The following is a 57,671-nucleotide window of genomic DNA, read 5'->3' as shown; positions in this document are numbered from 1 at the left end:
CAGGGTGCCGCCCTCGATATTGAACTCGCGATTTTCGCTCGCCTTCGCGACGCTGTGCTTAAACAGACAAGCGCTCTCCAAACTCTCGCCGACGCCCTGGCCGAGCTAGACGTCTCCTCCGCTCTCGCGGAAGTGTCCGCCACGCGCTTTTATTGCCGCCCGCAGGTCGATGAGGGCCTTGCTTTCGCCATCGTCGGCGGGCGCCATCCGGTCGTGGAACAAATGGTGCGGGTAGAAGGCCAGGATTTTGTGGCCAATGACGCCGATCTCTCGGGCAGCGAAGAGGTCGGTGGTGGCAAACTCTGGCTCGTCACGGGCCCCAATATGGGCGGTAAGTCGACCTTCCTTCGCCAGAACGCGCTGATTGCCATCCTCGCCCAGATCGGCGCCTTCGTCCCTGCCGAAAGCGCGCATATCGGCGTCGTCGATCGCCTCTTTTCCCGCGTCGGCGCCTCTGACGATATCGCCCATGGCCGCTCGACCTTCATGGTCGAAATGGTCGAAACCGCTGCCATCCTCAATCGCGCGACAAGACGCTCCCTCGTTGTCCTCGATGAAATCGGCCGCGGCACCGCCACCTTCGATGGCCTTTCCATCGCCTGGGCTTCGGTCGAGGCGCTGCATGAAACCACCGGCTGCCGCGCGCTCTTTGCGACCCATTTCCATGAATTGACCAGCCTTGCCAAAACCCTCACCCGCGTCGCCAATGTCACGATGAAGGTGCGCGAATGGGAAGGCGATGTGGTCTTTCTCCACGAAGTCGGCCCCGGCGCGGCCGACCGCTCCTATGGTATTCAGGTGGCCCGGCTTGCCGGCCTGCCTGACCCTGTCATCGCGCGCGCCAAGCAGGTCCTCGATATTCTCGAGCAACGCTCGGTCGGCACGGCGTCTTCCAAGGACAAAGCCAGCGTGCTAGACGATTTGCCGCTCTTTGCCCATCAGCCAGCCCCGGCACCAAAGATCAATGACCCCATTCACGAAGCCCTCGATGCCGTCCGCCCCGACGATATGACGCCCAAGCAAGCCATCGAAGCGCTCTACGAATTAAAGAAATTACGCGATGACGCTCGTCGACGCTGAAGCCAAACCGCGAAAATCCCACTTCGTGCTGAAGACGGCCGAGACCATTCTCGCCGAACTCGATGGCGTCGTGGGCGATCAACCGGCCAAGACCCCGGCCGCCCGCATGGCTGTCCTGGCCCATATCCGCCAGACCCTTGCCGAAGCCCGCAGCCAGGCCGAGGCCGAACTGCTCGCCACCAATAAGGGAACGCGCTGCGCGCAAAATCTGTGCTCCGCGCAGGACGAGATCATCACCGCGGTCTATCTTTTCGCTTCCACCCGGGTTTATCCCGTCGACAATCCGTCCGGCGCTGAGGCGATCGCCCTGTCCGCCGTCGGCGGCTATGGCCGCGGCACGCTGGCGCCGGGCTCCGATATCGATCTCCTCTTTATCCTCCCCTATAAGCAAACCCCCTGGGGCGAGCAGGTCACCGAATATATCCTCTATATGCTCTGGGACTTGGGCCAGAAAGTCGGCCACGCCGTCCGCTCGGTCGATGAATGCATCCGCATGGCCCGCGCCGATATGACCGTGCGCACCGCAACCCTCGAAGCCCGCTTTCTCACTGGCGATCGGACCCTTTTCAATAATCTCGTCAAACGCTTCGAAACCGAGATCATGCCCAAGACGGGCCCGGAATTCATCGCCGCCAAGATGGCGGAGCGCGATGAACGCCACCGGCTCATGGGCAATACCCGCTATGTCGTCGAGCCCAATATCAAGGACGGCAAGGGCGGGCTCCGCGATCTCAATACGCTCTTCTGGATCGGCAAATATTTTTACCAGGTCAAGACCAGCCACGAGCTCGTTGAAAAGGGCGTGCTCACCGCCGCCGAATATCGCCTCTTCTCCCGCGCCGAAGACTTTTTATGGGCGGTGCGATGTCACCTCCATTATGTCACCGGCCGCGCTGAGGAAAAGCTGACCTTCGACGTCCAGCCCGATCTCGCCCGCCGCATGGGTTATGCCGGCCGCATCGGCATGCTCAGCGTCGAGCGCTTCATGAAGCGCTATTTTCTCGTCGCCAAGGATGTCGGTGATCTCACCCGCATCATCTGCGCCAGCCTCGAATTCCATCACGCCAAGGATATGGATCTCGTCGGCCGCGTTCTCGCGCCCTTCCGCTCGGGCAAGTCCAAGATCAAGGGCGAGACAGACTTCGTCGTCGACACCGGTCGCCTCAATATTACGGCGGCCGATGTCTTCGAAAAGGACCCGGTCAATCTCATTCGCATGTTCATGGTGGCTGGCCGCGAAGAGCTGCTCTTCCATCCCGACGCCATCAAGCACATCCGCGATAGCCTGAGGCTCATCGACAACAAGCTGCGACACGACCCCAAGGCCAATGCCCACTTCCTGACCATCTTGACGAGCCCACTCTATGTCGAGCGCATCCTCCGTCAGATGAACGAAAGCGGCGTCCTCGGAAAATTCGTGCCCGATTTCGGCAAGATCGTCGCCCTGATGCAGTTCAACATGTACCACCACTATACGGTGGATGAGCATCTGATCCGCTCTGTCGGTGTCATGGCCGATATCGCCAATGGCGGCCTCCGCCAGGAATTGCCGCTGACCCACGAGCTGCTGCCCCAGCTCAACGACACGCGCCTTCTCTATGTGGCGCTGTTCCTTCACGATATCGCCAAGGGCCGGCCCGAAGACCATTCCATTGCTGGCGCTCGCATCGCCAAAAAGCTTTGCCCCCGCTTTGGCCTTAACCCGGCCGAAACCGACACCGTCGCCTGGCTCATCGAATATCATCTCCTGATGAGCGAGATCGCCCAGGCCCGCGATATTCAGGATCCGGAAACGGCGAAAGCCTTTGCCGATGTCGTCCAGTCGCCCCAGCGCCTTGCGCTCCTGATGATCCTCACCGCCTGCGATATTCGCGCCGTCGGCCCTGGTACCTGGACCGGTTGGAAAGGCTCCCTGCTCCGCTCGCTCTACTACGCCACCGAACCACTTCTTTCAGGCGGCCATAGCCAGGTCAGCCATTCCGATCGCGTCGAAGACGCGCGCCGCGTTCTCGGTGAAGCACTTGTCAAATGGCCACCGGCCGAGATCGAAACCTATACCGCCCGCCATTACGATCATTATTGGCTGCGCGCCGAGCCCGAGCTGCAGATCGAGCACGCACGCATGATCCGCCAGGCCGATGAGGCCAATCAGCCCTTTGCCGGCTCCATTCGCGTCAAAGCCTTCGAGGGCATCACCGAGGTCAGCTTCTATACGCCCGACCATCCGCGCCTCCTTTCCCTCATCGCCGGCGCCTGCACCATGCAGGACGCGTCGATCATCGGCGCGCAGATTTTCTCGACCCGCGATGGCCGCGCCATCGACACCTTTAGGCTCCGCCGTTCCTTTACCTCGGACGAAGACGAAAAGGTCCGCGCCACCCGCATCATCGATACGGTCAAGCAATTGCTGCAGGGCAAGCGCACCGTCCTCATTGATCTGGGCAAAGAGTCGCGCCACAACCGCCGCCTCAAACCCTTCGCGCTTCCAGCGCAGGTCTCGGTCTCCAACGCCATCTCGGAAAAGTTCACCGTCATCGAGGTATCCGGCCTCGATCGCATCGGTCTCCTCTATGCGCTGACCCGCGAAATCTCCGATCTCAACCTCACCATCGGCTCTGCCCATATCGGCACCTATGGCGAAAAGGCCGTGGACGTGTTTTATGTCACCGATCTGACGGGGCAGAAGATTCACGTGAAACAGCGGCAGCGTAAAATCCACGGCGCGCTGATGGACGTGTTCGAGCGTCCCGAGGACAAAAAAACAGCGAATGCCTAAAAGACCCCATCCTGAGCCTGTCGAAGGACGAGGTCGCGGCAGGCGCTCAACCGTGGATCGCCTCGGCTAGATGAGCCTCTTCCGCAATTTCTTTTCCGTCGGCGCCTGGACTCTGGTCAGCCGAGTCTTTGGCCTCGCGCGCGATGCGTTGATGGCGGCCGTCCTTGGCGTCGGGCCTGCTGCCGACGCCTTCAACGCAGCCTTCCGCTTCCCCAATCTCTTCCGCCGGCTCTTTGCCGAAGGCGCCTTCAACACCGCCTTCGTGCCGATGTTCTCGGGCGCTCTCGAGGAGCAAGGCGAAGACGGCGCCAAGCAGCTTGCCTCGCGGATCATGAGCTGGCTCCTGGCCATGCTCGTCGTTGTCACGATCCTTGCCGAAATTTTCATGCCGCAGATCATGCTCGCCTTCGTGCCGGGCTTCGTCGATGACAAGGAAAAATTCGACCTAACCGTGATGCTCACCCGCATCATGTTCCCCTATCTCGCCTGCATGTCGCTGATGGCGGCCTATGGAGCGATCCTCAATTCGCTCGGGCGGTTCTTTGCCGCCGCCTTTGCCCCCGTCCTCCTCAACATCGTCAACATCGCCGCCCTCATTCCGCTCGCGACTTTTTGGGTGCAGGACCCGCAGAACGCCACTTTCTGGGTCGCCATTGCGACCATGCTCGGCGGGCTCGCCCAGCTCTGGCTCGTCTGGGCCGCCATCGAGCGCGCCGATTTTCGCCCCGCCTTCCGCCTGCCGCGCTTCGATGCCGAAGTCCGCCGCTTCTGGTTCCTGGCCATTCCCGCCATCCTCACGGGCGGCATCACCCAGATCAATATCTTTGTCGGCACCATCATCGCCTCAGGCGCCGACAACACCATCTCGATCCTCGCTTATGCCGATCGGCTCTATCAGCTTCCCTTGGGCATCATCGGCATCGCCATCGGCACGGTGCTGCTTCCCGAATTGAGCCGTCATTTGAAGGGCGGCCGCAATGCCGAAGCCCTCGCGAGTCAGGAACAGTCGCTCTTTATCTCGATGCTCCTCACCATGCCCGCGGCTGCGGCGCTGATCAGCATTTCCGAGCCGATCGTTCGCCTGCTCTTCGAGCGCGGCCTCTTCGATGCCATGGCAACCAAACAAACTGCCGAAGCGCTGATCGCCTTTTCCTGCGGTCTCCCCGCCTATGTGCTGATCCGCGTCCTCCAGCCCGGCTTCTTCGCTCGGCAGGATACGATCACCCCCACGATCTTTGCCGGCATCAGCGTCGCCGCCAATATCGGCCTCTCGCTCCTTCTGTTCCCCACCATGTTCCATGTCGGCATCGCCATTGCGACCGCCGCCTCATCCTGGCTCAATGTCGTCATGTTGGGCACGACCCTCGCCATCCGCGGCCATTTCACCCTCTCGCGCAGCCAGATCTGGAATCACGCCATGATCATCCTGATCAGCGCCATGATGGGTCTGATCCTCATGGTTTTGGCCGATCAAGGCGCGGCGCATCTCGCCTCCGGCGCCCCGCTCTGGCGCCAGGCCCTGGTCCTCTCCGCGCTCATCGCCTATGGCGTGGTCTTTTATTTCACCATGGTCCACATCACCGGCACCCAGCGCCTTGGCACCCTGATGAGCCGCCTCCGCCGCCGTCGCTGACAGTTTCCATTCTTGCTTTCTCCGTATAGAACGGGCCGTCTGGAATCCTCGTTACGGCGTTCTTCTCATGTCCTTCACTCCCCGCGTTTTCTCGGGCATCAAGCCATCCGGCGATCTGCACCTCGGCAACTATCTCGGCGCCATTCGCCGTTTCGTGCCGCTTCAGGATACGCACGAGACCATCTATTGCGTGGTTGATATGCACGCGATCACCGTCTGGCAGGATCCGGACGATCTCAAGCGCTGGACCTATGAGATTGCCGCCGCCTATATCGCCGCCGGGCTCGATCCGAAGAAGTCGATCATCTTCAATCAGTCCCAGGTCGTCGAACATGCCGAACTGAGCTGGATCTTCAATTGCGTCGCCCGCATGGGCTGGATGGCGCGCATGACCCAGTTCAAGGACAAGGCCGGCGAGAATTCCGAGAATGTTTCCCTCGGCCTCTTCGCCTATCCCTCGCTTATGGCGGCAGATATCCTGCTCTACAAGGCGACGGCCGTTCCGGTGGGCGAAGATCAGCGCCAGCACCTCGAGCTGACGCGCGATATCGCGAAAAAATTCAACCACGATTTCGCCAAGCAGATCGCGGCCGCAGGCTTTGAGGACGAGTTTTTCCCGATCACGGAAACCCTCGCCACCGGCCCCGCCATGCGCGTCAAATCGCTGAAGGATGGCGCCAAGAAAATGAGCAAGTCCGAGGCTTCGGACCTTGCGACGATCTATATGATGGACGATGCGGACCTGATCGCCAAGAAGATCAAGCGCGCCACTTCGGATGCCGAAGCCCTGCCGACAGAAGCCGCTGGTCTTGCCGGTCGCAACGAGGCCGAAAACCTCGTCGGCGTATATGCCGCGCTCGCCAATCAGTCGGTCGATCAGGTTCTGGCCGAATATGGTGGCAAGGGCTGGGGCGTGTTCAAGCCAGCGCTGGCCGATCTGGCGGTCTCGGTGCTCGCGCCGATCGCCGATGAAATGAAGCGGCTGGTGTCCGATCGCGGCGAAATGGATCGCATTCTTGGCGACGGCGCCGAACGCGCCCGCGCCATTGCCCAGCCGATCATGGCCGATGTTCGCAAACTCGTCGGTTTCGTCCGCTAAACGGAGGCGCCTTTGTACGATACTGAATACAAGCGCAAATTCCTCGTCGTCATCGACGAGACCGAAGAATGCGACCGCGCCCTGACCTTTGCCGCCTTCCGCACCAAGCGGACGGGCGGCACCGTTGTCCTCGTCACCATCGTGCCCAAGCCCGAATTCATCGGCATGGGTGTCGAAGAAGTCCTGCGCGCTGAAGCCGTCGAAGATGCAGAGCGCAATCTCGATATGCGCCTTGCCCGCATCAAGGAAATCGGCGACGTCCGGGCTGAAACGGTCATCCGCGAAGGCAATGGCCCCGAGCAGATCGAAGAGCTGATCGACCAGGATCACGGCATCGCCATTCTTGTGCTGGCGGCCTCAAAATCCCCCGACGGCCCGGGGCCTCTCGTCAATCACTTCGCCAATCGCGCCAATGCGCTGCCTATTCCGCTCACCATCGTCCCCGGCCGCATGAGCGACGAAGAAATCATCGCTATCTGCTAGCGTGCCGCAGGCAAAATCGCGCCAGTGGCGCGATTTTAGCGAAGCAGGCCATGAGAGCTGCGCTCGAATGGCGATGCACCGCGGCCAAGGCAATCCAAAGCCGCAGCCGAACCGCGGCCCATGTAGCGCAGAATCTCCACCACCGCCCTTGCATCCTGACTGTAATTGTCTATTTTAGAAGTGTTCTAAGTCCAAGGCGATCCCATGTTTATCCAGACCGAAGCCACGCCCAATCCGGCAACGCTGAAATTCCTGCCCGGTCGCGACGTTCTCGTCGGCGAACCGCGCGATTTTCGCACGCCCGATGCCGCAGAAGCCTCGCCGCTGGCAGCGAGCCTCTTTGGCATTTCCGGCGTAACCGGCGTCTTTTTGGGTTCCGATTTCATCTCGGTCACCAAGGACGACACCAATTGGGCCCATATCAAGCCGGCTATTCTGGGCGTGATCATGGACCATTTCCTCGCTGGCAAGCCGGTTCTCCTCGATGAAAACGCCGTCCATGTCGACGAATTCGCCGGCGAAGAATTCTACGAAGAAGAAGACAAGGAAATGGTCGAGGTCATCAAGGAGCTGCTGGCGACGCGCGTGCGCCCGGCCGTGGCCATGGATGGCGGCGACATCATCTTCCGCGGTTTCAAGGAAGGCACCGTCTTCCTTCACATGCAGGGCGCCTGCTCCGGCTGCCCCTCCTCGACCGCAACCCTCAAGAGCGGCATCGAAAACCTCCTCCGCCACTTCGTCCCAGGCGTCGAGTCGGTTCAACAGGTCTGATTCAAAGCCCTACAGTTAAGCAGCAAGCCAAAGGCCCCGATGATCGTTCATCGGGGCCTTTGTCTATTTTCTTTAAGAGGGTTTCACTGGACTGTCACCCCGGCCTTGAGCCGGGGCCCATCTTGAGATCTCTGCATGGACCCCGGGTCTTCGTCCGGCATGGCGCTCCGTGTCTGAACTAGCCACGGAAACAATCACCGTGCGAAAAACCCTACTCCGCCGCTTCCTTCTGCTCTTCCGGCCGCTGGTCGGTAATCGCCAGCACCTCGGGTGCCTCGCGCTTGCGGCGAATGCGCAGCCGTTTAATCTTGCGGCCGTCGGCGGCGAGGATTTCGAACTCGAAACCATCGAGCCCCGTCACCTTCTCGCCCCGGCGCGGCACGTGGCCTGCAAGGTCGAAAACTAGCCCACCAATGGTTTCGACGTCATCGGCATGATCGCCGGGGTCGAAATCATCGCCGACGACAGCGCGAACCTCGTCGAGTTCGGCGCGGGCATTGGCGATATAGGTGTCTTCGCCCACCTTGCGCACCATGGCGCTGACGGCTTCGTCGTGCTCGTCCTCAATCTTGCCGACAATCGCTTCGAGCAAGTCTTCGATGGTCACGAGACCATCGGTGCCGCCATATTCGTCGACGACGATGGCCATGTGGACGCGGCTCGCGCGCATCGATTGGAGGAGATCGCCGGCCGGCATGAAGGTCGGCACGAACATGGCCGTGCGGGTAATGCCGAGCCTGTTGATCTTCTGCTTCAGCGTCGACGAGAGAAGCCGCACCGGCACATCCTTTTCAGGATCGGTCACCGGTTCGGTAATCTTGGCCATGGCATCCTTGATGTGGATGAAGCCGATGATCTTGTCGAGCTCGTCCTCATAGACCGGCAGGCGTGAATGGCCCACCTGTCTGAATTTTGCGAGCAATGTGCCGAGATTGATATCGGCCTCGACGGCCTGGATATCGGAGCGCTCGACCATGATGTCATCGATCGAGACGGCAGAGAGTTTCAGCACGTTTTGCAAAATCGTGCGTTCGCTCTCGGTGAAATTGGCAGTTTCCGCACTGCCCCGTTCCTCGAGCGCGACCTGCAAGTCGTCGCGAAGCGAGACTGTGCGCAGCGCCAGAATGGATTTGAGCCGATTGAACAGGCTCGGCCCCCGGCTCGCCTGAGCGGGGGCGGGACTAGAGGACGGCTCGGGATTATCGGGCACCCGCTGACCCTTGCGTTCGCTATCGTTCATTGTGTCGGACCGCTCGAGGGCGGCGCAATATCCTCATCTTGGACAATAATGCAGCCGGTAAACCAGGTGTTCACAGGCTTAATCGGCGTAAGGATCGGCAATGCCAAGTCCTGCCAATATCTGGGTTTCGAGCCCCTCCATTTTCAGGGCCTCGTCCTCTTCGAGATGATCATAGCCTAAAATGTGCAAAAAGCCATGCACAACGAGATGGGTGAAATGATCCTCGAGCGAGGTCCCCTGTTCTTCGGCCTCGCGGATCAGGGTTTCCCGCGCCAGCGTAATGTCACCAAGGATGCCGAAAACCGGCCCGAATGGCTCGATCTGCGGAAAGCTCAGCACATTGGTCGAGGAGTCTTTGCCCCGATATTGCGCGTTGAGTTCGCGCTGCTCCTCATCATCGGTCAGCAACACCGAAATCTCGGCCGCCCCCTTGATCTTGGGCTTGGCCCCCTCGAGCGCGGCAAGAATGGCGCGCTCGGCAAGGGCATCGAAGTGCTCGGGCCAATCATCCACATTGCGGATGACGGCAATTTCTAGCGGTGGAACTGGCGGCAATTGGGCTCAATCATCGTTGGAAAAGGCACCCTCGCTTAGCGCGAGAGGGTGCCCAGGGTCCGCGCAAGTCCGGTCGTGTCGCCGTCTTTTTCGGCCAACCGCCGCGCGGTATCGGCTTCATAGGCCCGCACGATGCGGCCCACAAGCGCGTGGCGCACCACGTCCTTGTCGTTGAACCGGCTGATATGAACGCTCTCGACGCCATCGAGCAGATTGACCGCCTCGACGAGCCCCGATTTCTCGCCACGCGGCAGATCGACCTGGGTCGGATCGCCGGTGACGATCATCTTGGAATTCTCGCCAAGACGGGTCAGGAACATCTTCATCTGCATCGATGTGGTGTTCTGGGCTTCATCGAGAATGACGACGGCATTGGCGAGCGTGCGGCCGCGCATGAAGGCGAGAGGCGCAACCTCGATGATCCCCGATGTGATGCAGCGTTCGACATTTTCGGGCTTCATCATGTCGTAAAGCGCGTCATAGAGCGGCCGCAGATAGGGATCGACCTTTTCCTTCATGTCGCCCGGCAAAAAGCCGAGGCGTTCACCCGCTTCGACGGCCGGACGGGAAAGAATGATGCGATTGATATCGCCGCGTTCGAGAAGCGATGCGGCATGGGCAACCGCCAGATAGGTCTTGCCGGTACCGGCCGGACCGACGCCGAACACGAGCTCGGAACGTTCCATGGCCCGCATATAGGCGTCCTGCGCCGGAGTGCGGGCCGCGATCGTCGCCTTTCGCGTGGCGATCTGCGCCATACGGACCTTGCCCTTGCGCTCGAGAGTCGGCAGGGTCAGTTGGCTATCCTCGGTCTCGACCATGCGGATCACCGCATCGACATCGCCGATATCGGCGGTGCGGCCTTCTTCAAGGCTGGCATAAAGCGATTCAAGCACCCGGCGCGCCTGATCGACCTTGGACGCCGCGCCTTTCAACAGCACATGGTTGCCGCGTGGCGTGGCCGACACGGCAAGGCGCTGTTCGATAAGGGCGAGGTTCTGGTCGAAATCGCCATAGAGCTGAGCTGCAAGGCGATTGTCTTCAAAGGCGAGTTCGAGTTGCGATGCGAGGGCGTTATCTGCTGAAGGTGGCAAGTGCCTGCTCAAACTTTCTCGGCTCCCGAAGGGAGGCGCAATATGCGCGCTCCAACACAAAACGAGGCTAGGACGATTTGGGTCCCTTGTCTCTCGATATTTTGTGACGATTTGACCTCGGTTCAAGCGGCCTTATGGCGTCATAACATCCCGAGCACGGCGGCCCTGAGCCGCGCCAGATCCTCAGGCCGGCTCAACCGGTGATCGCCATCCGGAATCAGCGTCAGCGTCACCGGATCATGAAGGATATGGGTAAGGAGGCGCTGTGCATGCGCAGGCGGCACATCCCGATCCTGCCCGCCCTGCAGAATATGCACCGGACATCTCGTCTCGATCACCTTGCCAAAGAGCAGATGCTGGTCGCCATCCGCGATCAGTTTTTTGGTGTAGCGATAGGGACCATCGCCATAAGCGCTTTGTCGCTCGACGAAGCCGTCCCGGTCGAGCCGTGAAAAATCCTCGGCCGAAAATCGCTTCGGGATCAGTTCTCGCGTCGCGTCCACAGCCGGGGCAATCAGCACTAACCCTTTGAGCCTGTTCTCCCCCCGAGCCTGCAGCGCTCGCGCCAAGAGCAGGGCCAGCCACCCGCCCATAGACGAGCCGATCACCACCTGCGGCCCCTCGGTCTTAGCAAAGACCGCCAGCGTCTCATCGAGCCAACGGCTGATGGTGCAGTCGTCAAAATCCCCGCCCGACTCACCATGGCCCGAATAATCGAATCGCGTCACGCCAAGGCCATGTTCCTGGCCTAAAGCATCGATCGCGCTGGCTTTTAGTCCCGTCATCACCGAGCGGAAACCATTGAGCCAGAAAAGTCCGGGCGCCTTTCCCGGTCGTTGGAGATAGGCGATTTTCCGCAGATTATCGGCCTCACCCACGCTAAGGCACTGTGTTTGTAGGGAAGTCACACGGAACTCTTCGGGCTTTTGCTGGATTTGATGGCAAACATCTGGCGTTTTCTCGGCGCAACAGCCGGAAATCAGTACATCCAGCAGTTGACTTCTCACCCCGCTAACACGATTTTATGGCCGAATTCACCCCCCGGCAGAAACAGCACAAGGAACGCTTGCCATTCGTCGTCCAATGAGACCCACGGCGCCCCAGAAAGATGGGCCGCTTGCCAATGAGGACATCACCAGCCCCGACATCCAGCTTATCGATGCCGAAGGCGAAAACCGCGGCGTAGTTCGAACGCGCGATGCGCTCACCGAAGCGCAGGAGGCTGGGCTCGACCTGGTCATCATCGCAGCGAACTCCAATCCGCCGGTTGCCAAGATGCTCGATCTCGGCCGCTTCAAATATGCCGCTCAGAAAAAGGCGGCCGAAGCGCGCAAGAAGCAGAAGGTTATTGAAGTCAAGGAAGTTCAGCTCCGGCCGAACATCGATACCCATGACTACGAGACCAAGATGAAGGCTGTGCAACGGTTCCTCGGCGAAGGCGATCGGGTCAAGGTCACGATGCGTTTCCGCGGCCGCGAAATGGCCCACCAGGATATCGGCATGCAGCTTCTGCTCAAGGTTCGCGAGCAGATGGAGACGCTGGCCAAGGTCGAAAGCCAGCCGCGCTCCGAAGGCCGCCAGATGGTCATGGTCCTGGCGCCCAAGTAAGGCGCCAAAAATCGATTTTACGAAGGCGGGCCCGGTGCCCGCCTTTTTCGTTGCGCCGCGCAATCGTGAAACGGACGCTCATGATCCCGCTCGCCCGGCGCAAACTGACATGTTAGCGTCACGCTCATGCAGCAAGCCGCCCTCTATTCCACCCAGCCCAAGGCCCAGACCCCCGATCGCTTGGACGCTGGTATCCGCGTCGCCGCCCGTCTCAAGGGCGTGGTCAAGGGCGCCATCCATACCGATCCCTTGATGACCTATGCCTGGAGCGGCGATGCCAGCTCCTATCGCCTGATCCCGGCCGTGGTGGTCTTCGTCAATTCCGAGGACGATGTCCGCGCCGTGTTCCAGGCCGCGCGCGCCGAGGGTCTACCCGTCACCTTCCGTGCCGCCGGCACCTCGCTTTCGGGTCAGGCCGTCACCGATGGCGTGCTCGCTGTTCTCGGCGATGGCTGGCGCAAACTCGACATTCATCCCGGCGCCGAAAAGATCACCCTCGGCCCCGCGATCATCGTCGCCGAAGCCAATAAGGCGCTAAAGCCTTACGACAAGAAGATCGGCCCCGATCCGGCCTCGCAGGCCACCTGCAAAATCGGCGGCGTCGTCAACAACAACTCGTCGGGCATGTGTTGCGGTGTTGCGCAAAACACCTACCACACCATGGCCCGCCTCCGGATCGTCCTCACCGACGGCACCATGCTCGATTCTGGCGATGCCACGAGCCGCGACGCGTTTCGAGTGTCGCATGCCGGCATGCTGCGCGCGCTCCATGATCTTCACCACGAGATCATGGCCGATAATGAGCTCGTCGCGCTGATCCGCCACAAATACCGGATCAAGAACACCGTCGGCTATTCGCTCAACGCCTTGGTCGATTATCACGACCCGCTCGATATTCTCATCCACCTCATGGTCGGGTCCGAAGGCACACTCGGATTCGTCGCGGAGGTCACCTACAACACCGTCCCCGAGCATCCCTTCAAAGCCACGGGTCTCGTCCCCTTTCCCGATCCGCAATCGGCCGGCCGCGCCATCATCGAAATGGCCAATGGCGGCGTCCAGGTCACGACCGGCGTCACCGCCGCCGAATATATCGAGCGCCGTGCCCTGACGACGGTCGAGCACCTGCCTCCCATGCAGCCGCTCCTGCCCTGGCTGAAATCCGATTCCCCCGCCGTCCTCATCGACGTCACCGCCCCCGATGCCGCAACGCTCGCCATCGAGGTCGCAAAGACGCAAGAGCTGCTCGCCCGTCACGGCGCGACCCATATCGATCTATCGACCGACGAACATCGCAGTCACGCCCTCTGGGATATCCGAAAGGGCTTTTTCACCTCGGCCGGTGCCGCCCGCCCCAAGGGCTCGATCATGCTCACCGAGGATGTTGCTGCGCCCATCGAGCGCCTCGCCGAATTCGTCGTCGATCTGCGCACCATGTTAGACAATCACGGCTATACCGACGCCGTCATTTTTGGCCACGCACTCGCCGGCAATCTCCACTTCCAGATGGGCGACGATTTTTCCAAGCCCGGCGCCGCCGAAAAGTTCGACCTGTTCAATCAGGCCCTCAGCACCCTCGTCTCCGGCCGCTATGGCGGCTCGCTCAAGGCCGAGCACGGCACCGGCCGCGCCATCGCGCCCTTCGTCGAAGCCGAGTGGGGCCCCAAGGCCTACGCGATCATGCATCGCATCAAGGCCCTGTTCGATCCCGAGCGCCTCCTCAATCCCGGCGTGCTTCTCAACGACGACCCAAAGATCCACGTCAAAAACCTGAAACTCATGCCGCTCGCGGATGAGGTCGTCGATCTCTGCATCGAATGCGGCTTTTGCGAACCCGCCTGCCCTAGCCACCATATGACGCTGACCCCGCGCCAGCGCATCGCCGTCACCCGTGAACGCGCCCGCCTTCGCGCCTCTGGCGAAGACCCGGCGCGCCTTCAAAAACTCGATGCCGATTTCCAATATGCCGGCATGGACACCTGCGCCGCGTGCAATCTGTGTTCCCTCCGCTGCCCCGTCGGCATCGAAACCGGCACCATGATTCTCGGCGAACGCGCGCGCCGACGTAGCGCCACGGCCCATTCCGTCGCCCGCTTTGCTGCCGATCATCGCGGCTCGGTTGAACGGTTTATGCGCGGTGGCGTCGCAATCGCCGATGCCGCCCGCACCATCATTCCGGCGCCTGCAATCGAAGCGGTCACCGAAACCGCCCGCCGCGCGACCAATAAGCGGGTCCCCCGCGTCTCCCGAGCCCTCCACCACGGCCCCGGCGCGCCAAAACCGACGGAAACCCGCCAGAATCCAAAGAAGACCGGCTTTCCCGTTCCGATCACCCAGACCGGCCGACCTTCGGTCGTCTATTTCCCAGCCTGCCCCAGCCGCATGTTCGGCGCCCCCAAAACCGAACACGGCCTCCTCGACACGCCTGCTGCCATGGTCGCCCTCCTCGAGCGCGCCGGCTTCGACGTCATCGTGCCCGAGCACCTGATTGGCCAATGCTGCGGCCAACCCTTTCAATCCAAGGGTTTTCCTGAGCAAGCCGCCGAAGTCGGCAAGGCCCTCAAATCCGAACTGTCGTCGCTTTCAGACGCGGGCCGCCTCAAGATCGTGACCGACGCCTCGACCTGCGCGAAACATCTGCGCGAGTTTCCAGGCGACGCGGCCGTTTCAGATTCCCCGCAATTCCTCCTCGCCGAAATTCTGCCGCACCTGACGATCACCCAAAAACTCGACAGCGTTGCCGTCCACCACAACTGCTCCGCCCAGCGCCTCGCCGAGCAACCGGCGACCGAAGCCCTCGCCCGCGCCTGCGCCGACGAGATCGCCGTGCTCTCCTCCATCAATTGCTGCGGCTATGCCGGCGACAAGGGCCTTTTCGTCCCCGAACTCAACGCCCACGCCACCCGTCGCGTCCACAATGACATCCCGGCCAATTGCAGCCTCGGCATCTCTACCGTCTCCACCTGCGCCTCCGGCCTCACCGAACACGCCGGCGTTCCCTTCGTGAGCCTCGCTAGCCTTCTGGAATGGGCCAGCCGGCCCTAGCAGCGCGTTCGCTAATCACCCCCTCCCAACCTCACCCATCAAGGGGGAGGTGCGGCCCTGCGTCTGTGACAAGATCTCCAAGCACCCACCGGCAGATACCTCCCCCTTGATGGGCTCCGACCCGTCCCGCAGGGAAATTCGCTCCAGTGGAGCGAATTTAGGAGAGGAGGCCGGGAGGGGGTGACTCTGGCAATCATCGCGCTAGCGACTCCACCTTACAAAACTTTCACAAGATATATCTTGAAAGCCCCCGCCCCCGCCCCAATCTACTCCTCACGGGCTTTGAAAACATATCGGAGACACATCATGTCGAACTGGCGTAATGGAGAACCCAACTGGCGGCGTTTCGAGCAGATGGCGCGTCGCGGCTGGGGCAAGGTGCAACAGAATCTCGGTGACGAAGATCTCGGCCAGTGGGGCGGCAATATTCGCGTCGGCCGCATGCTGGCTTCGGGCGATGTCCGCCTCGTCGCCCTCTATCTCATCGAACAGCAGCCGCGTCATGGCTATGACTTGATCAAGGCCATCGAAGAGCGCTCAAACGGTGTCTATTCGCCGAGCCCCGGCATCGTCTATCCGGCCCTGACCTATCTCGAAGAAGCCGGTTACGTCACCTCGTCTGCCGAGGGCAACAAGAAGCTCTATACGATCACTGATGAAGGTCGGACACATCTCGGAGAAAACCGCGACGCTGTCGCCTCGACGCTCGATTTCCTCGCGCGCACCGGCGAACAGTTCAACCGTTTCCGCGAGTTCGTTCGCGCCGACTGGCCTTTTGGCGGACGCCCGGGCGAAGGCCACGAGCCACCGCATCCGCGCCATCATCACCACGAGGATCGGCCACTTCATGATGCTGTGCCCGAACTCGACGAGGCCCGTAAAGCCTTAAAGGGCGCCATCAAGAAGGCTCGTCAGGCCTCCGAAGACCACCAGCGCCGCGCCGCCGAAATTTTGCGTCGCGCCGCTGCCGAAGTCGAAGGCCTCTCCGAGGACGATGTCGATCTCTGATCGCGACTAAAACGGCCACTCCCCGCGCAAAAGCGGGGAGTGGCCGTTTTCTATTCTATGTCGAAATCGGCAGCGATCTTCGCCAGCGCAAAGCGGCTCAGGCGAATTTCGAGCGTAAGCGTCCATGTGCCTGGGATTGGAATGGTAACGTCTCCAACCACCCAGCCCTCAGGCGTCAGCTCCGCCTCGCCGCGGATCGGCGCGATCCCGAGCGTCTCGGAAGAAAGAATGGCGACAACCGACTGGGCTTCTATGGCGCCATAGTTTGCGTCTGTCAGTGCGATATCGAGCCTCGCTGTCCCCGGTGCACCCGAAATCGTGACATTGGCCATGACCTCGGCATTCATCGCATGGACGAAAACAGGCTCGGTCTTTTGCACCTCGGCCAGCGCCCGCGGCGGCGGCGTAAACCGCCACCCGGCCGCGAGGCCAAGGATCAGCAACACCACCAGCGTTTCAACGACTATCGACCGGCGCAGACTTTTCCGCGCGCTGGTCGTGCCCGCCAATGCGGGGCGCGTCAGCCGCACCCGGTTCCAGAGCGCCAGCGCAAAGAGAACCACCAAGAGTCCGAGCTTGGCCGCTAGTATGGCGGCATAAGATGACAACCAGGCCGCACTTGGCGGCCCCATCTGGATCACGGCGAGCGTCACACCGGAAATAAGTAAAACCCCGACAGCAAACGGGACGACGCGCGAAAAGCGCGCCAGAGCGCGATCGTCCCTGCCAGTCAGCAACACCGCGAGTGGGAGAAGAGCACCAACCCAAAAGAGAATCCCGCCGACGTGAAAAAACACGGCCGGCCGCGTCAACCACTGCGGCTCTGCGGCACCAGCATGTCCACTCAGACTAAGCGACAAAGCGCCGAGTAGAGCGGCCAGAACACCGAGCCCCGATGTGACCGGGCTTCTCGAAAAACCCACCGCGATCGAACCCAAGGCAAATGCCCCAACAAGGACAAGTGCAGTCGTGCCATAACTCGTCGCCAGCGCGGCACTCCATGCCGCCGGATTGAAAAAATTGGCAACCGGCAAAGCCAGCGCGTCGAGCCCGTGTAGTCCAAGCGACAGTGGCGCCAGCAAAAGTCCAGCGAGTGTGACGCCTAAAAGGACCCGCTCAAGTCTCCGCGGCAGCTCGGCAATCGCGCGAAACAGCGCCCCGCCAAGGCCGATGAACAGCGCGATGAACAACCCGGTCTTGCTCACCCAAAGCGCAAAGGCCGACACCGGATCGCCCTGAGATACCGATGCCGCTTCGGTCACCGCACCAACCGAAAAAACCAGCGCGCCACCAATCGGATGCCCATCGATCGAGGTGACGCGCCAAGACAGCACATGCGTGCCCTCCCCCAGCGGATCGGCAAGCGGAACCTCAAACCGTTCCCCGCCCCTCGTGACAGCGGTCAAATCCGTCTTGCGCCCCTGCGGATCGATCAGCGTAATCGCAAGCGGGTTGACCGGCTCATTAAACCGCAGCGTCAGCGCCTCCGGTGCCGAGTCCAACACCGCCTTGTCCGATGGATCACTGCCGATAAGCTGCGCATGGGCAAAGGCCGGCGCAGCAAGCGCGAACACCAGCGCCAGGCCCAGAACGAGCCGCGCGAAAAACTTCATAACTATCATTGCCGGGCTCCCGCCGGGGTGGAGGCGCCGAAGCGCCTCCTTGGGGCTTAGTGACCGGTCGCAGCGTCTGCCGGCAGGAGTTCAAGGCTCGGCGCCGGCATTTCGGCGTTTTCGTCGCCCGAAACATCGATCCAGGCCTCTTCGCCCGTCGCGCATTCCTGGATCGCCGGGAAATAGAACCGGCCCGGCTCCAGCGTATCGGCAAATGTGCCGCGGAAGACGAACTCGTCATACCATTCGTTCGGCAGATTGCCGTTCGACCAGACGATTTCCTTGACGCCGTCATTCACGGCCGTGCCGTGATTGTCATAGCTCCCCTCATAGGGACCCGTGACGGTTTCAAGGTCCCAGCCGGCCTTGGGCATGGGTTTGACGTTATAAAACCCTTCCGGAATCTGGATGCGGACAGTGGTCGTGGCCTCGGTGCCGCAGCCATGGGGCACGCGTAGCACCGCCTTATAGGTCGAGCCGATCTTGGCTTCCTGAACTTCGAGGGTCGAATGGGCAAAAGCCGGCGTTGCGGAAAGGAGAAGGCTGGCGGCACAGAGCGCGCGCGAGAAAAAACGGATCACTTGGGATCTCCGAAAAAGTCTGATGAGAAATCACGTTCAAAACGATCAGACCTGATGCGGCGGGGCTCTGGCTTGCGCCGTCGCGCGCTCGACGCGCTGCTCGAACAGCTCTTCGAAATCGCGATAGACCACTGCGCCGGCTAGGCGCTCGGTCCCAAGGGAAATGGCGGGTGAAGCAGGCGGCGGCAGCGTGTTCTGCCCAATGCCCGCCGCGGCGCATTTGACCGGCGCCGGACGCTCTCCCGGATCGGCACGGGATAGACTGGTGCAAACCGAGAACTGATCCCAGGCCGGATGGCCGAGTGCAGCCAGATCGCGCTGCAGACCCGCGGCCTGATGGAGCGGGGCGAGGAGAACGAGCATATAGAGCGCCAGCACCGCAAAGGCGGCGCCCAATTCTCTCGTCATGTTCCGCCCGCGGAACGGCATGGCGTCTCCCCTTTGCGTCATCGGCTTAGCCTAACAGCCACCCACCAGCAAGCGAAGGACTGTCGCAGTGGGGAAAGCCGTTTCCATCCGCATAAGGGCACGATAGAAGACGTGCGCTGATTGGGGACGAGATGGCCACTTACACCGATATTGCCCGCCGGGTTTACAACCACACCTGGAAGCTCGACCCCATCGTGCGCAGTCTGCTCGATACCGACTTCTACAAGCTTTTAATGCTGCAGATGATCTGGGGGCTCTATCCCAAGGTCGAGGCGACGTTCTCGCTGATCAACCGCACGAAATCGGTCAAACTCTCCGAAGAGATCGATATCGATGAGTTGCGCGCCCAGCTCGATCATTGCCGCACGCTGCGCGTGACCAAGAAGGAAATGATCTGGCTCGCCGGTAATACCTTTTATGGCTCTAAGCAGATTTTCCAGCCCGGCTTCCTGCGCTGGCTCGAAAATTTCCAGCTGCCCGATTATCGCTTGGAAAAGCGCGACGGGCAGTTCGTGCTCGAATTTCCCGGGCTCTGGCTCGAAACCTCGATGTGGGAAATCCCGGCCCTCGCCATCATCAACGAATTGCGCAGCCGCGCAGCGCTGAAGAGCTACGGCCCCTTCGCGCTCGACGTGCTCTATGCACGCGCCAAGGCCAAGATGTGGGAAAAGGTCGAGCGGCTGCAAAAGCTGCCGGACCTCAAAATCTCCGATTTCGGCACGCGGCGGCGCCATTCCTTCCTGTGGCAGCGCTGGTGCGTCGAAGCGCTCAAGGAAGGCATCGGCGATAATTTCACCGGCACGTCCAATGTCAAACTCGCCATGGACACCGATCTCGAAGCCCTCGGCACCAATGCTCATGAGCTGCCCATGGTGCTGGCGGCCTTGGCGCGCTCGGACGACGAACTGCGCGAGGCGCCCTATCGGGTGCTGCAGGATTGGAAGAGCTATTATGGCGGCAATCTTCTCATCGTCCTCCCCGATGCCTTCGGCACCGACGCATTCCTCCGCGATGCGCCAGATTGGGTCGCGGACTGGACCGGGTTCCGTCCCGATTCGGCGCCAGCCATCGAGGGCGGCGAGCGCATCATCAAATTCTGGGAAAGCCGTGGCCGCGATCCCAAGGAGAAGCTGCTGATTTTCTCCGATGGGCTCGATGTCGACATGATCGAAGAGGCTTATCTCCATTTCGATGGCCGCGTGCGCATGAGCTTTGGCTGGGGCACCAATCTCACCAATGATTTCGAGGGCTGCGCCCCCGTTCATAACCCTCAGCTCGACCCGATTTCGATCGTTGCGAAAGTCTCGACGGCCAATGGTCGCCCCGCAGTGAAACTCTCGGACAATCCGGCCAAGGCGACCGGCGAGAAGACCGAAATCGAACGCTATATTCGCGTCTTCGGCGATGCCGGGCGCGTCGAGCATGCCGTCCGGGTCTAACCCGCCGGTTCCACCACGTCATTCCCGCGAAAGCGGGAAGCTCTTCGCGTATCAGCCCTAACTCAAGTTATCAGCGGCCCTGTGGACAACAGGTGGGCCGTTGGACGCATTAACGCCGCATGAACCATCTAGGGCCAATTTCGGTGGCGGGGGCTCTCCCGCGGAGCCGAATATGAGTCTTGAATTAATCGACATTGCTTTGGCCGAACGCCAAGACCATCCGCGGCTCGAAAACCGCGTGACGGGCAAGGTGCGCGCCGTCTTGACCGAGATGATCGACGGCCGAGAGCAGCGTCACGAATTGCTGATTCCCGCCTGGGTGCAGCGCGAAGACGGCATGGATGATGGCGACGTCGATCTGGCACTGATGCTCAAAGCCGCCAAGATCGTCGCGCGTCTCAAAGCGCGCCTGGGCGACGCGGCTTAGTACTCTTAAATTCCCGGCGTCGTTCCAGCGAAAGCGGGAATCCCTTTACGCGGCAAGAGAGCTTCCCGCTTTCGCTGGAGTGACGCGGTGGAAAAGGCAGTCACTGTCGTCCAAAACGAACCACTGCTCAGCGAGTGAAGCGAGCCTAAGGTTCGAGAGTGGCACAATCACCCGCCAATCCAACCAGCCAAAAACCCAAAAAATCAGTCTTTGGTGTTGGCGTTCTTGGCAATGGCTTCGAGAAACATGCGGTCGGAAGCTGAAAGGCCGGTGGGCGTATAGCTCGGCTGCGCGGCGGCAGGGCCCGTGCTGCGGTGGCGAAAGGCGGGTGCGGTCGCAAAGTGGCGTGCGCGGTCGGCCATGAAGATCGAGCGGCGGCGATGTTCGTTGAGGAAGAACAGGATCAGCGCGAAACCGGCGACAACCCAAATCGCATAAAATTCCCAAGTCATGGCAGCCTCCTGCTAAAGCGGCTGCGATCTTGGGGATCAGCTCTCGCCCTAGTTGTGTTCGCGCATGTCTCTGGTCCGAGCCCCAGACCAATGGCCGGAAGAGATGCTGTCGAGCAGCAAGATAGCTAATGAAATCTTAAGGCAGAAGCTGAAGTGAACGTTAGGCTTAATAGTTAAACTTGCGTTGATTTGAGTTGAGCGGTGCCGCGGTTGAGCGAAACCAGCGTGGCGCGCACTTCGTTTTCGGCGGCGCGGGTAATGGTCTTGCGGTTGCCGCCGGCGCTGAGGATTTGCGGCGCGCCAAAGGCCACGGTGACGTCCTTGACCGGGCCGGAGAGAATTTCGCGGATGTTCTGCTTGACCGATTTGGATTTGATCCAGGCGATCAGCGATCGCTCGTTGCGGCTGACGGGCAGACCTTGGAGCTTGGTATAGGCAACGGTCAGCGGCTGAATGTTCACGTCCGTGGCGCCCGCTGCTTCCATGGCGTGCTGCGCCGCCCCGACAAGCGCCGAGCGGAAGGGCAAGACATGGGTGCCGATATCGGATTGGCCCTCGGCAAAGAGTACGACGGCATTGCCGCCCGCCATATGCTGGCCCATGGCTTCGGCCGTGCGGCCCGTTCCGGCCCGGCGGGTCCGATCGACGTAAATGGTCTTTTGGAGATCAGCGAGGAGGCCGACCAGGGGCCATTTGCCGACCTCCTGCTTGGCGACAAAGGTCACTTCCGCAACCGAGCCAATCGCCACGATATCGGTCCAGGAAATATGATTGGAGAGCAGAAGCGTCGGGCGGCCGGTGGCGGCCTTGCCGATGGTCGTCACTCGAAGGCCGAGGAAGATGCAGCCCATTCTGTGAAAAAGCCGCGGGATTACGGTCCAGAAGGGCAGGCGCAGCGTGACGATGATCCATTGCAGCGCAATGGCGAGAATCATGAACGGTACGAAGATGAAGATGAAAAACAGGCTGCGCAGGATCATGAAACCCGGCCCTCAATCCGGCTTGGTTTTGCCATCTGCCTTGTCCGAGAGCGGGACGGCGTAAAGTTCGAGGCGATGGTCGATGAGCTTATAGCCAAGACGCTTGGCGATGACCTCTTGAATAGCCTCGATTTCCTCGTTGCGGAACTCGATGACGAGGCCAGAGCGAATATCGATCAGATGATCATGATGTTCATCGGGGATCAGTTCGAACCGGGCGCGGCCATCCTTGAAGTCATGCTTGGTAACGAGGCCGGCTTCTTCGAAGAGATTGACGGTGCGATAGACGGTCGAGAGCGAAATGCGCGGATCGATGCTCGAGGCGCGGCGGTAGAGCTCTTCGACATCGGGATGATCCGAACTTTCCTCGATCACTCGCGCGATGACCCGGCGCTGATCGGTCATGCGCATGCCGCGCGATACGCAGGCTTCTTCCAGGGTTGGTTCGCTTGGCGTTTTCGTCATGCCATGCCCTTTCGCCTAGCGTTCTAAAGAAATCCCGTTACCCAAGATCGCGCGACATGACAAGCGCGGTGGCGGCGCTGCCATCAGGGCGCGGATAATAGCCTTTTCGCGACGAGATGGTGGCAAAGCCCAGGCGCTCATAGAGCTTCACCGCCGAGAGGTTTTCCGCATCGACTTCGAGGAACATCTTTCGCGCCGGAGAGAGCATGAGGTCCGCGAAAACTGCCTTGAGCAGCGCGCGGCCGATTCCCTTGTTGCGCCACTTGGGATCGACGGCAATCGTCAACAGTTCGCTTTCGTCGGCCACAAGGCGGATGAGCGCAAAGCCGGCAATGCGGCGCTTTGCATCGCAAGCTATGTAAGCCGGCGTCTGCCGATCAGCGATGAAGGCCGTGAAGTCCGCGACCGGCCAGCCTCGAAAAAAGCCCTGTTCGTGCAGCTTTGCGAGGCGCTGCGCATCACCCGTTTCGGCCGGTTCGATATGGAGCCCGTGCGGGGCCATCCAGAGTTTTTCCATCGTCTAAACCCGCCTCGGAATGCGCGCGGCATTTTGCGGCTTGGCGTCGGCGTCGCGAATATAGGCGGCGTGCGGCGGATAGTTTGCGGGGTCGGCAGCGGCCGCAAAGCGGATCATGGCAGCAAGATCGACGAAGGGGGATTCGATGAGATTAGCCCCCGGCGCGACGCGGGCGCGTGCCTCCTCGATCGGCAAAAGCATGGGCTCGGTTTCGGCCATGCCGGGCGCCGAAAAAGCCTGAAAATAGGCTTCGCCGCGCCGCGCATCGAGGAGCACGGTGACGGGCCCCGAAATGACGCCAAGGGAAAGAGCCAAGAGGCTTGGAATGCCAAGAACCGGCAGTTTCCGCGCAAGGCCAAGCCCGCGCGCCGCCGAAAGGCCGATCCGAAGGCCGGTGAAGGAGCCCGGGCCCGTGGTGACGGCAATTCGGGCGATGTCGGCATGGGTGAGGGTGTTGCGCTCGAGCAATGCGGCAAGGCGATCAAAGAGGATTTCGGCGTGGCCCGTCGCGATTTCGTCGACGCTCACATCCACTTGCCCGTCAGCGCGCATCACCGCCAGTTGCAGACGCGGCGCGGCGGTGTCGATGGCGAGGGTGACAGGCATTGGCAATTTTTCACCTTCTCGTGAAAGTCACGGTGTCGATTAGCCCGGCAGGGTCCGAGAGCCCTGCCCGCTGAGCCTAAAGCATCGGCCCAATCGCACCAAGCTCGGTCGGCACGTGCGCTCAGATGGGAGGCTGGGAGGAAGTGACGAGCAGGCCCATAACCCCAAAAACCATCAACGGCGACGCTCTATTCGCACTCCTAGCCCCGGGGCCCTGCCGAGTCCACCGCCTTGACGCTCTACCCCGCGAGGGCGACGTTGCGGCCATGTGTGGTGATTCGTTCGTGACCCTGAAATGATCCAGCCCGTAACCTGGTTGGCCGAGACCACCATGCTCAGCCATGGCTGGCGGCGCTTTTGCCTGCTGGTGGCGGCGGGTGCCGTGGCGGGGCTCTCCGTGCCGCCCTTTTTCATCCTCCCCGCGCTCTTCGTCGCCATGCCGATCTGGGTCTGGGCGCTCGATGGGGCGGAACGCCTCCGCCCCTTCTGGCGGCGCATCTTCGGACCCGCCTTCACCATCGGCTTTGCCTTTGGCTGGGGCTATTTTCTCGTCGCCTTCCATTGGCTGGGCGCCGCATTCTTCGTCGATGGCGGCGTCATGCTGGTGCTCATGCCCTTCGCGATTGCCGCCCTCGCCGCGCTCATTGCCTTTTTCTGGGGCATTGCGAGCGCTTTGGCGCATCTCTTTTGGACGCATGGCGCGGCGCGGATCGTCACCCTCTCGTCCTTCCTCGCGCTGGCCGAATTCGCGCGCGGCCATGTGCTCACCGGTTTCCCCTTCGATCTCCTCGGCTATTCCCTCACCGGCACCGACGAGATGATGCAGCTCGCCTCGGTCATCGGGGTATATGGCCTGACCTTCCTCGCGCCGCTCCTAGCCATGACCCCGGCGCTGATCTGGCCGGCCGACGATCGGCCCATGAGCAGTCGCCTTGCACCGTTCTTTCTCGCGCTCCTGGTCATCACTGGTCAACTCGCCTATGGCTGGAACCGCTTGTCCGAAACCGTCTCTACCGAGCGGCAGGATGTAGCCTTCCGCCTTGTCCAGCCTATGGTTTATGAGCACGCCGATTTCGGCCGCGTCGATCCTGTGGCGCTGATCGACAAGCTGCTGATGCTTTCCGATATGCGGATGGACCCGACGGATCAGGGCCTTGCCGATATCACCCATCTCGTCTGGCCCGAATCCTCCGTGCCCTTCTTCCTCGATACCTATCCCGATGCCCTGGCGCGTATTGCCCGCATGCTGACCGACAGCACGACGCTGCTCGCGGGCGTACCGCGGCAGATTTTCGGCATCGACGGCGAAGTGCCGCAAGGCCCGCCCTATAATTCCATGGTCGCGATCAATTCCGATGGCGAGATCATCGCCAGCTATGACAAGTCGCACCTGGTACCCTTCGGCGAATACTTGCCGTTCCAGGACTTCTTCTCGCGCTTCGGTATCAAGCAATTCGTCCCGGGCGCCGATGGCTGGTCGCATGGCGATGTCCGGCGTCGCCTGATGGAACTGCCCGGCGCGCCGGCCATGCTGGCCGTGATCTGCTACGAAGTGCTGTTTTCAGGCGATCTCGGCGATGTGGAGAAGGCGCAATATATCCTCAACATCACCAACGACGCCTGGTTCGACGGCTCGATCGGCCCCGCCCAGCATGCCCACCATGCCCGGCTGCGTGCCGTGGAAGAAGGCATGAGCCTGATGCGCGCCGCCAATACTGGCCTCACCTTCGCCACCGACCCGCTTGGACGCATCACGGCGCAACTGGCGCCGAGCCAGATGGCCGCCCTCGATGTCCGGCCACACCAACGGCTGGCCCCGACGATCTTTTCGCAGATCCGGCACTGGCCGTTCCTGATTGCCGTCCTTGCGGGCATCTTGATCGGCGTCATTGCCTCGCGGCGCGGGCGGCGGCGTCTGCCGGAATGAAAAAAGCCCCGGCGCGATGCCGGGGCTTTTTTAGGGGCTTCAGCGGATCAATCGAAACGCTGGCGGCCATACCAATCGTCGACGTCCTTCGTCGCTTCATCCTTGGCCTTGCCGTAATGCTCTTGGATCTTGCCCTCGAGCTGTTCGCGCTTGCCATTGATCTGGGTCAGGTCGTCGTCAGTGAGCTTGCCCCACTGTTCCTTGACCTTACCGGACATCTGCTTCCAGTTACCTTCAACGCGGTTCCAGTCCATTTTCGAACTCCTCGTTTGTGATGGTTGGAAAACTCATGGCAAGCCTTTGCGGTTCCTTCGCAATTTTTCCCGCGCGGTCTAAAATCGACGAGCAACGCAGATTACCCGGCCCCCGCAGCGGGATGCATGGAACAAGAAAAATTCTTGCGGCGCTTAAAAAGAAAACCCCGAGCCGTGCCCGGGGTCTTAAAAACTCTTGCGAACCGTCAATGTATGCCCTTTTCGGTTTCCTCAGGCAGCGCGGCGAGTAGCCGCTTCGGCCAATACTGGCACGAGCGTCGGGCGCGGAGCCGGCTCTGCGGCCTGCACCATTACCTCTGCGATGCGGCGCAGTTCGGTGATGAGACGCTGGGTCTCCTTGTAGAAGTAAGATTCTTCGGAATGGCTGGTGTGTTTGTGATTGCAGTCGTCGCTCATTCTGAGCCCCCAAGTCTTGATAAGACGAGACTGCGCTCCGGGCGTTCCTTTACTGTGCTGGGCTTTGATAAAATTTGAAGCAAATGCGAGACAGTTCGGCGCTATGCCGCGTGGCGCGGGCGTTTGCGGTTGACCAACGCCACTCCGGCGACAACTCTGCCAACTATGACCAAGACAAGTAAAACCGACGACGAGGTCGTATTGGCCGGCGGTGGCCGTTCCCTCGTGACCCGGCGTGGCGACGTAGTGTTTCGACAGGGCGCCCCATGGTCGAAGACTGTACTAGCCCTGCTGCGACATCTTGAAGAGTGTGGGTTTGCCGAGGCGCCGCGCGTCATTGGCACAGGCTTTGATGCCGCGGGCCGGGAAATGCTGAGTTTTATCGAGGGCGCCTCGATCCACCCCGGACCATGGGACGACGCCGCGCTGCCGGTCATCGGCGACACATTGCGACGTCTGCACGACGCGGCAGCCTCGTTCACCATCCCTGAAGACGCCGTCTGGCGGCCCTGGTTCGGCCGGACGATCGGCCAGCCAAGCGTCATCGGACACTGCGATACCGGCGCCTGGAACATCATGGCAGAGGATCGACGGCCCGTCGGCCTGATCGATTGGGAAGTTGCAGGCCCGGTCGATCCCCTGGTCGAACTCGCCCAGGCCGCCTGGCTCAATGCGCTGCTGTTCGACGACGACATCGCCGAACGCCAAGGCCTCGGATCGCCCGAGGCGCGCGCCCGCCAGGTTTCAATGCTGCTCGATGGTTATGGGCTCGCAAAAGCCAAAAGGCAGGGCTTTGTCGGGCTGATGATCGATTTCGTCGTGCTCAACGCCGCCAATGAAGCGATCGAATGCGCCGTATCCCCTGACATGCCTGCCGCCGATGCCATCGCGGCAATCACCTGGCGCACACGCAGCGCCGGTTGGCTGGTGCGACACAGGGCGGCGTTGGAACAGGTGATCGAACGTTAGGGTGTGTTCCACCTCTGAAATCGCACTCAACCACCATCTTCCCTCGGGTCAAGCCCGAGGGAAGTGCGGTGTTTTTTGGAGGGATCGTGATCCACATTACCCGCACTGAGCAGCGAGCACAAAGCGGAGTAGCAATTGGCCTTAGAACGACCCACCCAACCCAAAAACCAAAACCCCAAAGACACGAAAGCCCCGGACCGGAGGTACGGGGCTTTTCGCATCGAGGAATGGTGCCCAGAAAAGGACTGGCGCTCATTTGAGTGAGACTCAATCTTTTCAATAGCTTATGGCCGCTGCTGTCTGAGTTTTGTAACGAAATTTTGTACCAAGGGGAAGCCCTTAAGCGACTGCGCCATGACTATGGTGTCCGCCCGTAAGGCATTTCTGCGTCTGAAAGTACGGGCAGTCTGGCAGGGAGGAAACTCTCCATGTCCTCCAGCGTGTAGTATGGGGTGTTGGCACTATGCGCCCCCTGCATCCCACGGTTCTTCGTATCAACGTCCTAGCGCACGTGCGTATTTGGGTATACTACCAGCGGGACCGGATCTCTAAGTTCCCCCAATCCGCAACTCAGCGATTCTGGTGGCAACACTAATGGATCGCAGGTTGCTCTGGATCATTCAGTATCGGCGTAGTCCGGGAAGATGCCCGAATAAGGCGCACGGTTTCCGAAGCGTTAGATGAAGTAGACTTTGGGGCGCCTTAGGGTTCACCTATCAAGTCGAAAATCGAGACAAAGTCGGCAAAATCTTCTGGAACCGAATTAGCCAAAATCCAATTCGCCAAATTACGCTTCTCATCTGGATTGACGCTCCACTCTTCCTGCGTGGTTACGAAGCTCCCTCTAACCAACCGTTCAAATGAGGGTACGACGTCAATAAATGCGTTATTGGCGGCACGGGCGCGGCTGATGAGTGCATCGGGAAATAAGTTCTCAATGCCTTTCTCAATGCGCCGCTTGAGCTGAGGAACCACTACGCGCCGAACTCCATCCTTTTGAGCGTCGGCTTTGTTAATGTCGCAATCGTAGACCAAAGTCGCACGTTGGTTCATTAGCTTTGCAATATTCGCATCGAAGTGTTTGTAGATTTTGTCCAAGCCCCCAAAGCCATTTGCATCTTGTAGACTGTATTGGGCGAGAATATTGGACCTACCGAGATGTTCTGCTGCTGCATTCAGGTAGTCTATATCAATAGTGCCCTCGACAAACAGTATGGGGCGCTGTGAACTTAAGACTGCGTCTCGGACCTCCTGTTCATAGGCTGTCGTTTCTCTAAAGTATCCATATGCAGCGGCAAACTCTTCAAACCGCTCAGCGGCAATGGATTGTCCGGAGGGAAGATCGACAATTCCAAATCCGTCCTTACCAAATAGCTTTTCCATTCCAAGGATAAATAGAGGGGAGTGTGAGGTCAAAATGAACTGTACCGATGGAAAGTAACGCAGCAGGTTTGGCAATATGCTGTATTGTAGGTCGGAGTGAAGATGCAAATCGATCTCATCTATCACTACAATCCCTGAGATATCATTGAGGCTTTCTATAGTTTTCCCAGATAAATCGTAATCGCGCATGATCGTGAGGAACATATTCAGCAGTCCAGTTTGACCAGTGGACAGCGTGAAGAGATTTGGAGACAGAGGGTCGCCATTCAGCATCTGCAGTGAAATGCTTCTTCTGCCACGTGCGCCAACGTTAAACTGCAGTGGCCCTTCTTTTTTGAGCAGCATGAGGAGGAATTTCTCGATCTCAAGCCTAAGTACCGTAGCAGGTCCGCTAGGAGGAAGCAGAATATTAAATGACGAGCCATCAGCGGTCTTAAGTGTTGTAGTACGAGAATTAACTGCGAAGCTGTCGTATATTATGTCTAGCAGCCACTCTTGATTTTGGGAGAGCGGGGTTTGCTGAATAATTCTGCGGTCAGATATCTTTCGAAAACCGCTCCGCTTTGTGTAGTTAGTATAGTTTTTTAGGTTGTCTTGATTTAGCCAAGCTGGCTCCTCGAAGCGATTTGGCGGGAAATAAAGTAATGTCGTGCCGGTGATGATGCTCTCAATGTTCGGATTAGAACTGAAATTCGAGTAGTAGACTGAGGTGTCTTTGGCAGGTATCTGATCCCAGAGTGGGTCAGTGGAAGTGTACTGCCTGATTTTCTCAAATTGTTCTCGAGTTTCTGGAAGTTGAAGCTCGGCTTGTGTAAGACCATCATCAAAGGTAGCTTTAAACCTGCTGTAGTCACCCGTCCGTGAGATGTACATCGGGGACCTGAGTTTGAACACCATCCCCTTTTCTACGTCGCTGTCATCGTACGCAGCACCTTTCGCATCTATCATGGCGTTAACAATATGCGAGGTGACTATGCTTTTGCCCGATCCATTCTGACCTACGAAGATAACTGGCTTCGGTCGGCCTTCTTTTGTGAAAGGCAAATCGTAGCGGAGCGCAGTGATGGGGCCGGTGTTCTCAAGCTCAAGTTGTCGTAGGTACAAGTGAAACTCCCATCAGTTGCAATCAGCATCAACATTAGATTCCTAAAGTAAATTGAACAGAGACAGATACCCCCAAAAAAACGAAAGAAGCGATAGGTTGAACTCGATGGTTACGGCTTGCAGATGGCTTCGCAATTCCCGGAGCCGGTTTTCGATGTCCTGCTGAAGTGCTTCGTTGCTCAATCGAAGCCTCTCATACGTCCGAAAGCTCTCGAAATTTGTAGGCTGTCACCGGCGCGTGAAACGAACCGGCCCATCATCTGGACATCCGCTATTGACTCCAAGTCGCGACCGGAAACAGAACATAACAGCAACAAACAGACTTAGAATCGCCTATGGCCAACCTTCTGCCCTTCGTGGCCACGCCTTACGCTGAACTCCTCGCGGCGACGAACTTCAGCTTTCTGAAAGGGGCCAGCCATCCGTTTGAGATGGTCGGGCAAGCGGCAGGGCTCGGTCTGGGCGGTATAGGCGTCTGCGACGAGAACACCCTCGCTGGCGTTGTCCGGGCACACGCTGCCGCTCGTGATTTGGCGAAGGATTACCCGGGGTTCAAGCTCGCGGTAGGCGCTCGACTGGTGTTCACCGACGACACACCAGACATCGCGGCTTACCCGATCGACAAGGAAGCGTATGCGCGGCTTTCTCAACTGCTAACCCTCGGCAAACGCAGGGCGCCGAAGGGCGAATGCCACCTTACCTTTGAGGACCTTGAGGCCAGCCTTGATGGGCTCTTGATGATCGTCGTGCCCCGGCCTGAGCAACTCGCGGCAGACGGCGAGGTCGCGGCATGGCTCTCCCATCTCGCACCAGGACGGGTCTGGCTCGCGGCAACCTTCCATTACAACGGCTGGGACAGGGCGCATCTCCACGAGCTTTCCTTGGTTGCGCAAACTGCCAAAGTACGGCTCATTGCCTCAATCGCTCCGCTCTACCACTACAGCACCCGGGGTATCATCCAAGATGTCGTCACCTGCATTCGCGAGGGTGTCGAGGTTTCCGAGGCTGGTTTTCGGCTGAACGCCAACCACTCACGCTACATCCACAGCCCATTGGAAATGGCGAACGTCTTCCGGGATTACCCCGAGGCAATAGACGAGACCAATCGCTTCCTTGAGCAGATCGCGTTCTCGCTTGATCAGCTTCGCTACGTCTATCCAGACGAGGTGGTGGGCAATGGCGAGAGCGCCCAGCAAACCCTTGAGCGCTTGAGCTACGAGGGAGCAAGAAGCCGGTACCCGAATGGTGTCCCCGAGAAAGTCCTAAAGGGGCTACAGCACGAGTTGGCGCTGATTGGCCAGATGGGATACGCGCCGTACTTCCTGACCGTTCAGGACATCGTCCGGTTCGCCCGACAGGAACGCGGCATCCTTTGTCAGGGTCGCGGATCAGCCGCTAATTCCGCCGTGTGCTTCTGCCTTGGGATCACAGAAGTTGACCCCATGCTGGTGGACCTGCTGTTCGAACGTTTCGTTTCCACGGAGCGCGACGAACCACCGGACATCGACGTCGATTTTGAGCACGAGCGTCGAGAAGAGGTGATGCAGTACGTCTACCAGAAGTACGGGCGGCACCGTGCGGGTCTGACGGCGAATGTCATCACCTACAGGACCAAGGGCGCCATCCGGGACGTGGGGAAGGTGCTTGGGCTTTCCGACGACATCATCCGGGGGATCAACGGCGCGGCCTGGGGTTATGGCCACTTCGATATTCCACCAGAGCGCCTCAGGCAGAACGGCGTCGATCCAGACGAGCCAACCATTCGGAAGCTCCTGGACATCGCGGAGGTTCTCTACGGCTTCCCCCGCCACCTAGGACAGCACGTTGGGGGCTTCATTATCACCCGTGACCGGTTGGACCACCTCGTCCCTATTGCCAATGCAGCGATGGAGGACCGAACCGTCATCGAATGGAACAAGGACGACCTGGACGAACTGGGCATCCTCAAGATCGACGTGCTCGCACTCGGGATGCTTAGCTGTGTCCGGCGATCATTCGACCTTCTTCGCCAGCACTACGGCCTATCCCTGACGCTCGCGACGGTCCCGCAGGAAGACCCTCGGGTTTACCGCATGACGCACCGGTCGGACACCATCGGCGTCTTCCAGATCGAGAGCCGCGCCCAGATGTCGATGCTCCCTCGCCTCAAGCCAAGCGAGTTCTACGATCTCGTCATTGAGGTTGCCATCGTCAGGCCGGGTCCAATCCAGGGCGACATGGTGCATCCGTATCTCAAGCGGCGCCAAGGCCTGGAGCCAACCGTGTATCCATCGGCGGAGCTTGAGCAGGTCCTCAAGAAAACCTACGGCGTCCCGCTCTTCCAGGAGCAGGCCATGAAGATCGCCATCGTGGCCGGTGGGTTTACCCCGGGCGAGGCCGACAAGCTTCGTCGTGCCATGGCAACGTTCAAGCGCACCGGAGGTGTCGGTCCCTTTCGCGACAAGTTCGTCAACGGCATGCTGGAGCGTGGCTACGATAAGGACTTCGCGGAGGCCTGCTTCCGGCAGATCGAGGGCTTTGGCTCCTATGGTTTCCCCGAAAGCCACGCAGCCAGCTTCGCGTTGCTCGTCTACGTCTCGTGCTGGATCAAATGCCATTACCCCGACGTGTTCGCGGCGGCTTTGCTCAACAGCCAACCCATGGGCTTTTACGCCCCGGCGCAGATCGTTCGTGATGCCCAGGACCACGGTGTCGATGTTCGCCCTGTGGACGTGAACCTCTCGGACCTGGAGATGGTCATGGAGCGGTCAAACCAGTCTGGGGTCTCCCTGTCCCCTCGTCATGCCGAGATGCGGGATGACATCTGGGGCAACATGGGCATTCGGCTGGGGCTCAACCTGATCGACGGGCTGAGGAGGGACCACTCGAACCTGATCGTTGCGCGGCGCCGGAACGGCTACGACAGCATCCGCGACCTGTGGTTTCGCACGGGCCTTTCCCCGAAGGTCCTGGAGACGCTGGCCGCTGCGGATGCATTCCAGTCCCTGGGGTTATCCCGGCGAGACGCGCTGTGGGCCATACGCGGTCTCATTGGTACCCACGGCGCAGACACCTTGCCACTCTTCAAGGCAGGAGAGGCGGCGCCCAACATGCGAGACGAGGAAAGCCATCTCCCACCGATGCCTCCAGGCGAGGAAGTCATCCATGATTACCGGGCGCTCTCTCTGTCGCTGAAGGCGCACCCGATGACCTTCCTTCGGGATGGTTTGGCTCGCCGCAATGTGGTGACCGCCGATGAACTCCGGACATTACCGCCAGGACGGATGGTGACGGTTGCGGGTCTGGTGTTGGTCCGACAGCGTCCAGGGACGGCCAGCGGCGTCATCTTTGCGACCCTGGAAGACGAAACCGGCGTGGCCAACGTGATCGTCTGGCCCAAGACATTCGAGACGAACCGCCGTGTGGTGCTCGGAGCGCGTGTGATGGCAGTCAGAGGCCAACTTCAGCGGGAAGGGTTGGTCATTCACGTGATCGCCAAGGACTTCATCGACCTCACGCCCCAAATGGCGAAGATGGCTAACGGCGTCGAGATTGGTGAGACCGTCCTCGCTCGTGCGGACGAAGGAGCATCAGGCGGACCCAAAGGCAGGAACCGGGAGCAGGAGGAATACCAGAAGCGCGTTTCCCAGCGGCTGTTCGACGCCCTTCCCGCTGGCAGGAATTTCCATTGAAATGCCGTCCCGTCCTATACGCACCCTGGAGGACTTCCGGGACACCGGGCGAGCCATCCGGGCGCACTGCAGCCACTACTATGTGTGCAGCCACGAGGCCCAGCTAAGGCTGGAAATGCTGGCAGTTCACCTCGGGTGGACCTTCGACTTCTATGATGGACGAGAGCATTTGGCGGGGCGCCTGAGGTGCTCAGTGTGCGGCTATTATTTCCCGGATTTCGCGCTCGGGCATGCGGGTAAACCGCCAGAGTTCTCGGGGACCCATGGGGCAGGAACGGCGCCGCTGTCCCAGGACGAGCTTGTCGCCATGCAGCGGGCAAGAGTTCTCAACACAGCCAGCGAGATGCCCTGGGTGGGTAAGCGAAAGGGCGGCAGGCAGTTTGGGCGATGAGTACCGCTTGCTATCAGTCCACTCTCCTGACGCTCCACAGCCTCTCCTGAATGTCCTTCTCCAACGACTTCAATTCTGCTGATCCGACATTTTCGAAAAGATCCTTGGCCTTCCTGTCTCGCGGAACCGGCTTATGCTCTTGGTTGAACTCGAACTCGTCAAAGGCGTCCCAGAGTAATTTGTCGAGCTTCGCCATCTTCTCTTTAATTTCGGGGAGAACGAATATCCCGTTGAAGCGGAGGGCTCGTGAGAAGGTCCGAACGGCACTATCCACCTGGAGCTTTCGGTGCCAGTAGACCTCATCAGCGTATGCACTCGTGCGATTTTTGCTGTCTCGAACTTTCTGCTTTTGGCTCTCGAAGAGAGGCGAGCGACCAAGATGTTCTTCAAGTTCCGCATCGTTCATGCGGCTCAAGTCCGGTAGGGCTTGAACTGATGAGATAAAGGATGCGACCTCTCCCCATGCCTCAGACAGTTGCTCCCACAATTGCGGCAATGTCTGGTACTCTCGCTCGTGCAGTTTCGTGGTTCGATCCATCATCGTGCTGATGCTAAAGCGGAGATGCTCTAGCTCGCGGGTTTGTTCGTGGCGAAGCTCTTCTAACCTCTCATCAAACTTGGATTGCAGCCACTTGTCAGCGAAAGTTTGAAAGGCCCAATACGCTGCGCCGACTAAAGCCAGAAGAATGGCCGTCGCACCGCCTAACATGCTTACGACGTTCCAGAAAAACCCCAAGCCTAACTGATCTGGCAAAGTCAGAACCTCATTCTTTCCCTGGGGCCGTCGGGTCTGTCTTGTTCCCCAATCCAACAATTTTCAACACCTCGTCCGGCAACGGCCTTTGCAAGCTCACCGCCTCCTCCTTTGGCGCCGTCAGCCACATCTCGACTTCCGCAGGGGTGGTGAGGATCACCGGCATTGCCTTCATGTGGATGGACCCAACGACATCATTGGGCTCGCAAGTCAGGAAACCGTATAGGTCGATGGTCTCCGGGCCCGTGCGAACCTTGCGGACGCTCGTCCAGTCCTTGACCCAGATACCCGCAAAGAATGCCAAAGGACGGCTCTCGTTGAACGCGAACCAGGTGTCCCCCTTCTTCTTCCCGTTCTCGTCGATGGTGTTGTCGAATTCGGAGAAGGACGTGAAGGGCACCACGCAGCGGTTCTCGATGCCCATCCACCGGTTCCAATGCTGGTTCCATCGCCCGTTGGCGGTCATAATGTTGCGGACGTTGGTCGTACCGCTATCGGGCTCCATCTTGAGGAGGGTGTCGAAGTCCACCGGCTTGCCCTTCTCGCGGAGCTTGTCGGCTCGACGGCTCGCCGCGTCAAAGAGTGCCTTCTGGCTCGACGGGAGACCCCACCGGACCATGGCAAGCTCACGGCCCTCGGGTGTGTTCCTGACGATGGGCGCGGCATAGTCCGGGAAGATGCCGGTCTGGGGCGCCAGATTGCCAACCTCCGGAGCGACAAGCGCAACATCGCGGACGAAATCAAGGATCGCCTGTCGGTTCGAGGTGTGACTATAGAGATTGCACATTCGTCGTCCTCCTCAACGCGGAGTGACCCTCCGACGCAATCGAGCGATCAACCAGATGTAGCCCAGGGTTGGGAGGCCGATCCACGCAGACCAGTATAGGAAGAGTGCCACGGGTTTCTCCAGGGCCAAAAAATGTGGGAGTGGACGTTCAGGCTTTGATGGCCGCAGCGTCGTCCTTGACCTTGTAGACGGTTGATCGAGCTACGTTGAACCGCTTCGCAATCGCCACCGGGCGCTCCCCAGCGGCCAAAGCTGCCAGGATGGATTGGGCATCCACGGTGACCGGACGACCCTTGTAGCGGCCCTCTTCCTTGGCCTTCGCGATCCCCTCCAGTTGCCTTTCGCGCCGGAGGTCAGTCTCGAATTCTGCGATGGCGGCCAGCATGTTGAACATGAGGCGACCGTGGGGCGTCGTAGTGTCGATGCTCTGCTCGGTGACGATGAGGTCCACCCCCTTGGCGTCCAACTCCTTGGCGATGGCGTGGAGGTCGATAACGGAACGGGCCAACCGGTCCAAGCGGGTTACAAGGAGGATGTCTCCTTTGCGAGCGAAGCGGATGGCTTCGGCCAAACTCGGGCGTCCATCCCGGTTCGTCCCGCTCGCTTTATCGACGAACATCTCCTCCGCTCCATTCCGCTGCAGGAGGTCTACCTGAGCGGCTTCGTTCTGGCCGGTGGTAGAGACGCGAGCGTAACCGATCTTCATTGGTTTGTCCGAAATGGTCTAAGATGCAGATGGAATAACGTCCGAAAAATAAGACGTCAACCCATATCGGACGATTTCGAGGCCAAGCGGTGCTGTCGCCTACGGGTATACCTTTCAAGACACCACAGGATGACTGTTGGTTTCACCGCTGAGTGAGATCGTTGAGGACGTTGAAGAAGCTGTCTTCAGATTCCTCCGTCATCGTGCTCGCTAACGCACCCGCCACTGCAGACACACCATAGGCGCCGAGGCCTGTAAGACCCGCGGCACCCGCAAGCGGATACGCAGCGACCGAAGCGCCAATGGCCGGGATCACCTCGCCCACGATCTCGCCCACGTTCTCATGCATGCGGAGTTCGGTCTTGAAACCCGGGTTGAAGTTGGTGTGATAGAGGACGCCGTCGCCGCCGACACCGATCTTGTCCAGAGCAATCGCCCCAGCTTCACCGATGCCGCGACCGACTGCGGCGCCTGTCTCGCCAAGAGCACGGAGGACCGCGCCTGGGGTATCTGTTGGGAAGCGAGCGGAGTTGCGCCAGGGATTCCACAGGGCGTCTTCGACCTGGGACCGGCTCATCCCACTTAGTTTGTGGATGTCGTCGACGGCATTTGGAAAATCTCCGGGATTAGCTCGGATGCGATCGAGGAGGTCGGCGGACGGCAGATAACGTCCGTTGCCCTGGGGGACCCATGGGCTCGGTTTTGTTGGCATGCGGTTTCCTTGTGGGGGGATGGTCTTGGGTAAACGTGGCGCTGGTCACGCGGGGACCAGTGGTGTTCTCAAGTGACCACGCGGCACGTATGAGGTGCAGCGCAGCAAGCGTCCGACCCCGAGACCGAGATCGTGGGATAGGACGGAGTTTCTGGGGCTGGCAGGGGGGGGCCGGGGGTAAATGACCCTGACCCCTATACGTATGGGCTCACGAATTTTTCTAGAAAATGATAGCGACCTACGCTGCGATTGGTAGGGAGCGTTCCTTGGCTATCGTTGTTTCAAGTTCTTGATCGTCGACCAGCCATTCCTGCAGTAGCCGTCGCATCCGGGCACTTGGCAAATAGAGAACCACGGTCTCGCCCCTCCTGATCCGCGTCCGGTATACCCACTGGATCAACTCAGTGACGGCATAGCGCGATTGGAAGTCCGAGCCATTGACGCCCAGGAAGCTGGCGATCTTGGGGTTGATGAACTGGTCATACAGGTAGATCGCGTGGCTGGCGTGGGCGTAATCGTTCGTGCCCCGCGTGGTGTTGGGCAACCAGTGAACGCCCTTGAACATCTTCGTGTTTGTGGCGAAGGGACCGGCCTCTGGCTTCAAACCCCTGCGGCCCTTTTTGAACCAGTTGCCCTTGCTGCAGGTGATGACAACATCGTTCAGGTCCACATCCTGCAGGTCGCCTCGACGGATGGAGCGAAGCGCTGCCGCCACTACCCCACGCTCCTTGAGCTTTAGACCCTGCTGTGCGGAATAGGAGAGCCGCGTCTTCGCGAGCGTCGGGATGGCGCGAACATCGAGTAGCTGCCGGGCCTGTCGTCGGAACGCCTGATCCGCTTCGGGCTCCCAATCGTGGACGTAGGGGATGCCCAGCCGCTCCAGGTATGGAACGAGCATCGCCCCTCCTGCCAGGTAGGTCAGGACAGTAAAGGACCGACCGGCCTCCAGCAGTTCCCGAGGGAATGCCCAGACCAAAGCCGTGTCGTCCACCGCGTACAACATGCCCGCACTGGCGAGCTGGTAGTTGTTCAAGGACAAGGTGTCAGCGACCAGTTCGTAGTCGGCGTCCCATTTCGGGGTTGGGGCCACCTGCCCGTCCTCGGCTACTGTGGCATAACCACAGGAGACGTAGAACTCGCTGAGGCTCTGACCTGATAGTTCGCCAACTTGAGCGCAGACATTGGGGACCTCATCCACAATGATGTCGTAGCCCTTCAGCAATCCCCTTCGTGCCAAGATCGCGACGTCGGCATACAGCTGGTGAGTGGTCACGATATTCTGCTTGCGGAGCAGCAAGTTTTCCAAGTCAGACCGCTTGGTACCGTAGTCCGCATTGGCGAGCGGGGCGATGAAGGGGACACAGGCGTCGCTCAGGACACGGTCAACCTCCGACAGCAAATTGACGACAACGATGTAGCGGTGATCAGGGGCGAAGGACTTGAGGAGCTTGCTGGTCTTTCCTGACCCGCAGGGGCGGTCGATGATGCGCACGTGGGCGCTGGCGGCTGCCGTCACGACACCTCCTTGTGGTTATTTCTGGTTTTAAGGATTGATCTCGCAAGCCTCTGATTATGCTCTGGAAATCGAGGTACTTGGCCCGTCTAGTGGGACGGTCATCAGGCAGTTAGCTAAAGAAACGTGGGTGAAAGCGCGACAGCGATCCGATCTCGTGTCCATATAATCCGGCCGCCGCGTTGGTTGCCAGCAGGTCGGCGTCTTCATTGAGCGGATTGCCGTTGTGCCCACGAACCCACGTCCAGCGCACAGGAGCGGCATGGTTCCGCAACAGTTGATCAAGGGTCCGCCAGAGGGCCTGGTTCTTGATGGGCTTCTTGTCTGAGCCGTGCCAGCCGCGCTTGATCCAGTTGGGCATCCAGTCGGTGATGCCGTTCACTAAATATTGGCTATCGGACATCACAGTTATCGGCCGTTCCATCGGTATGGTAAACCGTAGACCCTCGATGGCAGCCGTCAGCTCCATCTGCTGGTTAGTGGTGATGCCCGTGGCGCGGCCAGCCAGTGCGTGTCGGCGGAAGGTGACGCCGTTTTCCTGGTGGTGGACAACGCAGCCCCAGCCGCCGGGTCCAGGGTTTCCTAGGCAAGCGCCATCCGTGGCCAGCAGGATGCTGCGGCCCGCATAGTTATCGGTGTTCATGAGTAAGTTTCCTTGAAGCGCTCAAAGATGGCGCCGGTCGTCATTGCGGTATGTGGGCAGAGAAACGCGGTGTCGATCTCTGTTCTATATGAGCACCTAATTGCCTACGGTCTTTGCACGAGGTGACCGATATCGCCTTGGCTTTACAGGCAACTCAAACGCGCACTACGGTCGCCCGCAGTGATTTGGGGGCTTCATGGCAAAAATCGACAGCAGCGCATCCGACCTAGCGTTTACGGCTGAACTGTTCAGGGCGGCGGACAAGCTTCGGGGTAACCTGGAGCCGAGCGAGTACAAGCACGTCGCCCTTGGCTTGATCTTCCTGAAGTACATTTCCGATGCCTTCGAAGGTCTCCACGCCCAACTCGAAGCCGATCCCCATGCCGACGCCGAGGACCCCGAGGAGTATCTGGCGGAGAATGTGTTCTGGGTGCCTAAGGAGGCCCGGTGGGCTTTCTTACAGGCCAACGCCAAACGCCCCGAGATCGGCAAGCTGATCGATGACGCCATGGATGCCATCGAAAAGGCGCCAGCCAACGAAGGACTAAGGGGCGTCCTGCCGAAGAACTATGCCCGCCCCACGCTCAACAAGACCATGTTGGGCGAGCTGATCGACCTGTTCTCGAACATCGGAATGCACGATAGCGCAGACCACGCCAAGGACCTATTGGGGCGGGTCTACGAGTATTTCCTGTCGGGCTTTGCCGGGTCGGAAGGCAAGCGTGGTGGCGAGTTCTTCACGCCTCGTTCCGTTGTCCGCACTCTTGTTGAGATGCTCGAGCCCTTCAAGGGCCGCGTCTACGATCCCTGCTGCGGCTCTGGCGGCATGTTCGTTCAGTCCGAAAAGTTCATTGAGGAACATGGTGGGCGACGCGACGACATCGCGGTCTATGGGCAGGAGATCAACCACACTACCTGGCGTCTCGCCAAGATGAACCTTGCGGTCCAAGGGATTGACGCGGACATCCGCTGGAACAATGAAGGCACTTTCCACCGTGACGAATTGACCGATCTGAAGGCCGACTTCATCCTCGCCAACCCACCTTTCAACATCTCCGACTGGGGTGGTGAACGGCTGACGGACGACGTGCGGTGGAGGTTCGGAACACCACCCAAGGGCAATGCCAACTTCGCCTGGATCCAGCACATCCTGCATCACCTGGCCCCGCGCGGCACGGCTGGCGTGGTTCTCGCCAATGGCTCTATGTCCTCCCAGCAGTCTGGCGAGGGCGACATCCGCAAGGCAATGATTGAGGCCGACGTCGTAGACGCTATGGTGGCCCTGCCGGGGCAGCTCTTCTTCTCAACGCAGATCCCCGCTTGTCTCTGGATCCTCGCCCGCGACAAGAGCGCCAATGGTCATCGTGACCGGCGCGGCGAGATCCTCTTCATCGATGCCCGGACGTTGGGCTTCATGGTGGACCGGGTGCGGCGGGAGTTCAGCGCTGCCGACGTCGAGAAGATTGCCGGAGCCTACCACCGATGGCGCAGCAAGGATCCCGCGACCCCTTACGTAGAGGAACCCGGGTTCTCCAAAGGGGCGACTGTGGATCAGGTACGCGAGTACGACTACATCCTCACCCCAGGCCGATATGTGGGTGCAACTGACGCACAGGATGATGGTGTTTTGTTCGCTGATAAGTTCAATGATTTGAGCGAAGCACTGCGAGAATATTTCGACGAAGGGCGGAGATTAGAAGAACTGGTATTGCAGAAACTCGGCGACATCCGATGACAGAGAATTGGACATTTTCAACTTTGGGTAAGATTGCTGCACCCGGCGGCAACGGCCTTGTGGATGGTCCTTTCGGCTCGAACTTGCCAGCGTCTTCCTATCAGCCGCACGGGGTTCCAGTAATCCGAGGATCAAATCTGTCACTCGGTCCTGGAGCTCTAAAAGACAAGGGTTATGTTTTCGTCGATGAGGAACTTGCCCAAAAGCTGTCTCGGAGTCTTTGTTCAGCCAACGACATCGTATTCACGAAAAAGGGCACTTTAGGTCAAACCGCTTTCATCCCTGAAAATGCTCGATACCGACGCTATCTTCTGTCTTCAAATCAAATGAAGCTGACGGTCAATGAGCGAATTGCGGATCCCAAATTTGTCTATTACTTGGTTTCGTCCCAATCGAGCATAGAGAAAATTTTAAGGGATTCAGAGGCCACGGGTGTACCTAAAACTAACGTCGCGTATCTGAAATCCTTCCCGGTATTCCTTCCCCCCCTAGATGAACAACGTTCAATCAGCTCACTGCTTTCCTCGCTTGACGACAAGATCGAGCTGAACCGGCGGATAAACGATACGCTGGAGGCGATGGCTCAAGCGATCTTCCGGGACTGGTTTGTCGACTTCGGCCCCACCCGCCGCAAAGTCCAGGGTGTCACCGATCCCGTCACCATTGTGGGCGGCCTCGTCACCGACCCGACCCGAGCGCAGGAACTGGCCGACCTCTTCCCGCCTACTCTGGGCGACGACGGGCTTCCGGAGGGGTGGGAAACTAGGGTCGTTGGCGATTTGCTGGAGGGCAGCATTGGCGGTGACTGGGGTAGTGATGAGCCAATGGGCCAGTCCAACCATCGGATTGCTGTCATCCGCGGTACGGACCTACCGAGCATTGAAGAAGGCGGCACAGGGAGCGTACCGTATCGCTACACAGCCCTAAAGAAGGCCCAACGTCGAACCCTGAGAAGTGATGACATTGTCATAGAAGTGTCCGGGGGGAGCCCGAAGCAACCTACGGGGCGGTCCATGCTGATTACACAAAGTATCCTAGACCGTTTCGACAGTGATGTTGTTTGCGCCAGTTTCTGCAGGCGTTTCAGGACATTGTCTCCGCAAGTTTCAATCTTACTGTCTTTACATCTTTCTGTTCTTTATGCTGAAGGCGGAACTTGGAAGTACCAAAACCAAAGCACAGGCATTTCAAACTTCCAGACGACCCTGTTCCTCGAAACCGAACGAGTTAACTGGGGTGGTGAGTTGATCGCAGGGGCTTTCGAAAGCCTGGTTAGGCCCATGATCGAACGGATGCGGACAAACGAGAATATAACCCTTGGGGCCACCCGCGACCTCCTCCTCCCCAAGCTTATGTCCGGCGAGATCCGGGTAGGCGAAGCCGAAGAAATCCTTGAGGCAGCACAATGAGTGCAATGGATGACTTGCACCGGTACTGCACGACTACGTTCGATAGCTTAGGCGAAGAGCATCGGTCTGGTCACCAGAAGGTCCACGCGAGAAGATATGTCGTGCCCGGGCATGACGGTTCGACTGTGGAGACGGCGATCATCGTTAAACCTGGCAGCAATTTGCAGATTTGGTGCGAGGCGAAGGTTACCGACCGGATGAGCGCCGCAGCATTGGGTGGCACTCGGCGCCCCGGCAGCGAAACCTACGCCAGGACCAACGCAAAGGGCGAAATGCTCTATGGGCGACACTCGGCGCTTAAGAAGATGGACCACTTGCACCGTGGAGATGCCTACCGCTTCACCTTAAGGACGCCCTATGAGGTAGACCAGATCATCAACCTCATCGCGAGTGGTGCAAAATGAGCTATGCTGGGCGCGATATTGTCTACGAACACATTGACCCTATCTACTCTCGCTCTAGCCTCAATGAGGGTGTCGTAGAAGAAGCTGCCATCAGCATCATCGAGGCCCTCGGGTATCAGTACCTTCCGGCCTCTCAGATCGCCCCGGATGGCGTCTCTCCTGAGCGTGAGGCCTATTCCGATATGTTCCTGCGGGAACGCCTCGAGTCGGTGGTCGAACGTCTCAACCCCAACGTTCCCACCGAGGCCCGAACGGCGGCGATCAAGCAGCTTTTCGTCAGCGAGACCCCATCCCTCATTGAAGAAAACCGCCGTATCCACCGGCTGCTCACTGAAGGCGTGGACATTGAGTTCTCCGTTGGCGATGGCGAGATCAAGGGCGACAAGGTCTGGCTGATCGACTTCGACAACGTCGAGAACAATGACTGGCTTGTGACCAATCAGTTCACCGTGGTGGAAGGTCGACACACGCGGAGACCAGACGTAGTCGTGCTGGTCAACGGCCTCCCGCTCGCAATCATCGAGCTCAAGAATGCCGGGTCTGAGGCCGCAACGATTTCCAGCGCCTTCAACCAGCTTCAGACCTACAAGCAGCAGATCCCCAGCCTCTTCCGTACTAATGCAGTCCTTGTGGCCTCCGACGGTATGCTGGCGCGTATCGGCTCGCTGACTGCCGACGAAGAGCGCTTTATGCCCTGGCGCACGGTTACCGGTCTGGATGGCGACTTCACCCCCCATGGCCCCCGCGAGATGACCACGCTGTTGCGCGGCGTATTCCAGAAAGAGCATTTTCTGGGGCTACTGCGCGACTTCATCGTTTTCGGGGATCGCGGCGACGGCCTGTTCAAGATTATCGGCGGCTACCACCAGTTCCACGGTGCCCGGAAAGCTCTCGCCAGTGCCGTCGATGCGACTAGCCCTGATGGCGATCGCAAGATTGGTGTGATCTGGCACACACAAGGGTCCGGGAAGAGCCTTTTGATGGCCTTCCTTGGGGGCCTCATTGTCCGCTCGAAGGCCTTGGAGAACCCCACTCTGGTTGTCCTTACCGACCGCAACGACCTTGACGACCAACTCTTCGGCACCTTCAGCCTCTGCCGTGACCTTATCCGCCAGACGCCCGAGCAGGCCGACAGTCGAGACGATCTCCGCCGATTGCTGAACCGAGCGTCCGGTGGTGTGATCTTTACGACTGTCCAGAAGTTCTCACCGGAGGCTGGAGAGGAGCGCTTTCCGCTGCTGACCGATCGGCACAATGTCATTGTCATGGCGGACGAAGCCCACCGCAGCCAATATGGCTTCGACGCTAAACTTGACAGGACCAGTGGCGAGCGCCGCTATGGTTACGCCCACTATATCCGACAAGGCCTGCCCAATGCCTCATTCGTCGGCTTCACGGGAACGCCCATCGAGGCGGAGGATGTGAACACGCCAGCGGTCTTCGGCGAGTATATCGACATCTACGACATCAGCCGCGCCGTCGAGGACGGGGCGACGGTTCCGATCTTTTACGAGAGCCGCCTTGCCCGTATCGAGCTGGACGAGGACGAAAAGCCGAAGATCGACGACGAGATCAACGCGATCCTCGAAGACGACACGCTAACCGAGCAGGAAAAGCAGAAGGCCAAATGGACAACGGTCGAACGCCTGGTTGGCTCGGACAAGCGGCTGGTCCAAGTTGCTGCGGACCTGGTGGCTCACCTTGAGGCTCGGACTGCTGCCATGAACGGCAAGGCGATGGCCGTCTGCATGAGTCGCCGCATCTGCGTTGACCTATACGACGAGATCATCAAGCTCCGGCCCGACTGGCACTCCGACGATGACGACAAGGGCGCCATCAAGATTGTCATGACCGGGTCCGCTTCCGATCCGCTGTCCTGGCAGAAGCACATCGGCAACAAGCGCCGCCGCGATGATCTCGCCAAGCGAGCGCGAAATCCGGACGATCCGTTGAAGCTTGTTCTGGTCCGCGACATGTGGCTGACGGGATTCGATGCGCCGTGCATGCACACCATGTATATCGACAAGCCGATGCACGGCCACGGCCTTATGCAGGCAATTGCCCGGGTCAACCGCGTGTTCAAGGACAAGCCAGGCGGCCTCGTCGTGGACTACATCGGCATCGCCCAGAACCTCAAGATTGCCCTGGGTCAGTACACGGCCTCTGATCGCGACAAGACCGGTATCAATGAGGAAGAAGCCGTCGCTGTCCTGATGGAGAAGTACGAGGTCGTGCGGGCCATGTACCACGGGCACGATTATCACCTGGGTATCGACGGACGACCTGAGCAGCGACTTGAGGCGCTGGCAGATGCCATCGAATGGATATTGGCATGGCAGCAGAAGGAAGCTGCCATAGTCGAGTCTGTCGAGGACAAGAAGAAGGCTCACCGACGCTATCAAGACGCCGTTCTCGAACTGAGCAAGGCCTATGCTCTCGCTTCGGCCAGCGATGAAGCGCGGTCAATCCGCGACGAGGTCGGTTTTTTCCAGGCCGTTCGGGCTGCGCTAGTGAAAACCACCGCGACCGGCAAGATGACAGACAAGGCCAAGAACTTCGCTATCGAACAGCTGCTGGATCGGGCGGTGGCCAGCGCGGAGATCGTGGACATCCTCAAGGCTGCGGGTATCCAGTCGCCCGACCTGTCGATCTTGTCCGACGAGTTCCTCGTGGAAGTTCAACAGATGGAGCGCAAGAACCTCGCCCTGGAGGCCCTGCGCAAGCTCCTCAACGGCGAAATCGCCAGCCGCTCAAAGTCCAACGTCGTCGAGACCAAGGCCTTCTCCAGGCGGCTAGAAGAGGCCGTGGCGCGATACCATGCCAACGCCATTTCGACGGTCGAGATGATCCAGGAACTGATCCGCCTGGCCAAGGACATCAGGGCGTCTGCTGCGCGTGGCGAAGAACTGGGGCTTTCGCCTGAGGAAATCGCCTTCTATGACGCACTTGCTGAGAACGACAGCGCCGTCGAGGCCATGGGTAGCGAGCAGCTACGCGTGATTGCCCATGAACTGGTCACCCAGATGCGAGGGTCTGCCACGGTGGACTGGCATCGCAAGGCCAGCGCCCGGGCGAAGATGCGCATTCTCGTCAAACGCATCCTGAAGCGGTTCGGCTATCCACCTGATCTTGAGCAGGACGCGGTTCAGATGGTTCTGGCACAAGCCGAGGTCATGCTGCGCGAGTTTCGCGTAGACGCTTAAGTGACCTTAAACCAGGGCCAGTCACGGAAGAACGTCTCCTGTGCTGCCATTTCCTTCTCCCCATAGTCTGCCGCCACGTCCTTGGTGCTGTGGCCGGTGATGGCGTTGGTCACGTCTTGCCGTTTCCCGAGGTTTCTGGCGGTGGTCTCAAAGCGGTGCCGCCAAGCATGGTTCGGCTGGACACGACTATCTTCGACAATGGTGCGGACAAAGGCCGTGATGCGGTTCTTGGTGGTCTGAAGGGCTCCCATGACGCCTTCCGGTCCCTCCCGCGTAACCTTGAGGAACATGTGTCCCGGCTTGGCCTTCTCAACAAACAGCGGGAACCCTCGGTCCACAAGGTGTGGGTGCATCACCACGTCCCGATATTCGCCCGTCTTGAGCGTCCCGGCCTCGGGTGTGAGGTGGATGATCCAGCGCCCATTTTCGTGGCGTACGTCCTCTTTCCGAAGCTGGGCCATCTCGCCCACTCGTGCCCCGGTATAGGCCAATAGCCAAGGAACCCATCGTTTGGCCTGGGTGATTGGGTCGGGCTCCTTGCCGGCTGGCTGGTACGCGCTTGCGGCTGTCAGGATGGCGGTGGCTTCGTCGTCGGTGAACCCTTTAGGCCTTGTTGTCTTCCTCTTGGGGACGGTAATTTTCACCGTGCCGGGGTGGACGGCAACACGCTGGTTCTCGACGCCCCACGTGAAGAGAACATTGATGGCTGACAGGTCCGTAGCCTTGACGGTTTTGAGGTTCCGGCCCTGCTCGATGCGGAAATCCTTGTAGCGGACCACATCCTCTCTCGTCACCGCATTCGCGTCATCATGCCCGAGGAAGCCAGAAAACTGCTTGGCAACCCGAGTGTATGCCTCATGGGTACTGATAGACCGCCCCGCCTTTTCAGCCTCCTTCCACCAATCCTTCACCAGCCCTGTAATGGTCTGCGCGTTTGGCTTGCGGACGGCATGGGCAGCAATGGGAGGAGGTGGTGCAGGAGTTGGTGTAGGTGAACCATTCTGCCGCTGAAGCGCCTTCTCCGTGGCCTCTATGAGAACCCCCAGATACGCTCGGGCCAGCTTGCGGAACCCATCGCTGCCGGTGTCCACCCGGAGGCCCAATGCGGCACACCGGTCCACGGCCTCGTCCTCAGTGAACTCGTCTACTTGACCTCGTGCATATTCCTGCTGGTAGGCCGAAAGGGAGACCTCAAGATTCTCTTGGCGTTTCGTCCAGTGCCGTTCGGAGTCTTCGGTGTCTGCGTCCCATCGACCCTCCTCGTCCTCGTCCAACAGTTCATGACGGGCGGTGGCAATGATATGGGCGATGGTCTGGGCGTTCAAAGCATCGAAGTGTCCGCTCGCCCGCTTTTCAGCCATGGCAATCAGCGCCGCGCATTCGCTGGCGACTTCAGAATATCGGGCAGTGATACGGGGCGGCGGATTTTTTTCCTGCTCCTCGTGCGGACCAAGCCACCGAACAAACTCAGTGATTTGCCCATCGATATGCGGACGCAACCGCTCGGGTATGCCCCTGCGGTATTTCCAGCGATTCTTAACGAGGTAGAGGTTTTGCACTAGATGACCCACGGGACCGCTGCTTTGTACCAAGTGTTTGGACTAGCAGCGGCCCCTAAGCCATTGTTTATGCGGATTTCTCCACCGTATCAACGGCTTCGGAGAATATTGGTGCCCAGAAAAGGACTCGAACCTTCACGCCTTGCGGCACACGGACCTGAACCGTGCGCGTCTACCAATTCCGCCATCTGGGCGACGGGCGTGTAACTAGGGCCCAGCCCTTTTAAAGTCAACGGGCTTATGACGGATTTTAGAAGTTTGCCCCATCCCAATGCTTGATGGCGCTGCGATCGACCTTGGGTGGGTTATCGAGACAATTGACGTTGATCATATACATGATGTTGCCTTTGCCGTCGCTGCCACGGGCAAAGCTCTCGATGCCGCAGGTCTTGCAAAAGAGGTGGTCGATCATTTCAGTATTGAAATGATAGGTGGTGAGCTGATCTTCTCCGGCAATCAGCTTGAAATCGCTTTCGGGCACCGATTGCATCACCCAGCCGAGCCGGCGGCAGCGCGAGCAGTTGCAATCGCCCATGCCCGCGAAATCGGTGCTGGCGGTGTAGCGCACCGCGCCGCAATGGCATTGGCCCTGATAGTCGTGCTTTTCAGCCATGATGGTTCTCCTTTAAGAACGAAAGAAGAACAAACGCGTGAAAGAGTCAAGCGTCTGGCGCATCACGATATGCTCGACACGGGCGGCGCTGCTGCGTTAGAAGCAGTCTAAAGTTTTATCGCCCCAAGCCTCGTCGGAGTTCCTCGCAAATGGATCGCTTCTCTCCCAAGCTCGTCACTGTTTTCGGCGGTTCGGGATTTGTGGGCAAGCATCTGGTGCAGGCCCTCGCTCGCGAGGGTTATCGCGTCCGCGTCGCCGTGCGCCGGCCTGATCTTGCTGGGGAAACCCGCATGTTCGGTAATGTCGGCCAGATCCTGCCGGTTCAGGCAAATCTGCGCAACGAAGCCTCGGTGCAGCGGGCTGTCCAGGGCGCCGATATCGTCATCAATCTCGTCGGGCTTGGCTATGAAGCCGGCGCGCAGAGCTTTGCCAGCGTCAATGCCGAAGGCGCGGCCTTTGTCGCGCGCGCCGCCAAGGCGGCAGGCGCCAAGGCACTCGTCCATGTTTCCGCCATTGGCGTCGAAGCCGCTGCCGAAGTCAGCGATTATGCGGCAACCAAGCTTGCCGGCGAAAAGGCCGTGTTCGAGGCGTTCCCGCAGGCGGTGATCCTTCGCCCATCTCTGATGTTCGGCCATGGAGATGGCTTCTTCAACAAGATGGGGAATCTCGCGCGCATGTTGCCTTTCATGCCGCTGATCTCGCCCGATACCCGTTTCCAGCCCGTCCATGTCGGCGATGTCGTCGAGGCGATCGTCGCGGCCGCCGATGGCAAGGTCAAGACCGGCCGTGTCTATGAGCTTGGCGGTCCCGATATCGAAACCAACCGCGCGCTGATGACCCGCATCCTGCGCGAAGCTGGCCGCAAGCGTCCGCTGATCACGCTGCCCGCCGGCATCGCCAAGCTGATCGCCCTGCCCTTCAGCTTCTTGCCCATCCCGCCTGTCGTCACCGAAGATCAGGTCGAACTCTTGGGCGTCGACAATGTCGTGACCGACGAAGCGATCAAGGAGAAGCGGACCTTTGCCGCCTTCGGCATCGATCCGACGAGCATGGACGAAGTGCTGCCTGAATATATGTGGCGCTTCCGCAAGCACGGCCAGTTCGATCGCGACAATTCGGATGCGTCCGGCCCGCTCGCTGCTTGAACGAGCGTCGCATCGAGATCATGGCTTGAGGTTTTGCGGCCATGAGTGACACCGTCGACATCATCGGCCTTGGCCATAAAGGCGAAGGCATCTTTCTGCGCGATGGCCAAAAGGTCTTCGTGCCCTTTGCCTTGCCCGGCGAAAAAGTGCTGGTGGACCAGGACAAGGAGCGTGGCACGCTCCTTTCCGTTCTTGAGCCATCGCCCGATCGCATAGCGCCGTTCTGTCCCCATTTCGGCACTTGTGGCGGCTGCCAGCTTCAGCATATGGGCCCCGCGGCCTATCGCGCCTTCAAGATCGGTCTTGTCGAAACCCCGCTGCGCCAGGCAGGAATCGAAACCTCGGTTGAAGCCTTTGTCGACGCCGCGGGCGCCGGGCGCCGCCGGGCCACGCTCCATGCGCGCAAAGATGCGGCAGGCTATATGCGGCTCCGCAGCCATGATTTGCTCGATCTCGACCATTGCCCGATCCTCGTGCCCGCCCTGGCGCCAGCCCCCGATATCGCGCGCGCCATCGGCGCTCTGATCGGCCCCTGCGATGTCAGCTTTGCCGCAACCGATACCGGGCTCGATGTGTCCGTGCGCTCCGAGGTCAAGGGGCTTAAGGGCGATCGATTGATTGGGCTCGGCAATCGGTTCCGGCTCGCGCGCCTCGCCTTCAATCGCGAAATGCTGTTTCTCTCGCAAATGCCGCGCGTCACCATGGGCAAGGCCAGCGTCGAATTGCCGATCGGCAGCTTTTTGCAAGCGACCGCCGCGGCCGAAGACGCAATTGCCAGTTACGTCGTCGAGGCCGTCGGTAAGGCCAAGACGGTCGCCGATCTCTTTTGCGGTATTGGCCCCTTTGCGCTGCGGCTTGCGGAGAAGTCAGCCGTCTTTGCCAGCGATAGCGACAAGCCCGCCGTGATGGCGCTCGATAAAGGGTTTCGCCACGCCAAGGGGCTCAAGGCCATCACGGTCAAGTCCCGCGATCTGTTCCGCGATCCGCTGACGCGCTTCGAATTGGATTATGACGCCGTGGTGCTCGATCCGCCCCGCGCCGGTGCCGAGGCCCAGATCAAGGAAATAGCGGCCTCCAAATTGCGGCATGTCGTCATGGTGGCCTGCGATCCCAAAAGCTTTGCGCGCGACGCCGCAACCTTGCTCAAATCGGGCTTTTCCATGTCTCGTTTGACCGCTTTCGACCAGTTTTCATGGTCGAGCCATATCGAGATCGCGGCGACGTTCATTCGGCAGCGTTAATTTTAAAACTGCAAAGCTGCGGATTTTTTTAAGTCATCACCGGCAATTAGCGCGCTCTGGCGCTTCAGCAAGCAAGTGCAAGCCGTTCACATTTATCGGGAAACTGCAACCGTCCCGAACCTCGCCACGTTTGAGGTGCATCAACCTTTCTATCAATTCACCGGGCATAGCGTTGCTATGCTTGTTATTTGCTGCGGAGAATAACCATGTTCAAGGCATTTGTAGCCACCTCTATTGCCCTCGCTGCTCTGGCCGCTCCGGCCTTCGCTCAGGACGTTGCTTCGCCAGATGGCGTCTGGAAGGACAAGTGGGGCACCACCTTCACCTTCTCGACCTGCGGCGATGCCGGCACCCAGCTGTGCGGCGTTCTGAATGACGTTCAGGGCAATTCGCGCACTGAAGAAAACCTCGCCTTCATCAACCAGCAGGTTGTTTCGGCTGATCAGACTGCCCCAGGCAAGTGGGAAGGCCAGATCGCCCTCAATGGCGGCAATGCCAAGGCGATCGTCGAAGTGAAGGACGCGAACACGCTGACCATCACGGGCTGCCAGGGCGGCATCCTCTGCCAGACCCTGACCTACAACAAGGTCTCGTAAGAGCCTTGCTGGCCTAACAAAGAAAGCCCCGGGAAACCGGGGCTTTTTTTATTTCAGCAGACCGTTGCCACACGCTCTTTGATAACAGCGAGCACCTCATCGCCAGGACGTTTCCACCAATTGTCCTGGGAAAAGATCTCGACTTCCTGAGGCCCAAAAAATCCGGCGTCTTCGATCATTTTCCGGATCGCGGGCAGGTCGATCACCCCATCGCCCATCATGCCGCGATCGAGCAGCATATCCTTGGTCGGCACCAGCCAATCGCAGATATGATGCGCAAAGATCCGCTTCATGCGGCCGGCGCGCGCAATGGCTGCAGCGAGGTTCGGGTCCCACCAGACATGGTAGACGTCCACGGCGACACCAACCGTTTCACCCAGCATCTCGCAGATATCGAGCGCCTGATCGATCGTGTTCACGCAAGCTCGGTCAGCCGCATACATCGGATGCAGTGGCTCGATGGCGATTTTGACGCCCGTAGCCTTGGCATGTGGCAGCATGGCCGCAATACCATCGCTCACCATCTGGCGCGCGCCGGGCAGGTCCTTCGATGACCCCGGCAGGCCGCCAACGACCAGCACCAGGCAATCTGCGTTGAGCGCCGCGGCTTCGTCGATCGCCCGGAGATTATCGTCGATCTGCCTTTGCCGCCCCTCGGCCGTTTCAGCCGGGAACATGCCGCCGCGGCAAACGCCCGTCACCTGCAGATTGTTCGCCTTGACGATCCGCGCCGCCTCATCGAGCCCAATCGCCGCGATCTGGTCGCGCCAGGGCGATATTGCGGTAATGCCCGCCTTCAGGCACCCATCGACCGCCTCGGCAAAACCCCATTGCTGGCGGGTCGTCGCGAGGTTGAGCGAAATTTTGCGTTCGGTCATGCCGGCACTCCATTCACCGCCAACACGGCTTTCATCCGGGCCGTCGCGAGGTCCGGATCGCCAAGAACACGCGCCTTGTCGGCAAGCCGGAACAGTTCAGCCAGATGCTGCAGCGAGCGGGTCGATTGCTGGCCGCCGATCATCTGGAAATGGTCCTGCAGCCCATTGAGATAGGCGAGGAAAACCACGCCCGTCTTATAAAACCGCGTCGGCGCCGCAAAGATATGGCGGCTCAGCGGCACGGTCGGCTCCAGAATATCGAAGAACTCTTGCGTGTTACCCTTGCCAAGCGCCGCCAGACCCGCCGAGGCGGCAGGCGCGATGGCGTCGAAAATCCCCAGCAACGCGTGCGAAAAGCCTTGATTATCGCCCGCAATCAGCTCGGCATAATGGAAATCGTCGCCGGTATACATCTTCACATTTGCCGGCAGGCGGCGGCGCATGGCGATTTCTTTTTCCGCCGAGAGCAGCGAAATCTTGATGCCGTCGACCTTATCGGCATTGGCGGCAATGACGTCGAGGCAAACATCCATCGCCTTGTCGTGGTCGATATCGCCCCAATAGCCCTGTAGCGCCGGATCGAACATTTCCCCGAGCCAATGCATGATTACCGGCTGCTTCACCTGGCTCAGCACATGGCCATAGACCCGCGCATAATCGTCCGGCGACTTTGCCGCCGCCGCCAGCGCCCGGCTCGCCATCAGAATAACGCGCCCGCCCTCGCCTTCGACAAAGCCGACCTGCTCGTCATAAGCGCGCAGAATGTCGTCTATGGTGACATCGGGGCCGGGCGCCAGATGATCGGTGCCGGCGCCATAGGCGATGAGAGCATCATCCCGCGTCCGCGCCTCGGCCTGCGCCCGGCGGATCAGCTCCTTTGCTTCGGTCCACGTCAGCCCCATGCCGCGCTGCGCCGTATCCATGGCTTCGGCGACGCCAAGACCAAGATCCCACATGCGATGGCGGAATTTGAGTGTCGTCTCCCAATCGATCGCCGGCGTCAGCCAGGGATCGTTTGACGCCAGCGGATCAGCCACGACATGCGCTGCTGAATAAGCGATGCGCGAAAAATCCGTCGACTTAAATTTGACGAAGGCGATCGGATTGCCGGTCAGTGTATATGGCGTGATCGAGCGGTCGGGATTGGGCAGGTTGATGGTCGGCAAGGCGGGTGTCCCCAATGCTTTGGCATTTTGGATGTCACCCCGGCGAAGGCCGGGGTGACATCGGTGGGTGGGATGGAAAAGGGTCCTAGACCCTCAAAATTCCAGCTTCGGCACATCGAGCCAGCGCCGCTCAGCCCAGCTCTTGAGACCAAGCTCAGCCAGCTGCACGCCCTTGGCGCCAGCTTCGAGCCCATATTCCCAAGGCGCATCCTCAGCCACATGGCGCAGGAACATTTCCCACTGCACCTTAAAGCCGTTATCGGCGGGCCAATTGTCCGGCACTTCTTCCCAATCGTTGAAGAAGTTCATGGTCTGCGGCTGGTCGGGGTTCCAGACCGGCTTTGGCGTATTGACGCGATGCTGGGTCCAGCACTTGTGGAGACCGGCAACCGCCGAGCCCTTGGTGCCATCGACGTGGAAGGTCACGAGATCGTCGCGGCGAACACGCGTCGTCCAGCTCGAATTGATCTGCGCGACAACGCCGCCCTCGAGTTCGAACGTCGCGTAAGCCGCATCGTCCGTATCGGCCTTATAGCGCTTGCCGTTTTCGTCGACGCGTTCGGGGATGTGCGTCGCGCCGAGGCACGAGACCGCCTTCACTTCGCCGAAGAGATTATCGAGCACATAGCGCCAGTGGCAAAGCATATCGAGGATAATGCCGCCGCCATCAGCCTTGCGATAGTTCCACGATGGGCGCTGCGCCTTCTGCCAGTCGCCTTCAAACACCCAATAGCCGAACTCGCCGCGCACCGACAAAATATCGCCGAAGAAGCCGGAATCCTTGAGCATCTTGATCTTCATCAGGCCAGGCAGGAACAGCTTGTCCTGCACCACGCCATGCTTCAGCCCCGAAGCGCGCGCGGTCTTGGCAAGGTTCACCGCGACGTCGAGATCATCCGACGTCGGCTTTTCGCAATAGACATGCTTGCCGGCGGCCAGCGCCTTTTCCAGCAGCCCGGCGCGCATCAGCGTCGTGCCAGCATCGAAGAAAATCGTGTCATCTGGATTGGCGAGCGCGGCATCGAGGTCGCTGCCCCAGCGCGCAATATTGTGCTTCTTGGCGAGGCGCTCGATCTTGTCGGCATCGCGGCCGACGATGATCGGGTCGACGACGAGACGATCGCCATTGGACAGCGCAAGGCCGCCCTGATCGCGAATGGCGAGGATGGAGCGCACCAGATGCTGGTTATAGCCCATGCGCCCGGTGACGCCATGCATGATGATGCCGATGCGTTGTTCCGCCATTCCAATCCTCCCGACCCGCTCTGCGGTGTAACTGACTGGTTACTTAGATACAGAGCGTTTGGCCATTGCGTCAAGCGGGCATCTGCACGTCTCAGGTGAAACGAGCGGACCGGAAAGTTACTTAGGGTTGACAGCCTTGGCCCCACCAAGGACACTTCGCCCATGGTGCGAACTTGAGGAGGTGCGCACCGGCAGCATGCTCTGCGGCCGCTTTACCAAGGCGGGCGCGGCTGCTATCGGCCTGCCGATCCATCCTTCTCGGATGCAGTGGGGCAGACGCGTGTCAGAAACCAAAATAGCCGACCTCGACACGCCGCCCGAAGTTGCGCCCAAGCGCACGCGCAATTCGGCCAAGACCAAGGCCTCGATCCTTGCCGCGGCACGCGTCGAATTCGCCGATCGCGGTTTCGAGGGCGCCCGCGTCGATGCCATTGCCGATCGGGCCAGCGCTAATAAGCGGCTGCTCTATCATTACTTCGGCAATAAGGAAGATCTCTATCGTGCCGTCCTCCTCGATGCCTATCAGGAGATCCGGCGGGGCGAGCGAGCGCTGAGTCTTGATCAATATGACCCCATCCAGGCCATGGACCGGCTGGTGCGCTTCACCTTCCGGCATTTCCTCGCCAATCCGTGGTTTCCGCGACTGCTCGGCACGGAAAACATCGAGAATGCGCGGTTCTTGAAAACCCTCCCCGATATCAAGGCGCTGCATTCCCCGCTGGTGGGGCAGATCGCGCAGATCATCGAGCGCGGCAATGAGGATGGTCTCTTTCGCCGCGATGTCGATCCGGTGCAGCTCTATATTTCCGTTGCCGCCCTGGGCTTTTTTTACGTCTCGAACACGGCGACGCTGTCGGTGATTTTCGAACGGGACCTGTCGAGCGTCGCCATGGTTCAGGAGCGCGAGGCCCATGCCGTGCAAATGGTGCTCGATTATTTGCGCATGAAGGCCAATGGCTGATCGGCGGATTGCCCTAGAGCGTCAAACACCAAGCTGAAACCGCTCGAAGCGGCCGAGTTCCTCGTCGATCCGAACCTTCTCCTCGGCGCCGATCTCGTCGATCCAGTTCCACTTCTGCACCAGCAGTTTTCCCGCGGCCCGGTCGGTTTTGAGGTCCACGGCCGCCACCACCCGATCGCCCACCAGCACTGGCAGTGCAAAGTAGCCATAGCGGCGTTTGGCTGCAGGCACATAGGCTTCGAAGAGGTGATCGTAGCCAAAGAACAGATGGAGCCGCTTGCGCTGGATGATCAGCGGATCGAAGGGCGAGAGGATATGGACGGTGTCGCTCGGCGCGATTTCCATGTCGAGTGCCGCTGGCTCCGCCCAATGCGGCACCTTTTCAGCGCCCTCTATGATGACGGGCACCAATTGCCGCCGCTTGACCCGCGCCTCAATCAGGTCGCGAATTGCCGGTTTGGCTTTGGCGTTGAGGTGGCAGATGGAATCGGGGCTGACGATCCCCTGGCTTCGCAGCGCCCGATCCAAAAGGTAGGCGGTTACCTGCTTTTCCGTTGCCGGTTTCGGCGCGCGCTCCCAGCCAAAGTGCCGCTCCATCAGGTCATAGGTCTTGAGCATGCCGCTGCGAGCCGAGATCGCCACATGACCCTGATAAAACATCAATTGCAGCACGCGCTTCGATGGTTTGCGGCTGGCCCAGAGATGGGTCTTTTCGACGAGCTCGTCATCGTCGATATCGCGGATCGAGAGCGGCCCCTCGTCCCGCAGGCGCCGCTTCATGGCGCTGATTTCCTTGGCGGTCACCGAACCGAACCAGGCGCTGGGATTGTCCCGATAAGCCCGCATGGCGGGCAGGAAAAAGCGTAGATCACCCGCTGGCACATAGCTCAGCGCATGCGTCCAATATTCGATCACGCTCTTATCGCCGCTTTGCACCTGCGCGAGGTCGCTGCGACGATAATCGGGAATGCGCGAAAAAAGGATATGATGGTGGCAGCGCTCGATCACATTGATCGTGTCGATCTGCACATAACCCAGATGCCCGATCGCGGCTCCAACAGCCTCTGGCCCCGACCCAAACGGCGCCGAGGCATCGAGCCTTTGCGCTTTCATCCAGATCGCGCGCGCTTGCGCCGGAGAGATGGTGTTTACGCGCTTTGCCACAAGCTGATTCCCTCATCCACTTGTGGGAACAATAGTGGAACAAAATTGCGGAGCAAACCCGGTTCTAACGGTTTGCCGAAACCTGCCGCGGTCAGAAGGGCGGCAGGCCTATCCCGAAGCGTCGCGATAGGCCCCAACACCACAAGCCTAAAAGCGGCCTTCGCTGATGATTTCGGTGAGCGGCTTGCGCTGGCTCGGCACTTCGCGGGCCCGCAGCGTTTCATTGAGGCTCGAGCCATCGCCCTGCCGGCCAATGGCAATCGCCACCTCGATCCGCCAACCCTCGGGCACGCCGAGTTCGGCAATGGCGCGGTCATGGTCGAACCCACCCATGGCATGGGCGTGCCAGCCAAGCTTGATGGCCTGCAGCGCCAACATCGACCAGGATGCGCCCGCGTCGAAAGCGTGGGAGCGTGTGGTGGTCACTTCGCCATTGGCATTGGTGTGGTTGACGCGCGAGGCGACGAACACCAAGGCGGCCGCATGCTGGGCCCATTCCTGGTTGAACGGCAGCAGCAGATCGACAAATTTTTGCCAGTCGGCACTGCCGCGGCGCACATAGACAAATTTCCATGGCTGGCCATTGAAGGCCGACGGCGCCCAGCGCGCGGCCTCGAACAGGGTCATCAGTTCGACGTCGCCGATCGCTTCATCGGTAAAGCTGCGCGGCGACCATCGTGCCAGCATATCGGGGTCGATCAGGTGGTCGGTGCTGCGAGGCATGATGGCGTTCATTTCGGATCGCTCCAATTCGTCTGTTGCCCCTAAAATGGACCCAAGCGAAAAGCGCTACAAGCGGATGAATGCGATTTCAGTGTTCATTAAAACAGAACAAATGGCAAATTTTTGCTTGTCCGCAGCCACGGGCTGTCATCCCCGCCAAGGCGGGGACCCATTCCAGGATTTCGCCGCTCAGTCCATCTCTTCTCAACGAAGCAATTGGATCCCCCCTTACCCTCCACAACCACCGCCTTCCCTCGCGCTTGACCCGAGAGCCAATACAGGAGCCACCGCCTTTGTGCGTGCGACAAGCGACCCTCGGGTCAAGCCCGAGGGAAGAAAAGAAGGGAGGATAACCGGGAGTGCGTCCCTCCCCAAAACCCACTGCATGTCATCCCCGCGAAAGCGGGGACCCATCCCGGGATTTCGGCGCTCAGTCCATCTCTTCTCACTGAAGCAATTGGATTCCCCAACCCCTCCACACCCACCACCTTCCCTCT

50 protein-coding genes and 1 tRNA gene (1 of these 51 running past the window's edge) are annotated in these 57,671 nt (G+C 59.8%); 22 read left to right on the top strand and 29 right to left on the bottom strand.

The features are described from left to right. The 6 genes from mutS to ASE94_RS11390 all read left to right on the top strand — a co-directional run. Nucleotides 1-1,080 carry the 3' portion of a DNA mismatch repair protein MutS gene (mutS, locus tag ASE94_RS11415; protein ID WP_062630508.1) on the top strand. Its footprint begins 1,635 nt before the window's first position, so only the last 1,080 of its 2,715 coding nucleotides appear in the window; its start codon lies beyond the left edge, outside the window; its stop codon occupies nucleotides 1,078-1,080. Continuing rightward, nucleotides 1,061-3,856, top strand: a complete 2,796-nt coding sequence (locus tag ASE94_RS11410; protein ID WP_062630507.1) for a [protein-PII] uridylyltransferase — start codon at nucleotides 1,061-1,063, stop codon at nucleotides 3,854-3,856. Before mutS ends, ASE94_RS11410 begins: the two co-directional genes overlap by 20 nt. A 70-nt stretch (nucleotides 3,857-3,926) precedes the next feature. Next, entirely contained in the window at nucleotides 3,927-5,489 is a 1,563-nt protein-coding gene (gene murJ, locus ASE94_RS11405) for a murein biosynthesis integral membrane protein MurJ (protein ID WP_062630506.1), read from the top strand. A 67-nt stretch (nucleotides 5,490-5,556) separates the two neighbouring features. After that, a complete protein-coding gene (trpS, locus tag ASE94_RS11400; protein ID WP_061908542.1) occupies nucleotides 5,557-6,588 on the top strand; it encodes a tryptophan--tRNA ligase in 1,032 nt (343 codons plus the stop codon). Nucleotides 6,589-6,600: 12 nt separating this feature from the next. Continuing rightward, entirely contained in the window at nucleotides 6,601-7,071 is a 471-nt protein-coding gene (locus tag ASE94_RS11395; RefSeq protein ID WP_061908543.1) for a universal stress protein, read from the top strand. 204 nt (nucleotides 7,072-7,275) lie between these two features. Further along, complete coding sequence (locus tag ASE94_RS11390; RefSeq protein WP_062630505.1) at nucleotides 7,276-7,842, top strand: NifU family protein; 567 nt, start codon at nucleotides 7,276-7,278, stop codon at nucleotides 7,840-7,842. Between the two features lie 211 nt (nucleotides 7,843-8,053). Here the strand turns inward: ASE94_RS11390 and ASE94_RS11385 are convergent, their stop codons facing one another. The 4 genes from ASE94_RS11385 to ASE94_RS11370 all read right to left on the bottom strand — a co-directional run bounded on the left by ASE94_RS11385 (nucleotide 8,054) and on the right by ASE94_RS11370 (nucleotide 11,609). Further along, nucleotides 8,054-9,082, bottom strand: coding sequence for a hemolysin family protein (locus ASE94_RS11385; protein ID WP_062630504.1), 1,029 nt, complete (start codon nucleotides 9,080-9,082; stop codon nucleotides 8,054-8,056). Between the two features lie 78 nt (nucleotides 9,083-9,160). Continuing rightward, nucleotides 9,161-9,637 (bottom strand): rRNA maturation RNase YbeY, encoded by a 477-nt coding sequence (gene ybeY, locus ASE94_RS11380; RefSeq protein ID WP_062630503.1) that lies wholly within the window; start codon nucleotides 9,635-9,637, stop codon nucleotides 9,161-9,163. A 35-nt stretch (nucleotides 9,638-9,672) separates the two neighbouring features. Further along, nucleotides 9,673-10,731 carry a PhoH family protein gene (locus ASE94_RS11375; protein ID WP_244484027.1) on the bottom strand — a complete coding sequence of 353 codons (1,059 nt, stop codon included), beginning with the start codon at nucleotides 10,729-10,731 and terminating at the stop codon, nucleotides 9,673-9,675. 140 nt (nucleotides 10,732-10,871) lie between these two features. Then, a complete protein-coding gene (locus ASE94_RS11370) occupies nucleotides 10,872-11,609 on the bottom strand; it encodes an alpha/beta hydrolase (RefSeq protein WP_244484026.1) in 738 nt (245 codons plus the stop codon). 193 nt (nucleotides 11,610-11,802) lie between these two features. On the opposite strand from ASE94_RS11370, the gene infC reads away from it, so the two are divergent. From infC to ASE94_RS11355, 3 genes are all read left to right on the top strand, one after another. Further along, nucleotides 11,803-12,339 carry a translation initiation factor IF-3 gene (gene infC / locus ASE94_RS11365; RefSeq protein ID WP_200913643.1) on the top strand — a complete coding sequence of 179 codons (537 nt, stop codon included), beginning with the start codon at nucleotides 11,803-11,805 and terminating at the stop codon, nucleotides 12,337-12,339. 126 nt (nucleotides 12,340-12,465) lie between these two features. Continuing rightward, nucleotides 12,466-15,384, top strand: a complete 2,919-nt coding sequence (locus ASE94_RS11360) for an FAD-binding and (Fe-S)-binding domain-containing protein (protein ID WP_082461177.1) — start codon at nucleotides 12,466-12,468, stop codon at nucleotides 15,382-15,384. Nucleotides 15,385-15,690: 306 nt separating this feature from the next. Further along, complete coding sequence (locus tag ASE94_RS11355; protein WP_062630501.1) at nucleotides 15,691-16,392, top strand: PadR family transcriptional regulator; 702 nt, start codon at nucleotides 15,691-15,693, stop codon at nucleotides 16,390-16,392. A gap of 50 nt (nucleotides 16,393-16,442) precedes the next feature. On the opposite strand, the gene ASE94_RS11350 is transcribed toward ASE94_RS11355, so the two are convergent. From ASE94_RS11350 to ASE94_RS11340, 3 genes are read right to left on the bottom strand one after another with little or no spacing between them, the layout of a single operon-like run. After that, the gene (locus ASE94_RS11350) at nucleotides 16,443-18,014 is read right to left on the bottom strand and encodes a copper resistance protein CopC (RefSeq protein ID WP_082461176.1); all 1,572 of its coding nucleotides are present in this window, start codon (nucleotides 18,012-18,014) and stop codon (nucleotides 16,443-16,445) included. 47 nt (nucleotides 18,015-18,061) lie between these two features. Next, on the bottom strand, nucleotides 18,062-18,586 hold the full coding sequence (locus ASE94_RS11345; RefSeq protein WP_062630499.1) for a DUF1775 domain-containing protein: 525 nt from the start codon (nucleotides 18,584-18,586) through the stop codon (nucleotides 18,062-18,064). A gap of 45 nt (nucleotides 18,587-18,631) precedes the next feature. Beyond that, complete coding sequence (locus ASE94_RS11340) at nucleotides 18,632-19,036, bottom strand: hypothetical protein (protein ID WP_156352117.1); 405 nt, start codon at nucleotides 19,034-19,036, stop codon at nucleotides 18,632-18,634. A 110-nt stretch (nucleotides 19,037-19,146) separates the two neighbouring features. Between ASE94_RS11340 and pncB the strand changes: the two genes are divergently transcribed. Beyond that, complete coding sequence (gene pncB, locus ASE94_RS11335) at nucleotides 19,147-20,454, top strand: nicotinate phosphoribosyltransferase (RefSeq protein ID WP_062630497.1); 1,308 nt, start codon at nucleotides 19,147-19,149, stop codon at nucleotides 20,452-20,454. Nucleotides 20,455-20,626: 172 nt separating this feature from the next. Further along, the gene (locus tag ASE94_RS11330; protein WP_061908555.1) at nucleotides 20,627-20,881 is read left to right on the top strand and encodes a hypothetical protein; all 255 of its coding nucleotides are present in this window, start codon (nucleotides 20,627-20,629) and stop codon (nucleotides 20,879-20,881) included. A gap of 203 nt (nucleotides 20,882-21,084) precedes the next feature. On the opposite strand, the gene ASE94_RS11325 is transcribed toward ASE94_RS11330, so the two are convergent. The 5 genes from ASE94_RS11325 to tsaB form a co-directional block, all read right to left on the bottom strand. Continuing rightward, the gene (locus ASE94_RS11325; protein ID WP_062630496.1) at nucleotides 21,085-21,333 is read right to left on the bottom strand and encodes a hypothetical protein; all 249 of its coding nucleotides are present in this window, start codon (nucleotides 21,331-21,333) and stop codon (nucleotides 21,085-21,087) included. Between the two features lie 173 nt (nucleotides 21,334-21,506). Then, nucleotides 21,507-22,313 (bottom strand): lysophospholipid acyltransferase family protein, encoded by an 807-nt coding sequence (locus ASE94_RS11320; protein ID WP_062630495.1) that lies wholly within the window; start codon nucleotides 22,311-22,313, stop codon nucleotides 21,507-21,509. Between the two features lie 12 nt (nucleotides 22,314-22,325). Then, nucleotides 22,326-22,778, bottom strand: a complete 453-nt coding sequence (locus ASE94_RS11315; protein ID WP_061908558.1) for a Fur family transcriptional regulator — start codon at nucleotides 22,776-22,778, stop codon at nucleotides 22,326-22,328. 37 nt (nucleotides 22,779-22,815) lie between these two features. Next, nucleotides 22,816-23,295 (bottom strand): ribosomal protein S18-alanine N-acetyltransferase, encoded by a 480-nt coding sequence (gene rimI, locus ASE94_RS11310; protein ID WP_062630494.1) that lies wholly within the window; start codon nucleotides 23,293-23,295, stop codon nucleotides 22,816-22,818. A gap of 3 nt (nucleotides 23,296-23,298) precedes the next feature. Continuing rightward, nucleotides 23,299-23,901, bottom strand: coding sequence for a tRNA (adenosine(37)-N6)-threonylcarbamoyltransferase complex dimerization subunit type 1 TsaB (gene tsaB, locus ASE94_RS11305; RefSeq protein ID WP_062630493.1), 603 nt, complete (start codon nucleotides 23,899-23,901; stop codon nucleotides 23,299-23,301). Between the two features lie 295 nt (nucleotides 23,902-24,196). On the opposite strand from tsaB, the gene lnt reads away from it, so the two are divergent. Then, nucleotides 24,197-25,828 (top strand): apolipoprotein N-acyltransferase, encoded by a 1,632-nt coding sequence (gene lnt, locus ASE94_RS11300; protein WP_062630492.1) that lies wholly within the window; start codon nucleotides 24,197-24,199, stop codon nucleotides 25,826-25,828. A 47-nt stretch (nucleotides 25,829-25,875) separates the two neighbouring features. Here the strand turns inward: lnt and ASE94_RS11295 are convergent, their stop codons facing one another. After that, nucleotides 25,876-26,082, bottom strand: a complete 207-nt coding sequence (locus ASE94_RS11295; RefSeq protein ID WP_061908562.1) for a CsbD family protein — start codon at nucleotides 26,080-26,082, stop codon at nucleotides 25,876-25,878. A gap of 231 nt (nucleotides 26,083-26,313) precedes the next feature. Beyond that, entirely contained in the window at nucleotides 26,314-26,499 is a 186-nt protein-coding gene (locus ASE94_RS11290; RefSeq protein ID WP_062630491.1) for a hypothetical protein, read from the bottom strand. Between the two features lie 165 nt (nucleotides 26,500-26,664). Here ASE94_RS11290 and ASE94_RS11285 point away from each other — a divergent pair, with 165 nt between their 5' ends. Next, nucleotides 26,665-27,468, top strand: coding sequence for a phosphotransferase (locus ASE94_RS11285; RefSeq protein ID WP_062630490.1), 804 nt, complete (start codon nucleotides 26,665-26,667; stop codon nucleotides 27,466-27,468). A gap of 702 nt (nucleotides 27,469-28,170) precedes the next feature. On the opposite strand, the gene ASE94_RS11280 is transcribed toward ASE94_RS11285, so the two are convergent. Beyond that, complete coding sequence (locus tag ASE94_RS11280) at nucleotides 28,171-29,955, bottom strand: AAA family ATPase (protein WP_062630489.1); 1,785 nt, start codon at nucleotides 29,953-29,955, stop codon at nucleotides 28,171-28,173. Between the two features lie 335 nt (nucleotides 29,956-30,290). Between ASE94_RS11280 and ASE94_RS11275 the strand changes: the two genes are divergently transcribed. Beyond that, nucleotides 30,291-33,626: an error-prone DNA polymerase gene (locus ASE94_RS11275; RefSeq protein ID WP_062630488.1), complete on the top strand. Its 3,336-nt coding sequence runs from the start codon at nucleotides 30,291-30,293 to the stop codon at nucleotides 33,624-33,626. Between the two features lie 404 nt (nucleotides 33,627-34,030). Here the strand turns inward: ASE94_RS11275 and ASE94_RS11265 are convergent, their stop codons facing one another. The 6 genes from ASE94_RS11265 to ASE94_RS11240 all read right to left on the bottom strand — a co-directional run bounded on the left by ASE94_RS11265 (nucleotide 34,031) and on the right by ASE94_RS11240 (nucleotide 39,132). Then, nucleotides 34,031-34,726 (bottom strand): hypothetical protein, encoded by a 696-nt coding sequence (locus tag ASE94_RS11265; protein ID WP_062630486.1) that lies wholly within the window; start codon nucleotides 34,724-34,726, stop codon nucleotides 34,031-34,033. Between the two features lie 55 nt (nucleotides 34,727-34,781). Further along, nucleotides 34,782-35,558, bottom strand: coding sequence for an SOS response-associated peptidase family protein (locus ASE94_RS11260; RefSeq protein WP_062630485.1), 777 nt, complete (start codon nucleotides 35,556-35,558; stop codon nucleotides 34,782-34,784). Between the two features lie 148 nt (nucleotides 35,559-35,706). Continuing rightward, entirely contained in the window at nucleotides 35,707-36,264 is a 558-nt protein-coding gene (locus ASE94_RS11255; protein ID WP_062630484.1) for a recombinase family protein, read from the bottom strand. A 142-nt stretch (nucleotides 36,265-36,406) separates the two neighbouring features. Next, nucleotides 36,407-36,976: a hypothetical protein gene (locus ASE94_RS11250; RefSeq protein ID WP_156352116.1), complete on the bottom strand. Its 570-nt coding sequence runs from the start codon at nucleotides 36,974-36,976 to the stop codon at nucleotides 36,407-36,409. Between the two features lie 238 nt (nucleotides 36,977-37,214). After that, nucleotides 37,215-38,492, bottom strand: coding sequence for a hypothetical protein (locus tag ASE94_RS11245; RefSeq protein WP_062630482.1), 1,278 nt, complete (start codon nucleotides 38,490-38,492; stop codon nucleotides 37,215-37,217). Between the two features lie 109 nt (nucleotides 38,493-38,601). Continuing rightward, on the bottom strand, nucleotides 38,602-39,132 hold the full coding sequence (locus tag ASE94_RS11240; RefSeq protein WP_082461175.1) for a ribonuclease H: 531 nt from the start codon (nucleotides 39,130-39,132) through the stop codon (nucleotides 38,602-38,604). Nucleotides 39,133-39,328: 196 nt separating this feature from the next. Between ASE94_RS11240 and ASE94_RS11235 the strand changes: the two genes are divergently transcribed. From ASE94_RS11235 to ASE94_RS11220, 4 genes are all read left to right on the top strand, one after another. Next, nucleotides 39,329-40,867, top strand: a complete 1,539-nt coding sequence (locus tag ASE94_RS11235; protein WP_062630481.1) for a class I SAM-dependent DNA methyltransferase — start codon at nucleotides 39,329-39,331, stop codon at nucleotides 40,865-40,867. After that, nucleotides 40,864-42,276, top strand: a complete 1,413-nt coding sequence (locus tag ASE94_RS11230) for a restriction endonuclease subunit S (RefSeq protein ID WP_082461174.1) — start codon at nucleotides 40,864-40,866, stop codon at nucleotides 42,274-42,276. Before ASE94_RS11235 ends, ASE94_RS11230 begins: the two co-directional genes overlap by 4 nt. A 101-nt stretch (nucleotides 42,277-42,377) precedes the next feature. Further along, nucleotides 42,378-42,680, top strand: a complete 303-nt coding sequence (locus ASE94_RS11225; protein WP_156352115.1) for a hypothetical protein — start codon at nucleotides 42,378-42,380, stop codon at nucleotides 42,678-42,680. Beyond that, nucleotides 42,677-45,883, top strand: a complete 3,207-nt coding sequence (locus ASE94_RS11220) for a type I restriction endonuclease subunit R (RefSeq protein ID WP_062630478.1) — start codon at nucleotides 42,677-42,679, stop codon at nucleotides 45,881-45,883. Before ASE94_RS11225 ends, ASE94_RS11220 begins: the two co-directional genes overlap by 4 nt. Here ASE94_RS11220 and ASE94_RS11215 read toward each other — a convergent pair. From ASE94_RS11215 to ASE94_RS11205, 3 genes are all read right to left on the bottom strand, one after another. Next, nucleotides 45,880-47,442: a tyrosine-type recombinase/integrase gene (locus ASE94_RS11215; RefSeq protein WP_062630477.1), complete on the bottom strand. Its 1,563-nt coding sequence runs from the start codon at nucleotides 47,440-47,442 to the stop codon at nucleotides 45,880-45,882. The two genes, ASE94_RS11220 and ASE94_RS11215, sit on opposite strands and share 4 nt — an antisense overlap. A gap of 109 nt (nucleotides 47,443-47,551) precedes the next feature. Next, a tRNA-Leu gene (locus tag ASE94_RS11210) sits at nucleotides 47,552-47,636 on the bottom strand. A gap of 56 nt (nucleotides 47,637-47,692) precedes the next feature. Next, on the bottom strand, nucleotides 47,693-48,055 hold the full coding sequence (locus ASE94_RS11205) for a GFA family protein (RefSeq protein ID WP_061908565.1): 363 nt from the start codon (nucleotides 48,053-48,055) through the stop codon (nucleotides 47,693-47,695). Between the two features lie 149 nt (nucleotides 48,056-48,204). Between ASE94_RS11205 and ASE94_RS11200 the strand changes: the two genes are divergently transcribed. From ASE94_RS11200 to ASE94_RS11190, 3 genes are all read left to right on the top strand, one after another. Beyond that, a complete protein-coding gene (locus tag ASE94_RS11200) occupies nucleotides 48,205-49,200 on the top strand; it encodes a complex I NDUFA9 subunit family protein (RefSeq protein WP_062630476.1) in 996 nt (331 codons plus the stop codon). 41 nt (nucleotides 49,201-49,241) lie between these two features. Continuing rightward, on the top strand, nucleotides 49,242-50,441 hold the full coding sequence (locus ASE94_RS11195; protein WP_061908567.1) for a methyltransferase: 1,200 nt from the start codon (nucleotides 49,242-49,244) through the stop codon (nucleotides 50,439-50,441). 206 nt (nucleotides 50,442-50,647) lie between these two features. Continuing rightward, on the top strand, nucleotides 50,648-51,037 hold the full coding sequence (locus ASE94_RS11190) for a hypothetical protein (RefSeq protein ID WP_062630475.1): 390 nt from the start codon (nucleotides 50,648-50,650) through the stop codon (nucleotides 51,035-51,037). Nucleotides 51,038-51,090: 53 nt separating this feature from the next. Here ASE94_RS11190 and ASE94_RS11185 read toward each other — a convergent pair whose 3' ends face one another. The 3 genes from ASE94_RS11185 to ASE94_RS11175 all read right to left on the bottom strand — a co-directional run bounded on the left by ASE94_RS11185 (nucleotide 51,091) and on the right by ASE94_RS11175 (nucleotide 54,326). Further along, complete coding sequence (locus ASE94_RS11185) at nucleotides 51,091-51,915, bottom strand: sugar phosphate isomerase/epimerase family protein (RefSeq protein WP_062630474.1); 825 nt, start codon at nucleotides 51,913-51,915, stop codon at nucleotides 51,091-51,093. Beyond that, complete coding sequence (locus ASE94_RS11180) at nucleotides 51,912-53,081, bottom strand: dihydrodipicolinate synthase family protein (RefSeq protein ID WP_062630473.1); 1,170 nt, start codon at nucleotides 53,079-53,081, stop codon at nucleotides 51,912-51,914. The genes ASE94_RS11185 and ASE94_RS11180 overlap by 4 nt, the downstream gene beginning before the upstream one ends. 93 nt (nucleotides 53,082-53,174) lie before the next feature. Further along, the gene (locus tag ASE94_RS11175; RefSeq protein WP_062630472.1) at nucleotides 53,175-54,326 is read right to left on the bottom strand and encodes a Gfo/Idh/MocA family oxidoreductase; all 1,152 of its coding nucleotides are present in this window, start codon (nucleotides 54,324-54,326) and stop codon (nucleotides 53,175-53,177) included. Between the two features lie 280 nt (nucleotides 54,327-54,606). Here ASE94_RS11175 and ASE94_RS11170 point away from each other — a divergent pair, with 280 nt between their 5' ends. Continuing rightward, nucleotides 54,607-55,287, top strand: a complete 681-nt coding sequence (locus ASE94_RS11170; protein ID WP_162236084.1) for a TetR/AcrR family transcriptional regulator — start codon at nucleotides 54,607-54,609, stop codon at nucleotides 55,285-55,287. A gap of 21 nt (nucleotides 55,288-55,308) precedes the next feature. Here the strand turns inward: ASE94_RS11170 and ASE94_RS11165 are convergent, their stop codons facing one another. Beyond that, nucleotides 55,309-56,400, bottom strand: a complete 1,092-nt coding sequence (locus ASE94_RS11165; RefSeq protein ID WP_062630693.1) for a crosslink repair DNA glycosylase YcaQ family protein — start codon at nucleotides 56,398-56,400, stop codon at nucleotides 55,309-55,311. A gap of 198 nt (nucleotides 56,401-56,598) precedes the next feature. Next, nucleotides 56,599-57,186, bottom strand: coding sequence for a nitroreductase family protein (locus ASE94_RS11160; RefSeq protein WP_062630470.1), 588 nt, complete (start codon nucleotides 57,184-57,186; stop codon nucleotides 56,599-56,601). Nucleotides 57,187-57,671: the final 485 nt, after the last annotated feature.

The organism is Devosia sp. Leaf64 (genome assembly GCF_001421945.1).
In the GTDB taxonomy this organism is placed as follows: domain Bacteria; phylum Pseudomonadota; class Alphaproteobacteria; order Rhizobiales; family Devosiaceae; genus Devosia.
This window is presented reverse-complemented; position numbering and strand designations above follow the sequence as displayed.

Excerpts from the sequence above, each read along its gene's own strand:
- ASE94_RS11165 (WP_062630693.1), bottom strand. The coding sequence starts at position 56,400 with ATGAAAGCGCAAAGGCTCGATGCCTCGGCGCCGTTTGGGTCGGGGCCA.
- ASE94_RS11315 (WP_061908558.1), bottom strand. The coding sequence starts at position 22,778 with ATGACGAAAACGCCAAGCGAACCAACCCTGGAAGAAGCCTGCGTATCG.
- ASE94_RS11175 (WP_062630472.1), bottom strand. The coding sequence starts at position 54,326 with ATGGCGGAACAACGCATCGGCATCATCATGCATGGCGTCACCGGGCGC.
- ASE94_RS11255 (WP_062630484.1), bottom strand. The coding sequence starts at position 36,264 with ATGAAGATCGGTTACGCTCGCGTCTCTACCACCGGCCAGAACGAAGCC.
- ASE94_RS11250 (WP_156352116.1), bottom strand. The coding sequence starts at position 36,976 with ATGCCAACAAAACCGAGCCCATGGGTCCCCCAGGGCAACGGACGTTAT.
- ASE94_RS11330 (WP_061908555.1), top strand. The coding sequence starts at position 20,627 with ATGAGTCTTGAATTAATCGACATTGCTTTGGCCGAACGCCAAGACCAT.
- lnt (WP_062630492.1), top strand. The coding sequence starts at position 24,197 with ATGATCCAGCCCGTAACCTGGTTGGCCGAGACCACCATGCTCAGCCAT.
- ASE94_RS11260 (WP_062630485.1), bottom strand. The coding sequence starts at position 35,558 with ATGTGCAATCTCTATAGTCACACCTCGAACCGACAGGCGATCCTTGAT.
- pncB (WP_062630497.1), top strand. The coding sequence starts at position 19,147 with ATGGCCACTTACACCGATATTGCCCGCCGGGTTTACAACCACACCTGG.
- ASE94_RS11340 (WP_156352117.1), bottom strand. The coding sequence starts at position 19,036 with ATGACGCAAAGGGGAGACGCCATGCCGTTCCGCGGGCGGAACATGACG.
- tsaB (WP_062630493.1), bottom strand. The coding sequence starts at position 23,901 with ATGCCTGTCACCCTCGCCATCGACACCGCCGCGCCGCGTCTGCAACTG.
- ASE94_RS11325 (WP_062630496.1), bottom strand. The coding sequence starts at position 21,333 with ATGACTTGGGAATTTTATGCGATTTGGGTTGTCGCCGGTTTCGCGCTG.
- ASE94_RS11205 (WP_061908565.1), bottom strand. The coding sequence starts at position 48,055 with ATGGCTGAAAAGCACGACTATCAGGGCCAATGCCATTGCGGCGCGGTG.
- ASE94_RS11240 (WP_082461175.1), bottom strand. The coding sequence starts at position 39,132 with ATGAACACCGATAACTATGCGGGCCGCAGCATCCTGCTGGCCACGGAT.
- ASE94_RS11190 (WP_062630475.1), top strand. The coding sequence starts at position 50,648 with ATGTTCAAGGCATTTGTAGCCACCTCTATTGCCCTCGCTGCTCTGGCC.
- ASE94_RS11290 (WP_062630491.1), bottom strand. The coding sequence starts at position 26,499 with ATGAGCGACGACTGCAATCACAAACACACCAGCCATTCCGAAGAATCT.
- trpS (WP_061908542.1), top strand. The coding sequence starts at position 5,557 with ATGTCCTTCACTCCCCGCGTTTTCTCGGGCATCAAGCCATCCGGCGAT.
- ASE94_RS11265 (WP_062630486.1), bottom strand. The coding sequence starts at position 34,726 with ATGTTAGGCGGTGCGACGGCCATTCTTCTGGCTTTAGTCGGCGCAGCG.
- ASE94_RS11285 (WP_062630490.1), top strand. The coding sequence starts at position 26,665 with ATGACCAAGACAAGTAAAACCGACGACGAGGTCGTATTGGCCGGCGGT.
- ASE94_RS11295 (WP_061908562.1), bottom strand. The coding sequence starts at position 26,082 with ATGGACTGGAACCGCGTTGAAGGTAACTGGAAGCAGATGTCCGGTAAG.
- rimI (WP_062630494.1), bottom strand. The coding sequence starts at position 23,295 with ATGGAAAAACTCTGGATGGCCCCGCACGGGCTCCATATCGAACCGGCC.
- ASE94_RS11230 (WP_082461174.1), top strand. The coding sequence starts at position 40,864 with ATGACAGAGAATTGGACATTTTCAACTTTGGGTAAGATTGCTGCACCC.
- ASE94_RS11355 (WP_062630501.1), top strand. The coding sequence starts at position 15,691 with ATGTCGAACTGGCGTAATGGAGAACCCAACTGGCGGCGTTTCGAGCAG.
- ASE94_RS11360 (WP_082461177.1), top strand. The coding sequence starts at position 12,466 with ATGCAGCAAGCCGCCCTCTATTCCACCCAGCCCAAGGCCCAGACCCCC.
- ASE94_RS11185 (WP_062630474.1), bottom strand. The coding sequence starts at position 51,915 with ATGACCGAACGCAAAATTTCGCTCAACCTCGCGACGACCCGCCAGCAA.
- ASE94_RS11200 (WP_062630476.1), top strand. The coding sequence starts at position 48,205 with ATGGATCGCTTCTCTCCCAAGCTCGTCACTGTTTTCGGCGGTTCGGGA.
- ASE94_RS11385 (WP_062630504.1), bottom strand. The coding sequence starts at position 9,082 with ATGAACGATAGCGAACGCAAGGGTCAGCGGGTGCCCGATAATCCCGAG.
- ASE94_RS11390 (WP_062630505.1), top strand. The coding sequence starts at position 7,276 with ATGTTTATCCAGACCGAAGCCACGCCCAATCCGGCAACGCTGAAATTC.
- ASE94_RS11350 (WP_082461176.1), bottom strand. The coding sequence starts at position 18,014 with ATGATAGTTATGAAGTTTTTCGCGCGGCTCGTTCTGGGCCTGGCGCTG.
- ASE94_RS11160 (WP_062630470.1), bottom strand. The coding sequence starts at position 57,186 with ATGAACGCCATCATGCCTCGCAGCACCGACCACCTGATCGACCCCGAT.
- ASE94_RS11220 (WP_062630478.1), top strand. The coding sequence starts at position 42,677 with ATGAGCTATGCTGGGCGCGATATTGTCTACGAACACATTGACCCTATC.
- ASE94_RS11275 (WP_062630488.1), top strand. The coding sequence starts at position 30,291 with ATGGCCAACCTTCTGCCCTTCGTGGCCACGCCTTACGCTGAACTCCTC.
- murJ (WP_062630506.1), top strand. The coding sequence starts at position 3,927 with ATGAGCCTCTTCCGCAATTTCTTTTCCGTCGGCGCCTGGACTCTGGTC.
- ASE94_RS11235 (WP_062630481.1), top strand. The coding sequence starts at position 39,329 with ATGGCAAAAATCGACAGCAGCGCATCCGACCTAGCGTTTACGGCTGAA.
- ASE94_RS11410 (WP_062630507.1), top strand. The coding sequence starts at position 1,061 with ATGACGCTCGTCGACGCTGAAGCCAAACCGCGAAAATCCCACTTCGTG.
- ASE94_RS11195 (WP_061908567.1), top strand. The coding sequence starts at position 49,242 with ATGAGTGACACCGTCGACATCATCGGCCTTGGCCATAAAGGCGAAGGC.
- ASE94_RS11320 (WP_062630495.1), bottom strand. The coding sequence starts at position 22,313 with ATGATCCTGCGCAGCCTGTTTTTCATCTTCATCTTCGTACCGTTCATG.